Origin of the sequence: Allobosea sp. OAE752, from assembly GCF_050433265.1 — a bacterium.
GTDB classification, from domain to species: domain Bacteria; phylum Pseudomonadota; class Alphaproteobacteria; order Rhizobiales; family Beijerinckiaceae; genus Allobosea; species Allobosea spartocytisi.
Genome location: NZ_JBNPXO010000007.1, coordinates 1 through 56089, shown reverse-complemented (window position 1 = coordinate 56089; position 56089 = coordinate 1). Strand labels below are relative to the sequence as shown.

53 protein-coding genes and 1 pseudogene (1 of these 54 cut by a window edge) are annotated in these 56089 nt (G+C 63.7%); 30 read left to right on the top strand and 24 right to left on the bottom strand.

Features of this window, described 5'->3' with window-relative positions; genetic code table 11:
• The 17 genes from GGC47_RS18515 to GGC47_RS18435 form a co-directional block, all read left to right on the top strand.
• Positions 1–199: the 3' portion of an amino acid ABC transporter permease gene (locus tag GGC47_RS18515; protein ID WP_377006863.1), read on the top strand. Its footprint begins 512 nt before the window's first position; the window shows 199 of its 711 coding nt (coding positions 513–711); the start codon falls outside the window, past its left edge; its stop codon occupies positions 197–199.
• Positions 200–206: 7 nt separating this feature from the next.
• The gene (locus GGC47_RS18510; protein ID WP_429068587.1) at positions 207–935 is read left to right on the top strand and encodes an amino acid ABC transporter ATP-binding protein; all 729 of its coding nucleotides are present in this window, start codon (positions 207–209) and stop codon (positions 933–935) included.
• 245 nt (positions 936–1180) lie between these two features.
• Positions 1181–2233 (top strand): LysR family transcriptional regulator, encoded by a 1053-nt coding sequence (locus GGC47_RS18505; RefSeq protein ID WP_185748065.1) that lies wholly within the window; start codon positions 1181–1183, stop codon positions 2231–2233.
• Positions 2234–2546: 313 nt separating this feature from the next.
• The gene (locus GGC47_RS18500) at positions 2547–2966 is read left to right on the top strand and encodes a hypothetical protein (RefSeq protein WP_142023265.1); all 420 of its coding nucleotides are present in this window, start codon (positions 2547–2549) and stop codon (positions 2964–2966) included.
• Positions 2966–7012 carry a YadA-like family protein gene (locus GGC47_RS18495; RefSeq protein WP_370954805.1) on the top strand — a complete coding sequence of 1349 codons (4047 nt, stop codon included), beginning with the start codon at positions 2966–2968 and terminating at the stop codon, positions 7010–7012. The genes GGC47_RS18500 and GGC47_RS18495 overlap by 1 nt, the downstream gene beginning before the upstream one ends.
• 8 nt (positions 7013–7020) lie before the next feature.
• Positions 7021–7599 (top strand): invasion associated locus B family protein, encoded by a 579-nt coding sequence (locus GGC47_RS18490; protein WP_142023264.1) that lies wholly within the window; start codon positions 7021–7023, stop codon positions 7597–7599.
• A 13-nt stretch (positions 7600–7612) separates the two neighbouring features.
• Positions 7613–8284 (top strand): hypothetical protein, encoded by a 672-nt coding sequence (locus GGC47_RS18485; protein WP_142023263.1) that lies wholly within the window; start codon positions 7613–7615, stop codon positions 8282–8284.
• 9 nt (positions 8285–8293) lie between these two features.
• Positions 8294–8767 (top strand): DUF4189 domain-containing protein, encoded by a 474-nt coding sequence (locus GGC47_RS18480; protein ID WP_112762621.1) that lies wholly within the window; start codon positions 8294–8296, stop codon positions 8765–8767.
• A gap of 471 nt (positions 8768–9238) precedes the next feature.
• Positions 9239–10318 carry a LacI family DNA-binding transcriptional regulator gene (locus GGC47_RS18475; protein ID WP_142023262.1) on the top strand — a complete coding sequence of 360 codons (1080 nt, stop codon included), beginning with the start codon at positions 9239–9241 and terminating at the stop codon, positions 10316–10318.
• Positions 10290–11582: an extracellular solute-binding protein gene (locus tag GGC47_RS18470; protein WP_142023261.1), complete on the top strand. Its 1293-nt coding sequence runs from the start codon at positions 10290–10292 to the stop codon at positions 11580–11582. Before GGC47_RS18475 ends, GGC47_RS18470 begins: the two co-directional genes overlap by 29 nt.
• Positions 11583–11596: 14 nt before the next feature.
• A complete protein-coding gene (locus GGC47_RS18465; protein ID WP_142023260.1) occupies positions 11597–12445 on the top strand; it encodes a carbohydrate ABC transporter permease in 849 nt (282 codons plus the stop codon).
• Complete coding sequence (locus GGC47_RS18460) at positions 12442–13257, top strand: carbohydrate ABC transporter permease (RefSeq protein WP_112762625.1); 816 nt, start codon at positions 12442–12444, stop codon at positions 13255–13257. Before GGC47_RS18465 ends, GGC47_RS18460 begins: the two co-directional genes overlap by 4 nt.
• Positions 13258–13262: 5 nt before the next feature.
• On the top strand, positions 13263–14330 hold the full coding sequence (locus GGC47_RS18455) for an ABC transporter ATP-binding protein (RefSeq protein ID WP_133565749.1): 1068 nt from the start codon (positions 13263–13265) through the stop codon (positions 14328–14330).
• Complete coding sequence (locus GGC47_RS18450) at positions 14327–15583, top strand: MGH1-like glycoside hydrolase domain-containing protein (RefSeq protein ID WP_142023259.1); 1257 nt, start codon at positions 14327–14329, stop codon at positions 15581–15583. Before GGC47_RS18455 ends, GGC47_RS18450 begins: the two co-directional genes overlap by 4 nt.
• Positions 15580–16650, top strand: coding sequence for an amidohydrolase family protein (locus tag GGC47_RS18445; protein ID WP_142023258.1), 1071 nt, complete (start codon positions 15580–15582; stop codon positions 16648–16650). The genes GGC47_RS18450 and GGC47_RS18445 overlap by 4 nt, the downstream gene beginning before the upstream one ends.
• Positions 16647–17753: an amidohydrolase family protein gene (locus GGC47_RS18440; RefSeq protein WP_113254141.1), complete on the top strand. Its 1107-nt coding sequence runs from the start codon at positions 16647–16649 to the stop codon at positions 17751–17753. Before GGC47_RS18445 ends, GGC47_RS18440 begins: the two co-directional genes overlap by 4 nt.
• Position 17754: 1 nt before the next feature.
• Positions 17755–18171, top strand: a complete 417-nt coding sequence (locus GGC47_RS18435) for a Rieske (2Fe-2S) protein (protein WP_133565867.1) — start codon at positions 17755–17757, stop codon at positions 18169–18171.
• 149 nt (positions 18172–18320) lie between these two features.
• Here GGC47_RS18435 and dhaK read toward each other — a convergent pair whose 3' ends face one another.
• From dhaK to GGC47_RS18370, 13 genes are all read right to left on the bottom strand, one after another.
• Positions 18321–19307: a dihydroxyacetone kinase subunit DhaK gene (gene dhaK / locus GGC47_RS18430; protein WP_142023257.1), complete on the bottom strand. Its 987-nt coding sequence runs from the start codon at positions 19305–19307 to the stop codon at positions 18321–18323.
• The gene (locus GGC47_RS18425) at positions 19304–19759 is read right to left on the bottom strand and encodes a hypothetical protein (protein WP_113254138.1); all 456 of its coding nucleotides are present in this window, start codon (positions 19757–19759) and stop codon (positions 19304–19306) included. The genes dhaK and GGC47_RS18425 overlap by 4 nt, the downstream gene beginning before the upstream one ends.
• On the bottom strand, positions 19756–21360 hold the full coding sequence (gene ptsP, locus GGC47_RS18420) for a phosphoenolpyruvate--protein phosphotransferase (RefSeq protein WP_142023256.1): 1605 nt from the start codon (positions 21358–21360) through the stop codon (positions 19756–19758). The genes GGC47_RS18425 and ptsP overlap by 4 nt, the downstream gene beginning before the upstream one ends.
• A 6-nt stretch (positions 21361–21366) precedes the next feature.
• Complete coding sequence (locus tag GGC47_RS18415; protein ID WP_112764875.1) at positions 21367–21645, bottom strand: HPr family phosphocarrier protein; 279 nt, start codon at positions 21643–21645, stop codon at positions 21367–21369.
• 38 nt (positions 21646–21683) lie between these two features.
• Positions 21684–22082 carry a dihydroxyacetone kinase phosphoryl donor subunit DhaM gene (dhaM, locus tag GGC47_RS18410; protein ID WP_112764876.1) on the bottom strand — a complete coding sequence of 133 codons (399 nt, stop codon included), beginning with the start codon at positions 22080–22082 and terminating at the stop codon, positions 21684–21686.
• A gap of 4 nt (positions 22083–22086) precedes the next feature.
• On the bottom strand, positions 22087–22689 hold the full coding sequence (dhaL, locus tag GGC47_RS18405; protein WP_142023255.1) for a dihydroxyacetone kinase subunit DhaL: 603 nt from the start codon (positions 22687–22689) through the stop codon (positions 22087–22089).
• A gap of 3 nt (positions 22690–22692) precedes the next feature.
• Positions 22693–23706 carry an ABC transporter ATP-binding protein gene (locus GGC47_RS18400; protein ID WP_142023254.1) on the bottom strand — a complete coding sequence of 338 codons (1014 nt, stop codon included), beginning with the start codon at positions 23704–23706 and terminating at the stop codon, positions 22693–22695.
• A complete protein-coding gene (locus tag GGC47_RS18395) occupies positions 23699–24820 on the bottom strand; it encodes an ABC transporter ATP-binding protein (protein ID WP_142023253.1) in 1122 nt (373 codons plus the stop codon). The genes GGC47_RS18400 and GGC47_RS18395 overlap by 8 nt, the downstream gene beginning before the upstream one ends.
• Positions 24821–24823: 3 nt before the next feature.
• The gene (locus tag GGC47_RS18390) at positions 24824–25048 is read right to left on the bottom strand and encodes a hypothetical protein (RefSeq protein ID WP_142023252.1); all 225 of its coding nucleotides are present in this window, start codon (positions 25046–25048) and stop codon (positions 24824–24826) included.
• Positions 25045–26013: a carbohydrate ABC transporter permease gene (locus tag GGC47_RS18385; RefSeq protein ID WP_112764881.1), complete on the bottom strand. Its 969-nt coding sequence runs from the start codon at positions 26011–26013 to the stop codon at positions 25045–25047. Before GGC47_RS18385 ends, GGC47_RS18390 begins: the two co-directional genes overlap by 4 nt.
• Positions 26010–26930 carry a carbohydrate ABC transporter permease gene (locus tag GGC47_RS18380; protein WP_142023321.1) on the bottom strand — a complete coding sequence of 307 codons (921 nt, stop codon included), beginning with the start codon at positions 26928–26930 and terminating at the stop codon, positions 26010–26012. Before GGC47_RS18380 ends, GGC47_RS18385 begins: the two co-directional genes overlap by 4 nt.
• Positions 26931–27065: 135 nt before the next feature.
• On the bottom strand, positions 27066–28373 hold the full coding sequence (locus tag GGC47_RS18375; RefSeq protein WP_370954831.1) for an ABC transporter substrate-binding protein: 1308 nt from the start codon (positions 28371–28373) through the stop codon (positions 27066–27068).
• A gap of 1303 nt (positions 28374–29676) precedes the next feature.
• Positions 29677–31062 (bottom strand): porin, encoded by a 1386-nt coding sequence (locus tag GGC47_RS18370; RefSeq protein ID WP_142023250.1) that lies wholly within the window; start codon positions 31060–31062, stop codon positions 29677–29679.
• 712 nt (positions 31063–31774) lie between these two features.
• Here GGC47_RS18370 and GGC47_RS18365 point away from each other — a divergent pair.
• Positions 31775–32557: a GntR family transcriptional regulator gene (locus GGC47_RS18365; protein ID WP_081925600.1), complete on the top strand. Its 783-nt coding sequence runs from the start codon at positions 31775–31777 to the stop codon at positions 32555–32557.
• 599 nt (positions 32558–33156) lie between these two features.
• Here the strand turns inward: GGC47_RS18365 and GGC47_RS18360 are convergent.
• From GGC47_RS18360 to GGC47_RS18325, 8 genes and pseudogenes are all read right to left on the bottom strand, one after another.
• A pseudogene (locus GGC47_RS18360) lies at positions 33157–33654 on the bottom strand (aldehyde dehydrogenase family protein); the annotation flags it as partial.
• Positions 33655–33828: 174 nt separating this feature from the next.
• A complete protein-coding gene (locus GGC47_RS18355) occupies positions 33829–34593 on the bottom strand; it encodes a fumarylacetoacetate hydrolase family protein (RefSeq protein WP_142023249.1) in 765 nt (254 codons plus the stop codon).
• 129 nt (positions 34594–34722) lie between these two features.
• The gene (locus GGC47_RS18350) at positions 34723–35571 is read right to left on the bottom strand and encodes a fumarylacetoacetate hydrolase family protein (RefSeq protein WP_142023248.1); all 849 of its coding nucleotides are present in this window, start codon (positions 35569–35571) and stop codon (positions 34723–34725) included.
• A 67-nt stretch (positions 35572–35638) separates the two neighbouring features.
• Positions 35639–37108 carry an ABC transporter substrate-binding protein gene (locus tag GGC47_RS18345; RefSeq protein WP_429068586.1) on the bottom strand — a complete coding sequence of 490 codons (1470 nt, stop codon included), beginning with the start codon at positions 37106–37108 and terminating at the stop codon, positions 35639–35641.
• A complete protein-coding gene (locus GGC47_RS18340) occupies positions 36994–37842 on the bottom strand; it encodes a carbohydrate ABC transporter permease (RefSeq protein ID WP_038367040.1) in 849 nt (282 codons plus the stop codon). Before GGC47_RS18340 ends, GGC47_RS18345 begins: the two co-directional genes overlap by 115 nt.
• A 10-nt stretch (positions 37843–37852) precedes the next feature.
• Positions 37853–38791 carry a carbohydrate ABC transporter permease gene (locus GGC47_RS18335; RefSeq protein ID WP_142023246.1) on the bottom strand — a complete coding sequence of 313 codons (939 nt, stop codon included), beginning with the start codon at positions 38789–38791 and terminating at the stop codon, positions 37853–37855.
• Between the two features lie 71 nt (positions 38792–38862).
• A complete protein-coding gene (locus GGC47_RS18330) occupies positions 38863–39915 on the bottom strand; it encodes an ABC transporter ATP-binding protein (protein ID WP_133565734.1) in 1053 nt (350 codons plus the stop codon).
• Between the two features lie 169 nt (positions 39916–40084).
• Positions 40085–40885: an IclR family transcriptional regulator gene (locus GGC47_RS18325; protein WP_038367033.1), complete on the bottom strand. Its 801-nt coding sequence runs from the start codon at positions 40883–40885 to the stop codon at positions 40085–40087.
• A 108-nt stretch (positions 40886–40993) separates the two neighbouring features.
• Between GGC47_RS18325 and GGC47_RS18320 the strand changes: the two genes are divergently transcribed.
• The 10 genes from GGC47_RS18320 (at position 40994) to GGC47_RS18275 (ending at position 50225) form a co-directional block, all read left to right on the top strand.
• On the top strand, positions 40994–41755 hold the full coding sequence (locus tag GGC47_RS18320) for an SDR family NAD(P)-dependent oxidoreductase (protein WP_142023245.1): 762 nt from the start codon (positions 40994–40996) through the stop codon (positions 41753–41755).
• A 34-nt stretch (positions 41756–41789) separates the two neighbouring features.
• A complete protein-coding gene (locus tag GGC47_RS18315) occupies positions 41790–42797 on the top strand; it encodes a Gfo/Idh/MocA family protein (protein WP_185748063.1) in 1008 nt (335 codons plus the stop codon).
• A 105-nt stretch (positions 42798–42902) separates the two neighbouring features.
• Positions 42903–43580, top strand: a complete 678-nt coding sequence (locus GGC47_RS18310; RefSeq protein ID WP_142023243.1) for a DUF4286 family protein — start codon at positions 42903–42905, stop codon at positions 43578–43580.
• Positions 43581–43697: 117 nt separating this feature from the next.
• On the top strand, positions 43698–45215 hold the full coding sequence (locus tag GGC47_RS18305; protein WP_142023242.1) for a UxaA family hydrolase: 1518 nt from the start codon (positions 43698–43700) through the stop codon (positions 45213–45215).
• A gap of 128 nt (positions 45216–45343) precedes the next feature.
• Positions 45344–46144 carry an SDR family NAD(P)-dependent oxidoreductase gene (locus GGC47_RS18300; protein WP_038367025.1) on the top strand — a complete coding sequence of 267 codons (801 nt, stop codon included), beginning with the start codon at positions 45344–45346 and terminating at the stop codon, positions 46142–46144.
• A 124-nt stretch (positions 46145–46268) separates the two neighbouring features.
• Complete coding sequence (locus tag GGC47_RS18295; RefSeq protein ID WP_142023241.1) at positions 46269–47090, top strand: sugar phosphate isomerase/epimerase family protein; 822 nt, start codon at positions 46269–46271, stop codon at positions 47088–47090.
• Between the two features lie 72 nt (positions 47091–47162).
• Positions 47163–47330 (top strand): hypothetical protein, encoded by a 168-nt coding sequence (locus GGC47_RS18290; RefSeq protein ID WP_185748062.1) that lies wholly within the window; start codon positions 47163–47165, stop codon positions 47328–47330.
• A 62-nt stretch (positions 47331–47392) separates the two neighbouring features.
• Positions 47393–48712 (top strand): ABC transporter substrate-binding protein, encoded by a 1320-nt coding sequence (locus tag GGC47_RS18285; protein WP_142023240.1) that lies wholly within the window; start codon positions 47393–47395, stop codon positions 48710–48712.
• Between the two features lie 84 nt (positions 48713–48796).
• Entirely contained in the window at positions 48797–49171 is a 375-nt protein-coding gene (locus tag GGC47_RS18280; protein ID WP_142023239.1) for an SDR family oxidoreductase, read from the top strand.
• A 1-nt stretch (position 49172) separates the two neighbouring features.
• On the top strand, positions 49173–50225 hold the full coding sequence (locus tag GGC47_RS18275; RefSeq protein WP_142023238.1) for a Gfo/Idh/MocA family protein: 1053 nt from the start codon (positions 49173–49175) through the stop codon (positions 50223–50225).
• A gap of 211 nt (positions 50226–50436) precedes the next feature.
• Here GGC47_RS18275 and GGC47_RS18270 read toward each other — a convergent pair whose 3' ends face one another.
• Positions 50437–51558 carry an NADH:flavin oxidoreductase gene (locus GGC47_RS18270; protein WP_370954822.1) on the bottom strand — a complete coding sequence of 374 codons (1122 nt, stop codon included), beginning with the start codon at positions 51556–51558 and terminating at the stop codon, positions 50437–50439.
• Positions 51559–51660: 102 nt separating this feature from the next.
• On the opposite strand from GGC47_RS18270, the gene GGC47_RS18265 reads away from it, so the two are divergent.
• A complete protein-coding gene (locus GGC47_RS18265) occupies positions 51661–52071 on the top strand; it encodes a winged helix-turn-helix transcriptional regulator (protein ID WP_142023236.1) in 411 nt (136 codons plus the stop codon).
• A gap of 254 nt (positions 52072–52325) precedes the next feature.
• Here the strand turns inward: GGC47_RS18265 and GGC47_RS18260 are convergent, their stop codons facing one another.
• Together GGC47_RS18260 and GGC47_RS18255 are read right to left on the bottom strand one after the other, a co-directional pair.
• Positions 52326–53915 carry an MDR family MFS transporter gene (locus GGC47_RS18260; protein ID WP_142023235.1) on the bottom strand — a complete coding sequence of 530 codons (1590 nt, stop codon included), beginning with the start codon at positions 53913–53915 and terminating at the stop codon, positions 52326–52328.
• A gap of 32 nt (positions 53916–53947) precedes the next feature.
• Complete coding sequence (locus GGC47_RS18255) at positions 53948–55138, bottom strand: HlyD family secretion protein (RefSeq protein WP_142023234.1); 1191 nt, start codon at positions 55136–55138, stop codon at positions 53948–53950.
• Positions 55139–55248: 110 nt separating this feature from the next.
• Here GGC47_RS18255 and GGC47_RS18250 point away from each other — a divergent pair, with 110 nt between their 5' ends.
• Entirely contained in the window at positions 55249–55890 is a 642-nt protein-coding gene (locus GGC47_RS18250; protein ID WP_038367004.1) for a TetR/AcrR family transcriptional regulator, read from the top strand.
• The last annotated feature ends 199 nt before the right edge of the window (positions 55891–56089 follow it).

Sequence of the window (56089 nt, the reverse complement as noted above, 5' to 3'; positions counted from 1 at the left end):
CGTCATCAGCGCCCATGAGCTCACCTTCGCGGCGGCGCAGGTCAACAACGTCCTGCTGACCCAGCCCTTCGAGGTCTACGGCATCCTGGCGCTGACCTATTTCGCGCTCTGCTTCGCGCTGACCTCGCTGGCGCGCCTGATCGAGCGGCGCATCTCGGCCGGCCGTGGTGGCGCGCCCGGCATCGTCGTCGCGGCGTGAGGAAGCCATGATCCGCTTTGAAAACGTCGACAAATGGTTCGGGACGCTTCAGGTGCTCGCCGGAATCTCCGGCGAGGTCAGCCGCGGCGAGGTCAAGGTGCTGGTCGGCCCGTCCGGCTCGGGCAAGTCGACCCTGATCCGCACCGTGACCCGTCTGGAGACCATCCAAGGCGGGCGCGTGCTTGTGGACGACGCCGACATCGCCGCCCGGAGCGTCGACATCAACCGATTGCGCCAGCGCGTCGGCTTCGTCTTCCAGGCCTATAACCTGTTCCCGCATCTCAGCGCGCTCGGCAACATCACGCTCGGCCTGACCAAATTGCGCGGCCTGTCGAAGGCGGCGGCATGCGAGCGCGCCATGGAGGAACTTGCCCGAGTCGGGCTGACCGAGAAGGCAAACGAGATGCCCGGCCTGCTCTCGGGCGGGCAAAGGCAGCGCGTCGCCATCGCCCGCTCGCTGGCGATGGACCCGGAAGTCATGCTGTTCGACGAGCCGACCTCCGCGCTCGATCCCGAAATGGTCGGCGAGGTACTGGCCGCAATGAAGCGGCTCGCAGCCGCGGGTATGACCATGATCTGCGTCACCCACGAGATCGGCTTCGCCCGCGAGGTCGCGGACGAGATTTGGTTCATGGAAACCGGCAGGGTGATCGAGCGTGGTAAACCGGCGGAACTCGCGGGTCGCGCAGCGCAGTCACGACTGGGAGCATTCCTCCAGAAAGTCGGCGCGACCTGAGTGTCTGGCGAAGATAGGGACCTCGATGGCAGCCATCAGGGAGCGTAACCCACGGCAACAGAACGATTTCCCGGGAACCGAGCACCACAACCAGACATTGGGGCACTGCCCGGAAGCGGACACCGACGAGGGAGCGAGCGGTGATTGCGATGACGCACCTCAAACTGCAACCTGCCCCGCCGATGCGTGCCGGGACAAGCCCACCGATTGACAGTCGCCTAACGTAATCGCGCCTTATGGACGGAATGGCGAGAGCTGTTCGCCATCAGGATCGCAATCCCTATGACTTTTTGACGGGAAACCAGGCGGTTGCATGGCTATCGGAGCATCCGGTGATTCCTAAATTGGTGGGTTCGACCACGCTGCGCTACTTCTCCGAGGTGGCCGAGCGTGGCTCCTTTCGCGCTGCGGCGGAATCCCTGCGCATCGCGGCGTCGGCGATCAACCGGCAGGTCAGCAATCTCGAGACCGATCTCGGCGTCAAATTGTTCGAAAGGGCGCGCGGTCGAGCCGGGCTGCAACTGACGGAAGCGGGACGCATCCTGCAGTCCCGCCTGCGTTCGGCGATCAACGAACTGCGCATGGCAAACGATGAAATTATTGCGCTGCAGGGTCTCGGGCGCGGGCACGTGACGGTCGGATTCAACGATGTGATCGTAAACACCATATTGCCGGAGGCAATCAAAGATTTTCATCAGGCCCATCCAAATATAACCTTCGACGTCAAGGTCGACAGCACGCGGGAGCTCGTTTCGCGGCTGAAGGATGGCGATATAGATTTCGCAGTTGCTTATAATTTCTCCCCGGAAGCAGAGCTTTCATACATGGAGAGTATCCCTCTCAAGATGTATATGATCGCCTCGCCTGATCATCCTCTCGCGGCGCGTCCGTCCGTCACGCTTTCAGACCTCGGCGGACACAATCTCATCTTGCCCGATGGCTCGGGGTTTATACGGCAGATATTCAATATCGCATTCGGCGGCTCCAAGGCACGGGTCAACCAGATCGTGCAGACGAACTCCTTCGAGCTGATCCATTCGCTTGTGGAATGCGGGGTCGGGGTCAGCGTCGTGACCGGGCGAGAGCAAAAGGAGGATCGGGGGCGACTGAGCCATGTCGAAATCGACGACGCTCTTCTTTCGCGGAATGTGCTCGCCTGCTGCAAATTGCCCGACCGCGACCTGTCGCCGGCCGCCGCGGCGTTCGCTGCAGCCGTGTGCGATGCCTTGAGAGCGTTCGAGCAACGCGAATCCCGCTCGGGCCAAGACGGGGAAGGCGGGGAAGGCGAAAGACCCTGACCGTCGGGTGATTCCGCGGCGCATCAGGAAAGGTCGAGCCACTGAGGCCTAAATGGCGAGGCATGCGCAGGCGCGCACCCCGCCGTCGATGAGAAGCAATTCATGCGCATAAAGCATGGCAATCAGGCACAAGGCGCATGCAAAGCGCCTCGCGGCTAACGTTTGCCGCTTTTCATGAGCCGTAACCTATGCTGCGGCGCAATGCGCTAATTTCGTGTCTTCAAAGAGGCAAAATTGGCGCTTTACGCAGACGCGCAGTCATGAGTAGCAACAGATGTCCAAATGGTCATCTGCATGGCGGTCGACTTGGCATATGAGCGAAATAACTTCAGAATTTGAATTAATTTGCTCGAAATCCGATATGGCTTGGACCGCTTTACAGCGGCAATACGCTGATCGGCTGGCAGCCCCGGAGATTGATTTCCTCTTCGCACGGCTTGTCCTTGGCCTGACCGCCCCATTCTACGCCGAGCGGGAGCCGGCTCTCCATTTCACGGCCTGCAATGCCCTCGTCGGGCGGAAGCTGCCGCCCGAGCGCGCTCACGCGGCCTTGCGCACCGTGCCGAAAGCCGGCGAGCCATGGATCGAACGAGCCTTCGATCTGGCGGAAGAGCACGGAACAAAAATTGCCGCGACGCTGAAGGAACAGCGCGACCAAACCGATCAGATCAACGCCAAAGCCGATGCGGCACATCGAGAGCTTTCGAGCGGGGCCAAGGAGCACGTGGGCTGATGACCGACTGCACGAATAGACGCGCGCCAGCTGGATTGCGCGGCGGCTTCGCCGGCAACTGGATTTCAGGCGGCGACGGCCGCGCTCTGCGACGCCGGCTGATGGCGGTGCTGCGCATGGCCCATCGCGTACTCGGCCTCAGCCGCAAGGGGCTGGGGCTTGGGACATTGGGGATTGGCGGAGGGTTACGTTCGGCCGGTGCGATCAGCGGCCTGGCCGCGCTCGCCGTGCTGACCTTCTCGGCGCCGGCGCAGGCGCAAAATGCACAATGGGGCGGTTCGGCGACAGGCGGCAACGCCGTCGCCATCGGCAACGCTGCCACGGCGAATGGCAATAACAGCGTGGCATTGGGCACCTCCAACAACGCAACAGGCGACGCTACGATCGCCATCGGCTATTCGATGGCTGTCAGTGGCCTCAACGCCATAGGCATGGGTGTCTTCGCGCGCGCGAACGGCGTCAATGCCCTCGCCATAGGCGGGAGGGCCCAGGCGCTCGCGGACGGAGCGTCGGCCTTCGGTGTCAATTCCACCGCCAACGGGGCGAACGGGACTGCCATCGGCTCCACGGCCATTGCCGGCGCTGCCGCTACGGCTGTTGGCGTATCGAGCGAGGCGACCTCCGCCAATGCTGTCGCGATCGGCAGCCTCAGCGAAGCCTCCAATAGCGCCGCCACCGCCGTCGGCAACGGCGCCCGGGCTACGGGGAACAGTTCGCTCGCACTGGGTGCGCAGGCTCTCGCGATCGGGAGCAGCACGGTTGCGGTCGGGCAGGGCGCCGGCGCCGGTTCGACCACCGGCAATTCCAGCTCGGTCGCGATGGGCGTCGCGGCCGGCACGCTGGTGAGCGGCGCACAGAACACCGCTATCGGCAGCGGCATTCCCAGCGTCATGAGAGGCGCCGGCTCGGGCGTTACCGGCGCACGCAACCTCGCTATGGGAACTGGCGACGGCACCGCCACTTACGACGGTACGCTTTCAGCTTCGGCAGGCAACCTCGTCACGGGCAACGACAATATTGCGATCGGCACCAACGCCGGCATCGGCGTCGCCGCCAATGCAACGACATCGATCGGCTTCCATGCCATGGCAACCGCCGCCAATACTGTTGCGGTTGGTCCCCAGGCCAATGCCAGCGGGACCAACTCGGCAGCACTTGGCAACGTCGCCGTCGCTTCGGGCAACTTCGCGCTGGCCCTGGGCAATTCGGCTGTGTCGAGTGGAATAGGCGCCGTCGCGGCGGGATCGGGAGCCCAAGCCACAGCCGTCTCAACCACGGCGCTCGGCAACAACGCCGCCGCCACAGCCACGAACGCAGCCGCGCTGGGACTGGGCGCAACCGCTAGCGGAATCAACAGTACCGCTCTCGGCGTTTCGGCAAGCGCGTCCGGGTTGAACTCCGTCTATCTCGGCTCGCGCACCGTTGGAGCAGGCGCCAGCGCACAGAGCGCCATCGGCATCGGCACGGACGTGACGGCATCCGCGAACGACGCCCTTGCGATTGGACGTGCAAGCGGGGCGACCGCGGCCAACGCCGTTGCAGTCGGTCTCCAGTCCTCTGCGAGCTCTGCCGATGCCGTCGCCATTGGCACCAGAGCGAATGCGAGCGGAGGCAAGGCCGTCGCCATCGGCGCCGGTAACGTCGCATATGGCGACGGCGCGGTCGCCATTGGCGATCCCAGCTACGCCAGCGGCACCGGTGCCTTCACCGGTGGCGCGAACAACATCGCCAACAGTGACGGCACGGCGACCGCCACGGCGGCCAACCAAGCCGCCGGCGCGGTCGCGATCGGCAACAACAACAAAGCGATCGGGCAAGGCTCAGTGGCGCTGGGCAATGGCTCCACCGCCGGTGCGGCCGGTTTCATCGGCAACATCGCGCTGGGCAACGGCGCGACGGCGGCAGCCAGCTCCGGCGATGTCGCCTTGGGTTCCGGCGCAGTCACGGCCGTTGCGGTCCCGACGGCGAACGTCGTGATCAACGGCACGACCTATGGCTTCGCCGGCACCACTCCGCTGTCGACCGTGAGCGTGGGCGCGGTGGGGGCCGAGCGCACCATCACGAATGTCGCGGCGGGCCGGATCAATGGCGGCTCGACCGACGCGATCAACGGCTCGCAGCTCTTCGCCACCAACCAGGCGGTCGATGGTCTCGCCGGCACCGTCAACAACATCACCACCGGCGGCGGCATCAAGTATTTCCACGCCAATTCGGCCCTGCCGGATTCGGTGGCTGCCGGGACGGATTCCGTCGCCATCGGCCCGAATGCGAGGTCCGTCAACACCGGCGACGTCGCCATCGGCCTCAACTCGGTGTCGGGCACGACGACGGCGGTGGCGGGCGCGACGATCGGCGGCACCGCCTACAGCTTCGCAGGTGCGAACCCGGCGGGCGGCGCCTTTTCGGTCGGCTCGGCCGGCGCCGAGCGCCAGATCCAGAACGTCGCGGCCGGGCAGCTCACCTCTGCCTCGACCGACGCGGTCAACGGCTCGCAGCTCTTCGCGACCAATCAGCAGGTGACGACGAACACGACCAACATCGCCACGCTCGGCTCGACGATCAACAACATCGCCGGCAATGTCTCGACCGTCTACACGGACGCCAACGGCGAGGGCATCCGGTACGTTCGCACCAACGACAGGACGCTTGCGGTCGCCGACTCCTCCGCTCAGGGGATAGGCTCCACCGCAGTCGGCTACCAGGCGACCGCCTTCGCCGACGGGTCGCTCGCGCTCGGCCGCAACAGCCAGGCCACCATCCTCGGCGGCATCGCGCTCGGCGCCGATTCCCTCTCGGATCGCGCCATCGCGCCGACGTCGGGATCCGTGATCGCCGGCACCGGCATCGTTCTCTACAACACCACGGACAAGACGCTGCTCGGCGCGCTTTCGGTGGGCACCGCCTCCTCCTATCGCCAGATCATCAATGTCGCCGACGGCACTGAGGATCAGGACGCGGTCACGCTACGTCAGCTGAAGAACTCGCTGGCCTCCTTCGCGGTGACGGGAACGATGTATTTCCACGCCAATTCGACCGCGACCGACTCGGCGGCCGTCGGCCTCGATTCGGTCGCGGTCGGTCCGCGTACCACCGTCAACGGCGACAACGGCATCGGCATGGGCAATGGCGCCATCGTGCAGATGACGGCACCGGGCGGCATCGCCATCGGCCAGAACGCGACGGTCAATCTTGCCGACGGCGTTGCCCTCGGCACGAACTCGACAGCAAACGGCATCCAATCTCTCGCCCTCGGCGCCGGCGCAATCAGCAACAACGCCAACAGCGTCGCGCTGGGCGCGGGCTCCGCGACGGATGCGGCCGTCGGCACCGCCAGCACCACCATCCGGGGCACGACCTATAATTTCGCGGGCGCGGCACCGGTCGGCACCGTGAGCATCGGTTCCGTGGGCGCGGAGAGAACGCTGACTAACGTCGCGGCCGGCCGGATCTCGGCGACCAGCACCGACGCGATCAACGGCTCGCAGCTCTACGCCAGCAACCTGGCGATCGAGAGCCTCCAGAGCGGCATCGGCAACATCACCAACAGCGCCGTCTTTTATGACACCAATATCGACGGCAGTAAGAAAAACAGCATCACGCTGCAGGGCGGCGATCCCAACGCACCGGTCGTCATCTCCAAAGTTGCCGAGGGCGTGGCAGGGACCGACGCGGTCAATGTCAACCAGTTGAACAAGGGCGTTGCCGAGGCCAAATCCTATACGGACAGCCAGCTCGCCAATGTGACCGAGGCCGGCAAAGCCTACACCGATCAGAAGTTCGGGCAGCTCAACCAGGGCATTCGTGCGGCTCGCCAGGAGGCGAGGCAGGCCGCGGCGGTCGGGCTTGCCGCGGCGTCGCTGCGCTTCGACGATCGTCCCGGCAAGCTCAGCGTGGCAGCGGGCGGCGGCGCCTGGCGCGGTGAGGGCGCACTCGCCTTCGGCGCCGGCTACACCAGCGAGAACGGCCGCGTCCGCGCCAACCTGACCGGCGCGACCAGCGGGGGTGAATGGGGCGTGGGCGCCGGCGTCAGCCTCACTCTGAACTGAGCGGCGGCATGGTCGGCAAGCGAGCCCTCTCCCTCTGGCTCATGGCCATGGCTTGCCTGTTCCTGTCCGGCCAATACTCGGCTGGACAGGCGCCGGCCGGCGCCAACTACAGGGTCAAGCCTTCCGACGTGGCGGTGCCGCCGGATGTGAAGCTGGGAGCCTACCGGCGCATCATCCAACCCTTCGAGAACTGGACGCTGATCTGTGACGAAAACCTGCAGACCCGTCGGAAGGTTTGCAACGTCACGCAGACCATCGAGGATTCGGCCGGCCATCTGGCCTTTAGCTGGTCGCTTGCGGCCACGCAGGACGGCAAGCCCTACATGATTCTGCGCACTGCGCCGGATGCGACGAATCCCGGCCCGATATCGCTGAAATTCCAGGGCCAGGCCAATCCGCTCAAGGTGCAGCTCGATGGCTGCAATGCGACGGTCTGCGTCGGGATGCTGCCGGTCGGGCCGGTCGTGCGAGAGCAAATCTCGAAGGGTGCGCAGCCGCAGATCTCCTACGAGACGCCCCGCGGAACAACCACGATCTCGGCGGCGACGCTCAGAGGACTCTCGAAGGCGGTCGAGGCGATCAGATGAACAGGCAGTCCCAATGAACCAGCAATCCATCCACGACCGGATCATGTCGCGCCAGCAGGGCCGGTCAGGCCAGGTCGACGACCGCCTCGCGCCCAAACCCAAATGGACCCGGATCGCGATCTATTCGGCGATCGGCATCGTCATCCTGGGTGGGCTCGCCTACGGCTCGATGAATTACAGCGCAATCCGAAACCTCGTCTCGCAATCGGCGATCGCGGAAACGAACAAGGCCGATCAGGCTCGCCCCGAAACGCCCTTCCTGCAACATGCAAGGCAGGCGGGCTTGAAGAGTTGCTCCACGGTGTTTCCGGTTCTCGGAGAGCTGCTGACGAGCGGCGCGAAATACGACGTCCAGTCGACCTGGAGCAACGAAGCTGCGGATCGTCACGCCGTGCAAGCCCTGGTCGGCATGAGCTACACCACCCAAAACTATAACGGACCGGCCGCCGGCATCGTCTTCGCCGCGCCGACGCAGTCGGCTTGCGAAGGCACCATGGTTCGGGTGGCGCCTTTCTCCGCCTCATGCGCCGAGCTTCCCTCCGTTCTCCCGCAAGGCAGCCGGCTCGCCAGCAACCTTGGGCAAGTCGCCGTCTACGCTCTCGCCAATAATGGCGGAAACGCGATGCTCCTCCCGACGGCGAGTGGCTGCGTCGTCGTTTCCGTAGCCTCGGCCGCCCGAAAATAAGGTGCCAAGATGAAACTCGGCTCTGCCATTGCAGCAATCGGCGTGCTTCTCGCCTGCTCGGGTCAGCTCGGCGCAGCCGATTTTCAGACCAGACCGGTCAAGGGGCCGCCCGCATCGAAGGAAAGCGGCATCTGGGCGGCGATCGCCTATTCGAGTGCCGACCAGAAGCACGGCTTCTTCTGGGGCGCCGACAAGCGGCAGGAGGCGGCGGACCTGGCTCTCGCGCATTGCCGGCGGGCTGGAGGCGACGAATGCGTCGTCGTGAGCGTCTTTCGCAATCATCGCCATTGGGACGATGATGATCGCACCGGCTTCCCCTACCATCACTGCGGCGCGCTCGCCGTGGCCGAGGGCAAGGGCGAGCGCATCACGCCGTGGAGCGCAAAGGCCGCACCGACGCGCCAGCAAGCCGAGGATCGAGCTGTGCAGGCTTGCGAGCGGATAGGCACGCGGTGTGTCGTGCGCGAATGGGTGTGCACCTGACGCGATGCTCGAAGAAACGAGTTGGGTCGCCTGCGATAAAACCATTTCGACCCTGCCACGCTCGACGCAGTCGGTCGCATGGACGGACAGGGCTACGCGACGACTTGCGACGCTGAGCGGCGAACTCGGCACGATCCTCGCTTAGACCGGGCGGCAAGCCCTTGGCGGGCTTACAAAAACGAACACTCCCGAAGCGGGCTCGCGGGAGTGTCTGCATCGGGGTTGCGAGGGCCTGAAACCACCGATAGTGGGCGACTCGTTTCTTATCCGAGATGCGCCAACAACCGACATTGGCTCCTTGACGGAAAGCAGACCTTCGGAGGCGGGAACGCTGGCGGCGCGGATGAAGGGGCGCCTCCAGGGGTAATCTCCTGTGACAGCCCATTGGCGCAGCGCTTATCGGCAGAGGATACGAGCCAAGCAACAAGCCCCTAATTGACGATCCAAAACGTTTCGGATTAGCGTTTGGAGATGTCGCTCTCAAAGCTCGCAACCTCGTTGGGCCTCTCCGTCACAACCGTCTCGCGGGCGCTCGGCGGCTATAGCGACGTCGCCGAGACGACGCGCAGGCGGGTGATCGAAGAGGCCGAGCGGATCGGCTATCGTCCGAATGCGGTGGCACGGCGGTTGCGCGGCGGCCGCAGCGATGCGGTCGGCATCGTCCTGCCCACCGGCCCCGGCCAGCTGGGCGAGCCCTTCTTCCTGAGGCTGATCGCCGCGATCGGTCCGCGGCTGGCGCAGGCCGGGCTCGATCTCATCGTGTCCAGCGCCCGCGGCGGGCCGGAGGAGCTGGTGCTCTACAGGCAATTCGTCGAGAACCGGCGGGTCGATGCGATGATCGTGGCGCGCACGCGGCTCGACGACGAGCGTGTGAACTATCTCAAGGCGTCGGGCCTGCCCTTCGTCACCCATGGCCGCACGCGTGCGGGCGGGCATGCCAGCGTCGATATCGACGGCGCCAAGGCCTTCGAGGAGGCGACGCAGCGCCTCCTAACCTTCGGGCATCGCCGGATTGGCTTCATCGGAGCGCCGCTCGAATACGGCTTCGGCTTCTTCCGTGAGGCCGGCTGGCGCGAAGCCCTGGCGCGAGCCGGCGCGGCGCCCGGCCCCTCTCGCTTCGCCGAGCCGAGCGAGGAAAACGGCCACCGGCTGGCACATGATCTGCTGGCAGCCGCCGAGCGGCCGACCGCCCTGCTCTGCGCCACCGACCGCCTCGCGATCGGCGCCTTGCATGCGCTCGGCGACCTCGGCCTGCGCGCTGGCCATGACGTCTCGATCATCGGCTACGACAACTCGCCGATCGCGGACTACGTGGCAACGCCGCTGACCAGCTTCGACCCCGATATCGAAGGCGCCGCCGCGCGCATGCTCGACATGCTGCTGGCCCAGCTCGCCGGCCGCGACGGCACGGCGATGACCGAGCTGCGCAGCGCCACCCTCGTTCCCCGCCGGTCCGATGGACCGGTTCCCACCGATAGCGGCCGCCTCAAGAGCCGCAGCATCTCCAGGGAGGAGACATCCGATGACGCAAGGCCCTACGACCCGGCTTAGGCGGACCGCTGCCATCGCCGCCCTGACCTTCGCCTGTCTTGCCAAACCCGCGGCCGCAGAGGTCGTCTTCCTCTCGACGCAGCTGAGGCCGATCGAGGCCGCCCAGAAGATGCGCTCCGAGATCCTCAAGGACTTTCCCGGCGGCGCCGATTTCGTCACCGAACAACCACCGCAACTCGGCGTCCATATCCGGGCCGAGCAGCAGGCCGGCAAGCCGGTTTCCAGCCTGATCGGTGCGCTCCACGGCGAGCTGCAGCCGCTGGCGGCAGATTCGCTCGTGCCGCTCGACGACGTGCTCGCCAAGCTGAAGGATCGTGGGCTCAACCCCGGCATGGTCGAGGCCGGCAAGCTCGGCACCGGCAAGCAGATGTTCATCCCCTGGATGCAGGCGACCTATATCATGGTCGCCAATAAGCAGGCGCTGCCTTTCCTGCCCGAAGGCGCGGACATCAATGCGCTGACCTATGACCAGCTCGCTCAGTGGGGCGCGAATATCCAGGCCAAGACCGGCAAGCGCATGCTCGGCTTCCCGGCCGGTCCGACCGGGCTGATGCACCGCTTCTTCGAAGGCTATCTCTACCCGTCCCATACCGGCGGGGTGGTGACGACCTTCAAGTCGCCGGAGGCGGTGGCGATGTGGACGAAATTCCGCGAGCTGTGGAAGACCGTCAATCCGAACTCGACCAATTACGGCTTCATGCAGGAGCCGCTTCTGTCCGGCGACGTCTGGGTCGCCTTCGACCATGTGGCAAGGCTGATCGACGCGCTCTCGCGCAAGCCCGACGACTTCGTCGCCTTCCCGGCCCCGTCCGGGCCGAAGGGGCTGGGCTATATGCCGGTCGTCGCCGGCCTCGCCATCGCCAAGGGCGCACCGCAGGCCGAGCAGGCCAAGCAATTGATCGAATACCTCACCCGTCCCGACATCCAGGTGAAAACGGCGAAGGCAGTGGCCTTCTTTCCCGTCGCCAAGGTCGGTCTGCCGGCCGATATCGATCCTGGCCTGAAGCTCGAGATCGATGCGGTGCAGAAGATGACGAGCGCACCGAACGCCGTGGTCAGCCTGCTGCCGGTCGGGCTCGACCAGCGCGGCGGCGAGTTCGACAAGGTCTATCTCGACACCTTCCAGCGCATCGTCCTGCGCGGCGAAGATCCGAAGGCTGCGCTCGAACGGCAGGGCGAGGCGCTGAAGCGCATCATCACCGAGACGAAGGCCGCCTGCTGGCTGCCCGACAAGCCGAGCGACGGCCCCTGCCCGATCCAGTGAGCCGGTCGGCGACGATGCGCGAGCCCAAGCTCCTGCCCTATCTGCTGATCGCGCCCTCGGCGCTCTTCCTCACGGGGCTGTTCCTGATCCCGCTGGTACAGACCGCTGTGCTGGCCTTCCAGGACGGCGGAGCGTGGAGCTTCGGCAATATCTCGCGCATGGCCAGCGACCTCAATTTCGAGGATGCGCTGGGAAACACCTTCAAGGTTGTGCTGCTCGCCGTGCCGCTCCAATTGGCGCTCGCGCTCGGCATGACGATGATGCTGCGCAAGATCCGGCGCGGGCGCGACCTCCTCGTCTGGGTCTGGTCGATCCCTCTCGGTATCTCCGATCTTGCGGCCGGCCTCGTCTGGCTCGCCATCCTGAACGACCAGGGCTGGCTCAATTCGGTGCTCTTCAAGCTCGGGCTGATCGCTCAGCCGCAAGCCTGGCTGACCTATGAGACGCCCGCCGCGCTGCTGGCTGCGATCGTCGTCGCCGAGATCTGGCGGGCGACGGCGATCGTCTTCGTGATCCTGCTTGCTGGCGTCCAGCTCCTGCCCAAGGAATACGAGGAGGCGGCCGAGGTCTTCGGCGCGACGCCCTGGCAGCGCTTCGTCCGCATCACCCTGCCGCTGCTCAAGCCCTCCATCCAGACGGCGCTGATCCTGCGCACCGTGCTCGCCTTCGAGATGTTCGCGATGGCGCTGGCTCTTGGAGGTCGCAACTTCCCCGTCCTCGTCAGCGAGGCCTTCAACGCCCAATATTTCAGCCAGGATTACGGCGTGGCGGCAGCCTATGCCGTGCTGGTCATGGCGATCTCGATCGCGGCGACGCTGCTCTACCTCGTTGCCCTGCGCACGCCCACGGAGCAACAGGCATGACCGGCGCCACTCGCTCCGACCGCGCCATGCTCTGGGCCGGCGTCGCCGTGCTCTGCGTCTGGACGCTCCTGCCGATCTATCTGCTCGCGCTAGGCGCGTTGGGCGGCCGCGAGATCGTCTCGCAATGGCCCAAGCCGTTCACGCCCTTCGGCGCCTCCTTCGAGGCGCTCAGGAGCTTCCTTGCCATCGAGGGCGTCTGGCGGGCGACCTGGGTCAGCATCAAGGCGGCCGCCATGACCATGGTGATGGCGCTCGCGCTCGGCGTGCCCGCCGGCTACGCGCTGGCGCGATTCCGCTTCCGGGGCGCGGGTGCCTATCGCGTGCTGATTCTGATGACGCGCGCCTTCCCGGTCGCGATCCTGGCGCTGCCGCTCACCGTCTCCTTCATCAGGCTCGGCGTTTATGACACGCCCTTCGGCGTCGCGCTGGTCCATGCCGTGCTGGCGACGCCGTTCGCCACGCTGGTCTGCGCCAGCCTGTTCATGGGCATCCCCAAGGAGCTCGAGGAGGCTGCCTGGGTGTTCGGCTGCTCGCGGTTCACCGGCTTCGTCCGCGTAGTGCTGCCGCTGGCTCTGCCGGGGATCGCGGCCGCCTCGATCTTCGCCTTCGTGCTGTCCTGGAACGAGGTCTTCGCGGCCTCGGTGCTGACGGTGAGGCAGCGCACGCTCACCGCCTATCTCCTGTCGGTGCTGTCTGAATCGCCGCTGCATCTGCAATTCGCCGGAGGGCTCGTGCTGATCGTGCCCTCCGTTCTCTTCATCTTCCTCGTCCGGCGTCGCCTCTTCGCGATGTGGGGCATCAGCAACCGGTAGGCGCCATGGCGACCATCACCATCGAACGAGTCGCCAAGCGGTTCGGCGAGGTCACGGCTCTCGCGGAACTCGACCTCTCGGTCGCCGATGGGGAATGCCTCGCGCTGCTCGGCCCCTCGGGCTGCGGCAAGACGACCTTGCTGCGGATCATCGCCGGGCTCGAAAGCCAGACGAGCGGGCGCGTCCTGATCGGCGGGCGGGACGTCTCCGCTCTGCCGCCGCGCAAGCGCGGCCTCGCCATGGTCTTCCAGAATTACGCCGTCTTCCCGCATCTGACCGTCTACGAGAACGTCGCCTTCGGGCTGCGCATGGCCAAGGCCGACAAGACCCGCATCGCGCGCCAGGTTGAGAAGACTGCGGCGCTGCTTCATATCGAGCCGCTGCTGCAGCGTCATCCGGCGCAGCTCTCCGGCGGCCAGCGCCAGCGGGTCGCGGTGGCGCGCGCACTGGCTGTCGAGCCGGCGGTGCTGCTCATGGACGAGCCGCTCTCCAATCTCGACGCGCTGCTCAGGCTCGAGATGCGGGCCGAACTCAAGGCCGTCCTGAGCGGAGCGGGCACCACCACCATCTACGTCACCCATGACCAGACCGAGGCGATGGGGCTGGCGGACCGCATCGCGGTGATGCATGGCGGACGCATCGAACAGATCGGCACGCCATCCGCCATCTACGACCACCCTGCCACGCGCTTCGTCGGCGGCTTCGTCGGCAGCCCGCCGATGAACTTTCTGGAACTGCCGGTGCGAGACGGCCATGCCGATCTCGGCGGGCTCGCCCTGCCAGTGCCGCAGGGCGCCGGTGACAGGGTCCTGCTCGGACTGCGCGCGGAGGATGTCGCGCTCGCCGCAGCCGATCAGGATGCTTTCCCGTTCATCCTCAAGGTCGCGGAACTGCTCGGCCCTCAGATCCTCCTGACGGGGACGGCGGCCGGCAGCCAGCCGATGCGCGTCGTGCTGTCGGCCGCCGGCCCGCTGCCGCCCCTGGTCCCCGGCAGCGAAATCGCGCTCAAGCCCGATCGCACCCGGCTGAGCTGGATGAACGCTGCTGGGCATGCATTGGAGACCCGCTCATGAGCCGCATCGAGGCCGCCCGCGCCATCCTCGCCGCCAATGATCGCGGCGGCTATACGGTCCCGACGAACCGTCTCTATCCCTTCCAGTGGAACTGGGATTCCGCCTTCGTCGCGATGGGATGGGCGACCTTCGACTTTGACCGGGCCTGGCGCGAGATCGAAAGATTGCTAGAGGGGCAATGGGAGGACGGGCTGGTGCCGCAAATCGTCTTCCACGCCCCGTCCGAGGATTATTTCCCCGGTCCCGCCGTCTGGGGCATCGCCCGCACCCCGCCGACATCCGGTATCCCGCAGCCGCCCGTCTTGGCGACCGCGGCCCGCTTCGTGCTGGAGCGGCACGGAGAAGACGGCATTGCGAGGGCGCGCGCCATCTATCCAAAGCTCATCGCGAACCATCTCTGGTGGCAGCACGCGCGCGATCCGGACGACACCGGGCTGGTCGCCACCCTGCATCCCTGGGAAACCGGCATGGACAACAGCCCGGCCTGGGACGCCGCGCTCGAACGCGTCCCGACCGAGACGCAAACCGAGATCCGGCGCCGCGACACCGGCCATGTCGACGCCGCCTTCCGCCCGCGGGGCGTCGAGTATCAGCGCTTCATCCATCTGGTCGATCTGTTCCGCGGGACCGGGTGGGACGCCGTACGCATGCTCCAGCTCTCCCCTTTCAAGGTCGCGGATGTCGGCACCAATGCGATCCTGCTGCGGGCGGAACGGGACCTCCTGGCTCTGGCCGAGCGTTTCGGCACAGCAGAGGAACGCGACACGATCGCCTCGCGGATCGCGCGCAAGGAAACCGTGATCGCGGGGCTATGGGACGAGCCGCTCGGGCACTATCTCACGCGCGATCTGATCGGCGGGGGCCTGATTCCGGTCCGGACCTCAGCAGGGTTCCTGCCGCTCTTCGCCGGGCTGCACGACCACGCTGCCGCCCTTGCCGAAAGGATAGACGCCTGGCGGCGGCGGGGCATCGGCCTCGTTCCCTCGACGGATCCCGATGCGGCAAGCTTCGAGCCGCAGCGCTATTGGCGCGGGCCGGTCTGGGCCGTGGTCAACTGGATGATCGCGCGCGGCCTGCGCGAGGCCGGCCTCGACGCGACGGCCGATTCCGTAGCCTCCGAGACCCGCAGGCTGATCGGGGACGCCGGCTTCAGCGAGTATTTCAATCCGATCGACAGCGCCGGGATCGGCGGCGGGACCTTCTCCTGGACAGCGGCGATCGACCTGCTGCTCGGCGAGGAGGCACAGAGATGAGTGCCCTCACGCTCGGCGGCATCGACTGCGATCTGCATCCGGCGGTGCCGGGCATCGCCGCGCTCATCCCCTATCTCGACCCGCAATGGGCGGATGCGGTGGCGCAGCGTGGCGTCCATGATCTCGAGCCGACGAGCTACCCCTTGCGCGCGCCGCTGACATCGCGGCCGGACTGGCGCATCGCCGGCGCCAAGGCGGGCTCCAGCCGCGAGCAGCTCTGCGCCCAGGCCCTCGACGGATTCGGCAGCCAGGCCGGCATCCTGAACTGCCTCTACGCTGTCACCACACTGTTCAGCGAAGACATGGCCGCGGCTTTCGCCCGCGCCCTCAACGACTGGCTGGCAGCCGAATGGCTGGACAAGGACCAACGCCTGCGCGCCTCGATCGTCGTCCCGATCCAGAGCCCGCCGCTAGCGGCGGCCGAGATCGAGCGGCGCGCTGCCGACCGCCGCTTCGTGCAGGTGCTCCTGCCTTGTCTCGTCGACCAGCCGCTCGGCCGGCGCAGCCTGTGGCCGATCTACGAGGCGGCGGCGCGCCATGGCTTGCCCGTCGGCATCCATGCCGGCTCGACCTATCGCCATCCGGTGACTCCGGTGGGATGGCCCTCCTATTTCACGGAGGATTACGTCAACCAGGCACAGGGCTTCCAGACCCAATTGACGAGCCTCGTCTGTGAGGGCGTGTTCAGCAAGTTCCCCTCGCTCAAGGTCGTGCTGATCGAGTCCGGCTTCACCTGGCTGCCGGCCTATCTCTGGCGCCTGCACAAATACTGGCGCGGCCTGCGCATGGAGATCCCCTGGGTCGACCGGCCGCCGCCGGAGATCATCCGCGAGCAGGTTCGCTTCACCTTGCAGCCGGTCGACGCGCCGGTGGAGGGCGACGCCCTCCTGCGCATCCTCGACCAGGCCGGATCGGACGAGCTTCTCCTGTTCTCGACCGATTATCCGCACTGGCAGTTCGACGGCCAGGACGCGCTGCCGCCGCTCTTGCCCGATAGCCTCAAGACCAAGATCCTGATCGACAATCCGCTCGCGACCTATCCCCGTCTCAAGGAGGATTTCGCATGAACATGGAGCTGCCCGCCCGGCCGAAACCGGAAAGCACCATCGTCAGGCCGATCATCGCCGATTGCGACATCCATCCTTGTCTGGCCAAACCCGCCGACATCCTGCCCTATCTGCCCAAGCGCTGGCAGGAGCACGCCATGACCTATGGCATGCTGCCGCGCCACGGCTACCAGAGCGGCCCGGCCTATCCCAAGGGCCAGCCGGACGCCGCGCGTCTCGATTCCTGGCCTCCGGACGGCCGCCCCGGCTCCGATCTCTCCTTCATGCAGGCGCAGCATCTCGACGCCAACAAGGTCGAGCTCGGCATCATGACGGTGATCGCGCCGGCGGCCGGCGCGGCCCAGAACCTCGACTATTCCGCCGCGCTCGCCCGTGCCCTGAACGAATGGCAGGTGGCCGAGTGGACGAGCAAGGATTCAAGGCTGAAGGCTTCGATCGTCGTGCCCTATGAGGACGGCGCTGCTGCGGCAGCCGAGATCGATCACTGGGCCGGGCACGAGGCCTTCGTGCAGGTGCTGCTGCTCAGCCGCACCGCCGAGCCGCTCGGCCAGCGCCGCTACTGGCCGATCTACGAGGCCGCCCAGCGCGCGAAACTGCCGATCGGCGTGCATGCCTTCGGCTATGGCGGCTATCCCGTCACCGCCGGAGGGTGGCCGTCCTACTACATCGAGGAGATGGTCGGGCATGCGCAGTGCTGCCAGGCGCTGCTGACCTCGATGGTGATCGAGGGCGTGTTCGAGCGCTATCCCGGCACGCGGATGGTGCTGATCGAGGCCGGTCTCGCCTGGCTGCCCTCGCTTGGCTGGCGGCTCGACAAGCATTGGTCCCGCCTGCGCAGCGAGACCCCCCATCTCAAGCGGCCTCCGAGCGACTACATCCGCGACCATGTCTGGATGACGACGCAGCCGATGGAGGAACCGGAGAAGCGCAAACATTTTCACGACATCGTCGAATGGATCGGCATCGATCGTCTGCTCTTCGCCACCGACTATCCGCATTGGGATTTCGACGACCCGCTCTGGGCCGTGCCGGTCAAGCTCGACGATGCTGCCCGGCAAGCGCTCTTCCTCGACAATGCCAAGGCGCTCTACGGACGGGGCTGAAATGGCCAAATACGTCATCGGCCCTGCCGCGGACCTGCCGCCCGGCCAGCGTCTCGTCACCGAGGTTGCTGGCCGCAAGGTCGTGATCTTCAATCTGGGCGGCGAGTTCTTCGGCCTTTTCAATCGCTGCCCGCATCAAGGGGGAGACCTTTGCATGGGCCGCACCACCGGGCTGGTCGAGGCGGGGGTGGAGCCGGGGCAGTACAGCTACAGCAGGCGCGGCGAGATCCTGCGCTGCCCCTGGCATGGCTGGGAGTTCGATATCCGCACGGGCAAATCGCGCGCTGAGCCTGACAGGATCCGTGCCAAACGCTACGAGGTCGAGGTCCGGCCCGGCAAGGATCTTTTCGATGGCCCTTATCAGGCCGAGACCGTGCCAGTCTTCATCGAAAAAGACTATCTCATCGTCGAAGCATGACTCATTCGCAGAGCTGAAGCTGCAGCAAGCGTCCTGGCAAAGACCATCATGCTCTAAAAGTGCGCCTCAAGCTGACTCATCCCTCCATGAAGCGCCAAAAGCCGACCTTGGGTCTCGCGCCGATAGCCGACGTTCGAACGTTGCGATGCTTACCCCCATCGTAGCGCGGCCGTATGGACCGGCGCGTCCCAGAGTTGGATCAGGCTGTCGTCCAGCGCCGTCACGGTCAGCGAACAACCCGCCATGTCCAGAGAGGTGACGTAAGACCCAACCAGCCCACGTGCGATGGCGAGACCGCGCCCCGCCAAGACGCGCCTTGCAGCATTGGCCATCAGATAGAGCTCCATGGCGGGCGTCCCGCCGAAGCCATTGACGAGCAGCAGGCAGGGCGCGCCGCCCTTCAGCGAGAGATCGTCGAGGATCGCGCCCATCATTTCGTCGGCGATAGCGTCCGCCGTTGCCAGCTTCATGCGCCGCCGGCCCGGCTCGCCATGGATGCCGACGCCCATCTCCATCTCATCCTCGGCGAGCGTGAAGGTCGGCTTGCCGGCTGCAGGCACGGTGCAGGATGTGAGGGCCACGCCCATCGACCGGGTGCGCCGGTTGACCTCCTCGCCGAGGGACTTCAGCGCGTCGAGGTCGCGGCCCTGCTCGGCGGCGGCGCCGACCATCTTCTCGACAATCAGCGTGCCTGCGACGCCACGCCGGCCGGTGGACCAGGTCGAGGCCGGGACCGCGACATCATCGTCGGTGACGACGGTCGCGACCGGGGTCTGGGCCATCTCGGCCGCCATCTCGAAATTCATCACGTCCCCTTCATAGTTCTTGACGATGAAGAGCGAGCCCGCCGCCGTACCGACGGCGTCCACCGCCGCCAGCATCTGGTCCGGCGTCGGCGAGGTGAAGACCTGCCCCGGACAGGCGGCATCGAGCATGCCGGTCCCGACGAAGCCGGCATGCAGGGGTTCGTGGCCAGAGCCCCCACCCGAAATCAGCGCAACCTTGCCAGGCTTCAGCACCTTGCGCCGAACAAACTTCTCCTCTTTGCCGAGCATGAGGATATCGCCATGGATGGCGGCGAGTCCCTGGAGGCTCTCCGACAGAATGCCGTCGACCGCGTTGATCAGCTTCTTCATTGGCTCCCCCCCTGCCCGTCGGCGTCTTCGTCGTCGGCGGCCGGGATCAGCGACACCAGGCCGCGCGCGACCCCCAGCACGATATGGTCGGCCCGGGCATTCAAGTCGGCGCTGCCGAAATCCGGCAGCTCGACGACCAGCCGGCGCATCGGCCGCCCGGCATCGACCACCTCCAAGCGCCCCGGATGCGCAGCGCGATAGGCGTTCAGGAAGGCCTGCCGCTCCGGCGGCGCGAAATGGCAGACATGGAAGATCGTCTCCAGATGCTGCACCGGCACCGGCGTGGCATAGGCGGGGCTGATGATCTGCGAAATGAAGCTGCGGTTCTTGCCAATGGCTTCCGCCAGCCGCTGCCGGGTGCCGGAGGGTCGGTTCTCGATGACCGCGCGCAGGATCGCCTTGTACGCGGCCAATGGCGAAGAGTCGGCCGGGAGGGTTTCGGGGCCGGTCATGCGTCCGTCCTTGGCTCCGAGAGATCGACCTCACGGATCGCTTCCTTCGCCATCGCCAACAGCCCGGGAGAGACCGATACGGCCCGGACGCCGGCCCGCAGCAATGCGGCGATGGCATGCGGATCGCCCCCCGCATCGCCGCAGAGACTGACTTCTCGACCAAGCTCGGCGCCATGGCGCGCGACATGGGCTATCATGGCGAGCACGCCGGGATGCAGGACATCGGCATAGGCCGCGACCTCCGATCCATCGCGCGCGGCGGCGGTCGCGTATTGCGTCAGATCGTTGGAGCCGATCGAGAAAAAGGCGGCGTCGAAGCTCGCGACCGCCATGGCGGCGGCCGGAACCTCGACCATGATGCCGAGCGCAGGCGCTGCATGCGGCAATCCTTCCGCCGCGAGTTCCGCCAGAACGCTGTCCAGCAGCACTCGCGCTTGTTCCAGTTCCAGCGCTGCGGTGACCATGGGCAGCATGACCTTGAGCGGGCCCAGGCTCGCCGCCCGGGCCAACGCCCGCAACTGGACGCGAAAGACCTCGGGATGGCGCAGGGACAACCTGATGCCACGCAGGCCAAGAAAGGGATTGGTCTCGCCATCGATCGTGTAGCCGGCGATGGGCTTGTCTCCGCCGGCATCCAGCGTGCGGATCGTCACCGGCCGGCCGCCAGCCCAGTGCAGCAACGCGGCATAGGCCTCGAACTGGCGCGCTTCATCCTGCAAGGCCTGCTCGACCAGGAACTCCGTGCGGGTCAGGCCGATGCCGTCGCAAGCCTCTGCCGGGAAGCCGACGAGATCGGCCATCCCCGCGACATTGACCATCACGGCGATCGGGGTCCCGTCGCGGGTCAGCGCAGGCTCACGCTTGCGGGTTTCCGCCTTGCTCCGCAGGTGGCCGAGCTCGTCTGCCCGCCGTCGCGCCTCGTCGATGCTCGCGCGCGACGGGCCGGTCAGAACGAGACCTGCCATGCCATCGACGACGACCGTGCCGGAGACCGCCTCCCAGTCGGAGCCGATGCCGACCACCATCGGCACGCCACGCCCGCGCGCCAGCATGGCGACATGGCTGGTCGGGCTGCCGGCCCCGAGCACGATGCCGCCGCCTTGCGACCAATCGATGCCGAGGAAGGCGGAGGGCGGCAGATCCTGCGCCAGGATGACGGCGCCGGGCGGCGCATTCGTCAGTTCGGGCAAGCCGAAAAGCTGGCGCAGAACTCGGTCCCGGATGTCAGACAGATCTGCGGCGCGGGCGCGAAAATAGGCGTCGTCAGACGCCTCATACCCCGCGATCTCCTCCGCCAGCGCCTGTCGCCAGGCCGCGTCAGCCGGCACGCCGCGCTCGATTGCCGCATAGGCGCCCTCGGTCAAGGCGTCGTCTTCGAGCAGTGCCACCTGAAAGCCCACGATATCGGCAGCCTCGCCGTGAAGACTGGCCGCCAAGGCCGTGACGGCCCGAAGGGAAGCGGCAACGGCGTCCGCCAGAGCCTGTCGCTCACTTGAGACTGGGCCCTTCTCGCGCCGCATCTCGCCGACGGCGCGAAAGGCCACCGCCGGGCCGAAGGCGAGCCCGGTCGATGCGGCGAGGCCGGAAAGGCGGCGTTCCATCACGCCTCACTCCTCATCGAACTTGCGTGCGACGATATCGACGAGCGCAGCGAGCGCAGCCGGAGCATCTTCGCCGCTGGCCTTGAAATGCAGCATTTCGCCCTGGGCCGCCTTGACGCGCATGATCTTCACCGGGCTCTTGGCATCCGTCCACGGGCCGGCCGCGCTGGTGGCGACCTCGATACGGGAGCCGAAGCGCTTGGCGATCTGGGTAAGCTTCACCGAAGGCCTGGCATGAAGCCCGATCTTGTTGGTGAGCAGGGCGCTGGCCGTCACCTCCTGCATCCTTGCATTCCTCTCACTACCTTTGGCCGACATGTCATTCATGCCGACATGAGTTCCTCGGCCGTCGCCTGCACGACGGCCAGCGGCGAGCCGCCGGACGCTTCGGTCGCGGCCATCACGGCGCCTTCCACAATCGGTGCATTACAGATGACGATGCGCTCGCGCCGTTCCTCCGGCATCATTTCCACCGCCATCTCGCTATTGGTCTCGGCCCCGCCGAGATCGACCAGGATGGCGACGCCTGCTTCCGACCATGCCTCGTCGATTGCCGCCATGATGGCGGCGACATCGGTGCCCAGGCCGCCTGCGGCATTGCCCCCGGCCGCGGCCAGCAGGACATTGTCGCCGACCATCTGGCGAACCATGTCGGCGGCGCCTTCGGCGACCTTGGCCGAGTGCGACACGATGACGATGCCGACATTCTTGCTGGCTGTCATGCTTTCAGGCTCCGATGGCGTTGCAGATTGCGGTGGCGAGCAGGGCTGACGAGCGTGCCCCGGGATCCATATGGCCGATCGAACGTTCGCCGAGAAACGAGGCGCGTCCGCGAATGGCCTTGAGCGGCACCGTCGCCTCGGCCGCAACCCTGGCGACTTCGGGAAGGCGCGTCGTGAGATCGGCGCCGCCATGGGCGAGTGCGGCCTGGAGCGGCGCCAACACGTCGAGCATGGTCTTCTGGCCGAGATCGGACTTGCCTCGCGCCTTCACGGCCTCGATCGCTGCGGCCAGCGCCCGCGCCACATCCGCAATCGTCGGCTCCGGCGGCAGCTCCTTACCGAGCGTCATGAATAGCGTGCCGTAGAGCGGCCCTGAGGCGCCGCCGACTTTCATCACCAATGTCGTGCCGATGGCCTTCAGGGCGTCGGGCAAGGGCTTTGCCGTGATCGGATCCATGTCCGCCAGCACCGCCTCGAAACCACGCTTCATGTTCAGGCCGTGATCGCCGTCGCCAATGGCCTGGTCGAGCGCCGTCAATTCATCGGCATAGGCCACGATTGCCCCGGCCATGGCCTCGATCAGCTTCTTCTTCAACGCGCCGTCCATGGTTCACCTCACCCGCTGGCCGTCGGCGTCGAAGAACAGCGGCTTGAGCAGGCTCACGCTCACCTCGTCGCTGACATCCAGGCCTTCATCCGGATCGACCAGGCTGACGATCTGCTGCTGGTTCACGGCGATATGCAGGTGGTTCTGATCGCCGAGGCGCTCGATCCAGTTGACCTTGCCCGTCACCGCACCGTTCCTGGCCTTGTCGATGGCGAGATGTTCGGTGCGCACGCCAATCGTGGTCGTGTTGGCTGGCGCCTCCAGATCGGGGAAGAGCGCGCGCGGCAACAGGTTGATGCCGGGGCTGCCGAGGCGGGTGGCGACATAGATGTCGGTCGGGTCCTCATAGATGCTGCGCGGCGTTCCGATCTGCACGAGACGGCCGTGGTTGATCACGCCGATGCGCGAGGCCAGCGTCATGGCTTCGGTTTGATCATGCGTGACGTAGAGGATGGTCGCGCCCAGATCCTGCTGGATATGCTTCAGCTCGATGCGCAATTCCGCGCGCAGCTTGGCATCGAGCGAGGAGAGCGGCTCATCCATCAGATAGATCGACGGGCTGCGCACCAGGGCACGGCCGATCGCGACGCGCTGCATCTGGCCACCGGAGAGCTGCGTCGCGCGGTTCTGCAGCTTGTCCTCGATCTTGAGGAGCTTCGCGACATGGCCGACCGCGCGCCGGATCTCGTCCTCGGGCGTGCGCCGTGTCGGCGACCGCAAGGGGAAGGCGAGATTGTCGAAGACGCTCAGATGCGGATAGAGCGAGTATTGCTGGAATACAAAGGCGACGTCGCGCGCCGCCGGCGGCAGCGCCGTGACATCGACGCCGCCGATGAAGATGCGGCCGTCATCCGGGGTCTCCAGCCCGGCAATGAGGCGCAAGGCCGTCGTCTTGCCCGCGCCCGTCGGCCCCAGCAGCACGACGAACTCGCCATCGGCGATGGTGAGCGACAGATCGCTCGCGGCCTGCACCGAACCGAACCGCTTCGAGACCTGCGTCAGCGTGACCTCAGCCATGGGAGCGCCTCGTCGTGCTGGCCTCATGCAAGGCGGAGCGGATCGCCTTTCCCGTCACCGCATCGAAGAGCGATAGCCGCTCCGGCCTGAACGACAGGCTGACGCGGTCGCCGGCGGCCACCGGCAGATGGGCAGGCAAGCGCGCCTTGAGCTTGCCGCGCGGGGTGGCGACCGTCACGATCTGGTTCGTGCCGAGATATTCGGTGCCAAAAATCTCGCCCGGAAGGGCGCTACCCTGCCGGCCGGGATCGCCGATGACGATCTGCTCGGGCCGCACCCCAAGCGCCAGCGGTCCGGGCGCGTGGCTCTCGCGCAGTTCCGGCAAGGTCACGCAGGCGGCATCGATGCTGACCGAGGTCGAGCCCGCAATGGCCGCGCCGTCGAAACGGATGAAATTCATCGCGGGCGAGCCGATGAAATCCCCGACGAACATCGAATTCGGGCGGTCATAGATCTCCTGCGGCGAGCCGAGTTGCTCGATCACGCCATCATTCATCACCGCGATCTTGTCGGCCATCGACATCGCTTCGAGCTGGTCATGGGTGACATAGACCGTCGTCGCCTTCAGCCGATCGTGCAGGGCGCGCAGTTCGCCGCACATCAGATGGCGGAACTCGGCGTCAAGCGCGCCCAGCGGCTCGTCCATCATGAAGGCCTTCGGTTCGCGCACGATGGCGCGTCCGAGTGCGACCCGCTGTCGGTCGCCGCCGGAAAGACCGGAGACCGATTTGTCGAGCAGATGCTCGATGCGCAGCACGCGCGCCGCTTCCTCGACGCGCCGTCTCGTCTCGTCCCTGGACACCCCCATCGAGACCAAGGGAAAGCTGATGTTCTTGCGCACGTTCATATGCGGGTAGAGCGCAAAGAGCTGGAACACCATGGCGATGTCGCGTTCGCGCGCCCGCTTGAAGGTGACATCCTCACCATCGAGCCGGATGCTGCCGGAGGATGGCAGCTCCAGCCCCGCAACCATCCGCAACGTCGTCGTCTTGCCGCAGCCGGAGGGACCCAGCAGGCAGAAGAAATCGCCGTTCTCGACCGTGAAACTGGTATCGCGCACCGCCATGAAGGCGCCGAACCGTTTCACCAGATTATCGACCCGGATCTCGGCCATGGCTCACTCCGGGAATTTGGTGACGAAGGTGAACATGACGACGCCGATCAGGGTCGTGACGAAGGAATGGCCGTAGAGCGTCAGCGAGAAGGGCTGCAGCAGCATCAGCACGCCGGCCGAGATCAGCAGCGTCGCCAGTGTCTCCATCGGTCCGCGTCGCAGCGCCCTCGGCCAGCGCGATGCGGCCGCGCCTTGCGGCTCACGGGTATGGCTCGGATGCCGGTTCATTTGCGCACCGCCCCGAAGGTGATGCCGCGCAGGAGGTGCTTGCGCAGCAGCACGGTGAAAACCAGGATCGGGATCAGGAACAGCGTCGTTCCCGCCGCGACCGCCGGCCAATCCTGCCCGCCCTCGCCGATGATGATCGGGATGAAGGGTGGCGCGGTCTGCGCCGTGCCCGAGGTGAGCAGCACGGCGAAGGCATATTCGTTCCAGGCGAAGATCAGGCAGAAGATCGCGGTCGCGACGATGCCGGTCGTGGCCTGCGGCAGCACGACCTTGCGGAAGGCCTGCAGCCGCGTGTAGCCGTCGATCATCGCCGCCTCCTCGTATTCGCGGGGAATCTCGTCGATGAAGCCCTTGAGCAGCCAGACGGCCAGCGAGACGTTGACCGAGGTGTAGAGCAGGATCATGCCGAGCCGCGTGTCGGAGAGGCCGAGCTCGCGATACATCAGGAAGATCGGGATCGCGACGGCGATCGGCGGCATCATCCGTGTCGAGAGGATGAAGAACAGCAAGTCGTCCTTCAGCGGCACCTTGAAGCGCGAGAAGGCATAGGCCGCGCAGGTGCCCAGCCCCACCGAGAGCAGCGTCGAGCCGAAGGCGATGATCAGCGAATTGACGAAGCGCGGCACATAATTCGACGGGCCGACGACCACCATGCTGCGCGAGCGTGCGATCTCTTCGCAGGCGGAATTCGCAGGCGGGAGCGAGGCGAGATAATCCGCCGTCTGGCGCGAGCGCGTGTTGAACAGGTTGCAGTAGCCTTCGATCGAAGGCTCGAAATGCACGAACGGCACGACCTTGGGCGGGTAGGAGATCGAGTCCGGCGGCGTCTTGATGCTGGTCAGGCCGATCCAGAGCAGCGGCACGATGGCCACCAGCGCGTAGAGAACGACGATGGTGCCGGCCAGCAGCTTGACGCGTCCGCTCGGCGCGACGACGGAATGAGCCGTGGAAAGAGCGCCGCTCATCGTGCCTTCACCTTGTTCAGCGCCTTCACATAGATGTTCGCCAGCCCGAACACGGCAACGAACAGGATGATCGCGAAGGCGGAGGAATAGCCGGTGCGCCAGGCCTCGAAGGCGGCGCGCTTCAGCGTGATCGAGGCGAGTTCGGTGGTCGAGCCCGGGCCGCCCGAGGTCAGGAGGTTGACCATGTCGAACATCTTGAAGTTCTCGATGCCGCGGAAGAGCACGGCCAGCATGATGAAGGGCAGGCACATCGGCAGCGTGATCGAGATGAATTGCCGCCAGTTGCTGGCTCGGTCGACCTCGGCTGCCTCGTAGATGTAGTCCGGGATCGAGCGCAGGCCGGCCAGGCAGATCAGCATCACATAGGGCGTCCACATCCAGGTATCGACGATGATGATCGCCCAAGGGCTCAGCTTCACATCGCCGAGCATCTGGAAGGAGGACGGCGCAATACCGGAGAAGAACGAGACCACGTAATTGAACAGACCGATCTGCGGCTGGTACAGGAAGGTCCAGAAATTGCCGACCACCGCCGGCGACAGCATCATCGGGATCAGGATCAGCGTGGTCCAGAAGCCATGGCCGCGGAATTTGCGGTCGATCAGGTAGGCCAGCGCAAAGCCGCTGACGGTCTGCAGCAGGATCGTCCAGAACACGAAATGCGCCGTCGCCTGCATGCGCTGCCAGATTTCCGGATCCGACAGGATCGTCTGGTAGTGATCGAGCCCGACATTGCGCAGCGGCGCATTGGGGCGATTGGCGCGGTAATTGGTGAAGGAGAGCTGGATCGTCCAGATCAGCGGGAACAGGTTGATCGCAAGCAGGAGGATCATCGTCGGCGCGATGAAGATCCAGGCGATGGCTTTGTCGCTGAGACCCCGGACCCGCTGGGCGATCGGGGAATAGGCTGCGCGCATCGCTGCCGCGCTCCTGATGCCGGTGACGTCGCTCGCATTCATGACTCAGCACCGTTCAAAGGCAAGGTCGATGACTGGCTGCGCCACCTGCGATGAGGCGCAGCCCCGGTTCGGCTGGGCGAAGGCCCGCTTGCGTCAGAACTTGCCGTCTTCCTTGAAGACCTTGGTCCAATCCTGGATCAGCAGGTCGAGCGCCTCTTTGGCGGTGCCCTTATCCGCCACGACATAGTCGTGAACGCGCGCCTGTTCCGCCTGCAGCAACTGCGCGTAGGACGGCTCGGCCCAGAAATCGACGACCTGACCCATGGCGACGAGGAAATCAGCCGCGAAGGGCGCGGATTTGGCGAAACCGGGATCGTTTAGCACGCCCTTGTGGCAGGTATAGCCGCCGAGCTCCCACCACTTCTTCTGCACGTCGAGCGAGGCGAACCATTTGACGTAGGCCAGCGCCTCGGCCCGGTTCGGCGAATAGGCGACGACCGAGAGGCCCTGACCGCCGAGCTGCGAGCCCTTCTCCTTCTCAGGCGGATTGACGAAGAAGCCGATCCTGTCGCCGCCGACATTGGGATCCTTGTACAGGCCGGGAAAGAAGGCGAACCAGTTCATCTGCAGGGCCGCCTGTCCGGATTTGAAAGCGTCCAAGCCCTCTTGCATATAGGCGTTGGAGTAGCCCGGCGGGGTGCAGCATTTGTACAGGGACTTGTAGAACTCCAGGCCCTTCACGGCATCGTCGGAGTTGACGAAACTGGCCATGGCGTAGGGCTTCTTCGGGTCCTCATATTTGAAGCCGAAAGGATAGAGCGCGTTGGCGACGCCCATCGTGATGCCTTCCGAGCCACGCTCGGTGAAGATCGCCGCGCCATAGACCTTCTTGCCGTCGATGTCGCGGCCCTGGAAGAACTCGGCGATCTGCTTCAGCTCGGTCTGCGACTTCGGCGCGGCGAGCTCGCGGTTGTATTTGGCCTTGAATTCGGCCTGCAGCTCGGGTCTGGAGAACCAATCCTTGCGGTAGGTCCAGCCGAGCGCATCCCCCATGGCCGGCAGCGCCCAGTAGTTCGGCGTATTCTTCGGCCATTCGGCATAGCCGGTGACGGTCGCCGGCATAAAGTCGTCGATCTTGATCCCTTCCTTGGCGAAGAAATCGTTTAGTTTCACGTAATGATTGTTCTCGGCGGAGCCGCCGATCCACTGCGAGTCACCGATGATCAGGTCGCAGAGCTTGCCCTTGGAATTGAGCTCGTTGAGCATGCGGTCGGCGAAATTCGGCCAAGGCACGAACTCGAACTTCATTGCGATATTGGTCTTGGCGGTGAAGTCTTTGGAGAGCTCGACCAGCGCATTGGCCGGATCCCAGGCCGCCCAGCAGAGCGTCAGCGACTTGCCCTGGGCCTGAGCCTCCGTGGCAGCCAGCGCGGCGCTCCCGGCAATGGTCGCGGCAAGCATCCAGGTCCTGATTATTTTCATGATCTTCCCTCCCTTGGCGTGCCGTCACCAGCCGTCATTGGGGTGACGGGTGAACCTGCGTGACCGCGAAGGGCACAGCCGGAAGAAGGGGCACGGCCGACGCGGGGCGTTTCCTCACGCCGCCTCGGAACTAACCGTCCAAGTTCAGCGATTTGTTTAGTAGGCCGCCAATCACTAAACATGTCAAGCGATGAAGATGGCCGACAACATGCTGCAATGCGGTGATTTTTGCCGCGATGCACAAGTTTAGTGAATTCCTGAGTACCGTCGGGTTTGGGGCAGCGTGGCCCGTCATGTGCTTCATCAAGCGGAAGCAGGCTTGCCTGACAGGTCCGCGAAGCGGTCGATCGAGCATGGGGAACTCAAGCGCGACGGGCCAGACGGCGCTTAAGACGTTGTCGCCAGTGGACCCGCCGACCTTCTGCCGAGGGCGGCGAGCCTCTACGCGTATAGCCCCTTCCCCAGGATTGAGTTCGAACCCTTTGGGCGCGCCATTTCGGTCATACCGATACAGAACTGCGAATACTCGGCCGCCCAAGGAAGGATGCGCGGGAAGGGAGCGCTCCATAGCGCCGCTCTGCAACTATTTCCCAACGGGGCCGCATCGCGCCAGAAGCGGATGCTGGAGGCCTGCCTGGGAGCGGATGTTCGATTCGAACGTGCTTTTCGTCGTTCATCGAGAGCCCCTCCAGACGCAGGAAAAGCCGAGATGTCAGGCGGAGGAACTCGCATTGGCTGGGGCCTCGGCACGGCGCCAATTGCACCCGCCGTGATAACCGAGCCGAGCATGCTTTAACGCAACAAATGTGGAGGCGCCGGGGTCGGCGCGCTCCACATCTTCAGCTGTCAGCGAATACTATCGAGTACTCACTTAGCCTCCGCTGATTGGGCAACGCAGGCCGCTTTTAGACAATAGAGGGTCGGGTCTCGAAACTCGATCGGATCATTGTCTACCATCAGACGTGCCATGCGCCTCGCACTTAGTCAATACAGAATCGAATTGACTCATGAATCATTCTCAATCGGATTGGTGGACAAATTCCATTATCTGAAAAACTGGCTTTGGCCCGTCTCCGCCTCAACTCGATCTGGATGATAGCTACCCCCAAGCCGCTCCCCGCAAACGAGATACGGATCCGGGAGGTTGCGGCACGGCAAGCTGCGGGTCGATGAAGATCGAGCAGCGATAACAATGCTGATCAAGCCGGTGCCGGAGAGGAATGCCGCCAGAAAAAAAGCCCCGGGTTTCCCCGGGGCTTCCGACTAGGATCGCGAGAGGCGATCAGAAGTCGCGCTGGATGCGCAGGCGGCCAGCAACCGAGTCTTCCGACTTGATGCCGAGGACCGCGCTGCGAGCAGCGGCGTTGCTCACGCTGCCGACCGGCGAACGGATATCGAGGTGCGAGTAGAGCACTTCGACACCGATATCCAGGCCGGAGACCGGCGACCAGATCAGGTTACCAGCGAGGATGAGCTCCTTCGGATCAGCCGAGCGAGCGGTGAGACCACCGAAAGCAACCGCCGCCGCGTCGAGGTATTTGAACTTCACCTCGGAGTACGAACCGAAGATCTCGGTGCGCAGGGTGGGGGTCCAGAAGTGGCGGAACGCCGCGACGACCGACCAGCCGGTCGAGTTGTCGACATTGCCGGTGACCGGGTTCAGCGCGGCATCAGCCAGCACCAGACCGCCGATGCGGCCGAGACCCAGGCTGCCCGGGCTCCAGCCGAGATAGCCGAGAGCGCCGTCAGCATAAGCAGCCTGCAGCCAGAAGGCGTCGCCAGCGGCGAGCATCGGCAGGTTGATCTTCACGCCGCCCTGGATGGCCCAGACCATCTCGTCGCCGTCGACAGCGCCGAGAGCCGCAGCCGTGGCGTACTTACGCTGGCCGATAGCGCCGGACAGCTGAGCCGAACCCCAGCCCTGATCGACGCGCAGCGACGCGATCAGATCCGGGTAGTCCTGACCCTGGACGACGGCCGCAGCAGCGCCGCCGCCGACCAGCGGGTTGAACACCGCGCCCGGCAGCTCGCGGCCGGACGTGCCCGAGGTGCGGTCTTCCGCCGAGATCGTGGCCGAGAAGCCCGAACCGAAGGTGGCGGTGTAGGCCAGCAGGTTGACGCGCGTATCCGACGTGCGAACCGAGTTGAAGCCGAGGTCGTTGGCGTAGAAGTCGAAGAACGACTGAGCGCGACCAGCGGTGATCGGGCCGAACTGGACGAAGGCCAGGTCGAGCAGCGAGCCGGTGGAGGTCGACGAAGCGCCGCGGACGAAGCCCGGGACAGTCGCGCCGACGTTGAACGGGGTGATGCCGCCGGCACCGTAGATGCCGGTGTTGTTGGTCAGCTCGTAGCGGATGAAGGTGCGCAGCGTGCCGTAGGCGGTCGCGGTGCGGACGTCGATGTTCAGACGGCCACGGGCGCGGGTGCCGTAGGCATCCTGGTAGTCGCTGTAGCGGCTGCCGACAGCGTACTCGGCGCGAACGCGGCCCGAGATGCGCAGGCAGGAGTCGGTGCCCGGGATATAGAAGAAGCCGGCACCGTAGGCGGTGCAGACGCGAACGTATTCGACCGGAGCGGCCTTCCGCGAAGGAAGATCGGCGGCCTGAGCCCCGGCGACCGCGGCGATGCCGGCGGCGGAACCGAGGAGGAGGCTCTTGACGAGCTTCATTTGATAAACCTCCAAAAAGTTAAGTCGGAGCGACACCATGTTGCCGCATTGAACCGCCTGTCGCTGACGTAGGCGCACTTTCTGGATACAATGTTGACATAAATCCGATCAATCTGAATATCAGATCCAGACTCTCTTACGCGACAGATGTTGCATTTTTGGCACTGGCCCTGCGCCGGGCGAATCCGCAATCCTGTATCTCATCGCGCCATTGAATCGATTGGAAAAGTCTCGACATACGCGGCGACCGTGCGGATGACTTGTCCGCCGAGCCAAGGGCGCGATGCTGCGCCAATCGCATGAGTGCGCTCATGCGATCGAAACCGCGCCAGCATGAAATATGATCTGCTTCAGGGAACAATAATCCCGATCGTCGTTCCCATCATTGAGATTCCTGCGAAATAAGAAATAGATCGAGCGAGTAAGATCGCGCGAGTCAGGCCTCAGAGAAGACGTTTGCGGTGGATCGTTACCGCGACGCGGGCAAGTCCTGATAGCATTGCGTCCAGAGGACGGGGCTTTTGGACGGGAACCGAGCCCGCAATCCTTTTAAAGTAATCCGGATGCAGCCCAGAATAACCTTGTCCCCTGTGAACAAGGGGCTTTTCTGGCCTGCCAATCATGATAACGTGATCGTGAAAGGGGCAGACTGCACGCGGCTTCCTGGGCAACCAGGCGAGCTGATGCGGTCTATTACGGCAATCAGGACCTGATGAATCGACAGAACGAGAGCTTTCTCTCACCAGCGCTCTCTCGGATGCCCGCGGAAGCACTTCGTGTTGTGCCACTGAGCGGTGTCGAGGCTCAAATTTATGCGCGGCTCTGGCGTTGCGTTGCCGAACGAAAGCTTCGTCCGGGCACAAAACTGAACGAGAGCATTATAGGAGATGTTTTCGGCGTCAGCCGCACGGTTGTTCGCAAGGTTCTTAACATCCTAGAACAGGAGGGGGTGGTTCACCTTCCACAAAACCGCGGCGCATTCATTGCCGTCCTGGACCTGTCGGACGCACGCTCGACGCAGGAAGTGTTCGCGATGACGGTTACGCATCTGGTGACCCAATTGGTGCATTCAGACGTTGTTATTTCCGATGAGCATCGTGCTTTGCTGGATGAGCATATCAAGGTGCAGTCTGAGTTCGATTCGTCAGGCAATCACGATCGAGCTCTTCAGCTAAGAGCAGAGTTTTGGATTCTGCTGGCTGGAGTCTACGGCAATGTGCTGTTAACGCACCTGTTAGCCCGCCTTGCCGTCAGATATGTTCTCGCACAATCGTTTTTTGACAGAAGCGGCCTCCTATCGGCCGATGCTCGGTTTCAATCCTTGCTCATCAAACGAATCGCGGAAAAGGAATCGGAAAAAGCCCTTTCTATGATCGGAGAATTTCTTGGCCTGCTACGCAAGTCCTTGATTACGGATCGTGAAAGCGAGGACGTCGACCTGAGATCGCTGCTATCCGCCAATGGCGGCGGCGCTCGCTCCATTTGCATCAATTAAGCTGGGATTTTGCACGAAAATTTCTACTTGAAGGGCCGTCCCTGCAGATGGCCTGCCTCTCTGGAGTGTCCTGTTTTCCATCCAATACATGGTCGGCTTTGCGTCAGAAGCGGTCATTGAGCCACGGTCGGAAAGCGGACGCTCAAACCGATTCGTTCGAAAGAATTTTGCGGTCCAGATCAAGAATTGCGGCGGATGGGCTTTCTCATGCCGTTTCGCGCCCGAGCGTCTCGGTCGAAGACAATTCAATTACGTAATGCTGTTGTGACCGCGGCGAAAAACGCGTCGCCCCGGCCATTCTTCGCGCGCGCGGGAGTGCCGTTTTCCAAAGCTGCGGATGGCCGCCGCAATGTCACGCAGCCCTGGGAATACACCGATGTCGACGACCACAGCGGCTTGCTCCGCATGGAATACGACGTCGCTGACGGCCTCACCGTCTTCGGCAGCGCGGGCGCCTCGCACAGTAATGTTGAGCGATACTTAGCTTCTGCGACGACGATAACCAGCGTCCTGGGGACGACCAGCACCTCGCCGCAATTCTACCATCTACAATCCCGTGCGCGTGCCGGAAATCACACCTCTGCGCATAGGGCGGCAAGTGCCGCTTTCAGCGAGGTCGTGCAGATGCCTGAGGAGAGGCCGAACTCGGTGTCGTTGGCCACGGCCAGCGCCTCTTCGTAATCCTTGACGCGAACGATGTTGGCGACCGGGCCGAAGACCTCCTCGCGCGAGATGCGCATGGCGTTGGTGGTCTCGGTGAACAGCGCCGGCTGAAGGTAGAAGCCGGGGGTGTCGCGCTTCAAGAGCTCGCCGCCGAAGGCGAGCTTGCCGCCCTCGTCCTTGGCGATCTGGATGTATTTCAGGTTCTGGTCGAGCTGGCTCTGGTCGACCACCGGGCCGATATGGGTGCCGGCCTTCAGCGCGTCGTCGACATTGAGACCTTTCAGCCGCTCGATGCAGGCCTCGACGAACCTGTCGTGGATGCCGGCCTGGACGATCAGGCGCGAAGACGCGGTGCAGCGCTGGCCGGTGGAGAAGAAGGCGCCGTTCACGGCGACCTTCAGATCGGCGTCGTCGAGCACGACGAGCGGGTTCTTATGGAGTCCAGACAAGCGGCACATCTTGCTACGCGACCTAGCCGTCGGGCGACCCCGGGTTCGAAAAGCCTTGACGCCGGCTTGATTGATGCGTGGAGCCGACTGGCGCCCCCTTCGGCGGAGTGGACGCGAAGAACGTACACTCTCAATGCTCGTGGCGAGCAAAATCCGGCACTATTCGGAAAAGCGCACGGAAATCCGGCCTAGCTGCGAAATACGAGCGTCCAACAGCCCAGCGGCGCGGATCGGCAGGACGCCGCAAAGGCTCCCCGTGGTCACGAGCTGTCCCGCCTTCAATCCTCCGAGATTGTCGCTTTGCGCGTTTGCATAAGCCAGCAATGGCAATAACGGATCTCCCGCGGGATGGGACGCAGGGGCCTCGTAGAGAGGCTGTCCGTTCAGCATCACGTCGCATGCGAGGCCATTGATCTCGCTGAGGGCGGAGAGCGGGACGCTTTCGCCAACGACATACCCCCTATTTCCGAGATTATCCGCGAGAAAGGATAGGAATGGCACGCTGGCCGCGCTGTCGAGCCGTCCGCCGATGACCTCGATTCCAAGCACGACGTTTTCGATCGCGTCGAGAATATCGCAGCGCTGATAAGCCCCGGTCTCACGCCTTGGAAGATCTTGACGGAGGTGAACCGCGAGCTCGACCTCTATGGTGCAGTCGGGGAACAGGGAAATTTCCGCCGCGTCGGGATATAGATACAAGAGCGGGGCGGCGACCGGCAGTTGCTGCGGCCCTATCGCCACTTTCCAGCCGCCGACGGGTCGAGCAAGCCGCTCCTGCACCGAGGCCTGTACCTGCATGGCACTCACTGGACTGTGCGGCACCGGCATCGAGGAGGAAGCAACCCTCTTTCCAGTCAGATGGGCGCGGACCAGCTCATCTGCGAAAGATTGGTTTTCGGAAGGGCGCGAATGCTCAAGAGCCATTCTGACCTCTTTGCCTATGGCCTATCCAGGCCGATGGCGACACGGAGAATTGACGGCTCGCGCGGTGCTCCGATCGATGAGCGATCGCACTGGCACTGCAGCAGGAGGGATGCTCACCGCGAGATGCGATCAGGCTGCGTCAGCGACGACGGCCTGCCTCTGTTCGCCCAGTCCCTCGATGCCGAGCGTGATGACTTGCCCGGGGCGCAGGTAGGCGGGAGGCTTCATTCCCTGCGCGACGCCAGCCGGCGTTCCCGTGATGATCACGTCGCCGGGGTGAAGCGTCATGAGCCCGCTGAGATAGCTCACGATTTGAGCGACGCTGAAGATCATGTTCGCGGTCGTGCCGTCCTGGCGCCGGACGCCATCGACATCGAGCCAAAGCCGCAGCGCCTGAGGGTTCGGGACCTCATCAGCGGTGACGAACCAAGGCCCGATCGGCCCGAAGGTGTCGCAGCTCTTGCCCTTGGTCCACTGACCAGTGCCCTCGCTCTGCAGCGCCCGTTCAGACACGTCATTGGCGAGGAAGTAGCCCGCGACATGTTCGAGGGCACGCGCCTCCGACACATATTTTGCCTTCGTTCCGATCACGACCCCCAACTCGACCTCCCAGTCGAGCTTGGTGGACCCGCGGGGCTGGACGATGTTGTCGTTGGGGCCGACGATCGCGCTCGTCGCCTTCATGAACACGACCGGCTCGACGGGCGCCTGGTTGCCCGTCTCTCGCGCGTGATCGATGTAATTGAGCCCGATGCAGATGAACTTGCCCACGCCGCTGAGGCAGGGGCCGATCCGATCGACCTGCTCAATGACAGGCAGCGTTTTGGGGTCGCGCGCTGCAATCCGTCGAAGTCCATCGGGGGTCACGGACGCGCCGTTGACGTCCTGAACGACCCCGCTGAGATCCCGGATCGTGCCGTCGCTTTCGAGAAGAGCAGGCCGCTCCCCGCCCGCCGGTCCGTAGCGAAACAACTTCATATGTGACTCTCCATGAACCGCGGGTGGGCAGGGATGCCCGTCCCACCCGCCTGGCCTTGTGGTGCGATCACTGCGCCTTGGTCAGCGCCTCGTCGTAGCGCTTGACGACTTCCGCATAGGCGTTTTCGGGCGTCTCATCCTTCAGCACCATCCTCTGGAAAGCTTCGCCAAGGATGGTGTGGAAGGTCGACAGAATGGGCGAATAAGAGACCGCCTGGCCGCGCTGACTGACCAGTTCGGCCCAGCGCTTCTGGTTCGCAGCGGCTTCGCTCTGCAGATAGGGCGCGGTATAGGTCGACTTCCTGGAAACCACCTCGCCGCCCTCGGCCGCGATCGCCTGCGCCTCCGGGGAGATGACGAACTTCATGAAGGTCCAGGCGGCATCCTGCTTCTTGGAATTCTTGTTCAGGGCGATCGAATAGCTGTAGACGGTCTGCTTGTCCGACGGCGTGTAGGACGGGGCCGGGGCCCAGGCCAGATCGTCTCCTGCTCCTTGCGTCTGGACCGTCTTGAAGCGGTACAAGCCGAAATTCGTCATCGCGATCGTGCCGGATCGCAGGCCGTCATGGACCTCGTTGATCCCCATCTGCGCGCTGCGCAGCGACGTCACCTTACATTTGGTGAACAGGTCCTTGATGGTCGCTCCGGCGCGGATGAAGTTCTCTTTCGAGAACGCGATCTTGCCGTCCGGCGCGAAGTAACGCCCGTCCGAGCCGACGAGCATCGTGCTGAGGAAGAACTCCGCGAGGCTTTGGGCACCACCAATGCCGCCGGTCGCGCCGAGCGGGACGGCGAAACCGTTGATGTTCGGCTGCTTGAACTTTGGTCCGGCCGCGCAGACCTCCTCCCACGTCTTCGGCGGCGTCACGCCCGCTTCCTGGAGGGCGCCCTTGCGGTAGACCAGGATCGGGATGCGGAAGTCCTGGGGTAGGCCGTAGAGCTTGCCGTCGATCTGGGCCGTCGAGAGCGGCAACAACCAGTCGTCATCCGGAATCCCATCCTTTTTGACGAGGTCGTTCAGCGCCAGGAGATTGCCCGTGGCCGCGTATTCGGGAAGACCGAAGCTCACGACACGGATGACGTCGGGCGTTTCGCTGCGGGATTTGACCGCCCTTGTTACCGTCTGGCCCGTGGGATCGACCAGAAGACGAATTTTGATGTCCGGGTGCTTGCTCTCGAAAGCCTGGATCATCTTCGTCTGGGCTGCAGACCGAGGATCATTGGCATTATTGGGGTCGAGGAACGTCGAGTAGACGATTTCCGTCGCTTGGGCGGCGGCCCGCTCCGTGAAGGAAGTGGATACGCCGGCGCAGACGGTCAATGCGACGGCTGCCTTGATCAATGTGCGTCGTGACGTAGCGCTCATGAGTGTTTCCCCTCTCTCGTTGGTAATTCTGGCGCGCGGGTAAGATTTCTTGCCGATCAGCCTTTCACAGCCCCTGCCGTAAGGCCGGAGATGAACCACTTCTGAACCAGACCGAACATGAGAATGACCGGCATGGATGCGATGACGACGAAGGCCATCATGTAAGACCACGAGATGCCGACCGCGTCGAAGACCTGGTTGACCAGCGCAACCTGAAGAGTCCGCTTGGCGACCTCGGGCGCAAAGACGGCAACCGTGATGTAGTCGTTCCAGGTCGTGACGATGCCGATGGTTGCGACTGCGGCGATGCCCGGCCGGATCAGCGGAAGGATGAGGTGCCAGATGATCTGAAAGCGGTTTGCGCCATCCATGAAGGCGGAGTCTTCGATCTCCACGGGAACGGCTTCGACGAAGTTCGCAATGAACCACACCGTCTGGGGAATGATCCTCGCCGACAGGATGATCGTCACGACGATCCCGCTGTTGAGCAGCCCGATCGAGTCGAGCAGGTAGAACGTCGGGACCAAGAGCGCGACGCCCGGCACCATCGAGGTTGCCAGAATCGTCAGCATCAAAGTGCGCTTGCCTTTGAACGAGAAGCGCGCGGCTGCGTAGCCCGCGGGGATCCCGACCAGCAGGGCGAGAGCCACGGCGCCAACGGAGTAGGCGACGGAATTCCAGAAATCCCGAAGGAACGACTGGTCGCGAAACACTTTGAGGTAGTTTTCCAATGTCGCAGTGCTGGGCCAGAGCGTCGGCGGCACGGCCACGGCTTCGACTTCGGTCTTGAATGAAGTCGCCAGGGCCCACGCCACAGGCCCGAGCACAATGACCGCAAAGATGAAGGACAGGAGGATTGCGGGGATTCGCCCATTCGGGCGACCGGAGGATATGGCGGCGCTCATATGACAGATCCTATCCAGTGACGCGGCCAGTAAGCCGGGTGTAGACCACACCGAGCGCAACGTTGATCAACAGGACAACGATGGAGACGACAGCCGTGGGCCCAATATTGACGGCCTGAACAGTTCCGCGGAACGCCTCGAAGCTCAATGTCGTCGTTGAACCCAATGGGCCGCCGCCAGTCATGACGATAATCAGCGTCATGAGGGTCAGGTACATGATCGACAGGGTCAGTGCAGTGCTGCCCAATGTCGGAAGGATGTGCGTCAGGGTGACATAGCGAAACTTGACGAGCGCCCCGCCGCCGTCAATTTCCACGGCTTCGTAAAGCTCCTTGGGAATTGACTGCATGGCAGCGGTGGCCATGACCATCACATAGGGAAAGGACCACCACGCGGTGACGATGATGATCAGGGGCAATGCGAGGCCCGGATCACCCAACATGAGACCAGGCTCGATCCCCACGGCCTGCATCAGATAGGGTATAGGTCCGAATGACGGGTTCAGCAGCCAAAGCCATATGCTGCCCACGACCGACATCGACAGCGTCCAGGGGAACAGAATGAACACCCGCAGGACCGAACCGGTCGCGCCGGCGTTGTTCAGCACGAGGGCCGCGGCCATCCCGAGAACAACCGCGCCAGCGAGCGATCCGACGACGTAGGTCAGCGAGACAAACACCGTGTTCCAGAACGCCGACGAGCCGAAGACCTCGTAAAAATTCGCCAGGCCTACGAACCCTGTGAGCTCGTAGTACCGCGTTTTCTGGAAGCTCAACCAACCAACGAAGAACGTCGGATAGAGCGTGACCAGAAACAGGACGACGATCGCTGGTGCGAACCAGAGATAGGGGATCCACGAAAAGCGAGCTCGGCTCTGCGTGTCCGACGTGTCGCCAAGAAGACCAGCCCCGGAAGTGGCGGTCGCGGCCTGTGTGTGGCTTGCTGACATTTCAGTTCCGTATGAGTTCTCTCGACCACGGCTGCACTCGCGATGCAGCCAGGGAGCAAAGTCTTCGGTACTTAGGAAAGGCGGCGGCCATCCTGTTCGCTGAACACGTGAACCCGCGAAACATCCGGCCTGACCCGAATGATTTCGCCCGGCTGCGGCAGATCTGAATCCCGAAAAATGCAAACGATGCTCTGGGACCCGTGACGCGCAATGACCTGCGTCTCAGCCCCCGTCGGTTCGACGACGGCCACAGTGAGAGCCAGTCCGTCGTCGCTCCTGACGAGATGCTCGGGCCGGACGCCGTAGACAGCGCCGGACGACAGATGCTCCAAGCCGGCCGGCAGGGTCAGAACCGACCCATCTTCCAGAAGGAACCGACCTCGCTCGCAGCGGCCCTTCAGGAAGTTCATCGCGGGCGATCCGATGAAGCCAGCCACAAACATGTTGGCGGGGTTGTTGTAGAGCTCAAGCGGAGCGCCGACCTGCTCGACAATTCCATCATGCATGACGACGATTTTGTCGGCCATGGTCATGGCTTCGACCTGATCGTGGGTTACGTAAACGGTCGTGGTCTTGAGGCGCTGATGCAGCTCCTTGATCTCGGTGCGCATCTGCACGCGGAGCTTGGCATCGAGGTTCGACAGCGGTTCGTCGAAGAGGAAGACCTGCGGATTTCTAACGATGGCGCGCCCCATTGCGACGCGCTGCCGCTGGCCACCCGAAAGTTCGCGCGGATAGCGATCAAGCAGCTTGGTCAGGCTGAGGATTTCCGCGGCGCGCTTGACGCCCGCTTCACGCACGTCCTTCGGAGCCTTTTTGAGCTTCAGCGAGAAGCCCATATTCTCCGCGACGGTCATGTGGGGATACAGCGCGTAGTTCTGGAACACCATCGCGATGTCGCGCTCCTTCGGCGGAACGCTGTTTACCGTTCTGCCGCCGATCCGAATCTCCCCGCCTGAGATATCCTCGAGGCCGGCGATCATGCGCAGCAAGGTCGACTTTCCGCATCCGGACGGCCCGACCAACGTCACGAACTCACCGTCGCGAATGTCGACCGTTACACCGTGGATGACAGCCGCGGTGCCGTAAGCCTTCCGGACTGCGTTGAGCTCAACATTAGCCACTCGTTTCCTCCCTCGGCCTCTGAGCGGCCATTTTTTTAGTTGGCCAGGATCTGGCTGTTAATGGAACGATATTCCGTTAGCATGCTGAATGTCAATTCGAACCTCTCGCGCCGCGCATTTCTGCGGCACGAAGCAGAAAATATATAATATTATCAATATTTTGTGGCGATTACGCCGTGGTCGCCTGCCTGACGGAGGAGGCAATTCGGTACGGCCAGAGAGCAGAAAGCTCCTGCGCAGCGGCCTTTACCTGCTCCCCCACTCGTGGAACGACGAGGGGGGAAAAGCGATGGATCGGGCCGGCAACACTTACGGTGCCCACGACCTGCTCGCCGACGCGAATTGCAGCCGCCACGGCGGCAACGCCGGGCTCGGCCTCTTCGATCGCAGTGGCCCAGCCTCGCTCCTGCGTCTCGTCCAGGGCAGCCGAGAAAGTCTGCTTCGTCGTGATGACCCGAGGGCCTCCCTTGTCCGACGTTCCCAGTCCACTGGCGACGGCTCGGGCGAGGGCCTCGTCACGATCGAGCGTCGCCAGCCAAGCTTTACCATTGGCCGTCATATGAAGGGGAACTTTTGCGACAAGTTCAGGCTGGTATATCAATCCTGTTCTGGCGCCTTGCGAATGAGCAATCCAGGTTAGTCCGTCAGGATCGACGATAGCGATCCTGCCAAGACCTTCCGTTGTGCTTGCCAATCGATCGAGAATGGGCTGGCAGATGTCCGGAATACGCGTCCCGACCAGAAGGCGCTGGCCAACCACGGCCAAGCGCAACGATAGGCGGTAGAAGCCGCTATCGGCGTCCTGCTCGGCCCATCCGAGGTCGCACAGGGTGGTGACAAGCCGATGCGCCGCACTTTTCGGCACATCCAAGCGGCGGCTGATCTCTCCGAGCGGCATCGCGCCGGCATTCTCGCTCAGCAGAGTGATGAGGTCGAAGCAGCGTTCGACGAGGGATTTGACAAGCCGCATGGCACCACTGTAGCAAGAGGTTGTTGGAACGACATTCCATTAGCATGATCCGCTGGTTTTCGCAAACTTCGCGGCCCGATAACCCGCCAAGGAAGCCTGGGAGCCACCATGAGGTCAATTCAGCAGGACCTGTCGGGAAAGATCGCCGTGGTCACCGGCGCCGGCCGCGGATTGGGAAAAGCCATCGCCGACGTTCTCGCCGGCCGTGGCGCCCATGTGGTCGTCAACGATCTCACGCTCGAACTGGCCGAAGAGGCAGCCGCCTCCGCACGGGCTCGAGGCGAGAGTGCCAGTGCGATCGCTTTTGACGTAGCCGACCCGAACCAGGTCGAGATTGCCTTCCGAAGGATCCGGGGGGATCACGGCCGGGTCGACATCCTGATCAATAACGCCGGCATCGGCGATTTTGTGAGCTTTCCAGAAATCACCCCCGAAAAATGGGACCGGATGCTCAACATCCATCTGAAAGGCTCGTTCAATTGCTGCCAGGCCGTGCTCGCCGGCATGAAGGAGCAGAAGTACGGGAAGATCGTCAACATCAGTTCCGTGGCCGGAAAGCGCGGCGATTTTATCGGCAATGCGCATTACACCGCTGCCAAGGCTGGGATTATCGGCCTGACGAAGTCCCTCGCGCTCTACGCCGCCCCGTTTGGCATCAACGTCAATGCCATCGCGCCGGGATTGGTTGCCACGGAGCTCAGCGATGAGATGAGCAGCGAGATGAAGGCGACGACCATCTCGCGCATTCCCGCCGGCCGCCTTGGTCGCCCAGAGGAGATCGCGCGGGCCACGGCTTTCCTCGCGTCTGACGACGCGAGCTACGTCTTCGGAGAGACCTTAAGCGTCAATGGCGGCTCCTACATGGATTGATTGCCTCGACACCCGGGTTGTCACGGAGCTTCCGATGAAGATCGCCATATTTGACGTCAGCCACTGGCATTTCCCACTGTATCTGTCGCCGCTGGGAGACCCTGGCATCGAGGTCGTGGGGATCTCGGATAGTGAAGCGTTTGCCGGCACTCGTTTCGCGCAACAACTGAACTGCAAGCTCTTCGACTCCAATGAAGAGCTTCTCGAAGAGGAATTCGACTTTGCCCTGGTGTTCAGCCGTCATTCCAGGATGGCGGGACTGGCCGAGCGGCTCATCGAGCGTGGTATTCCGTTTCTGATCGAGAAGCCCTGCGGGCTCGATCTGCAGGAAGTTCGCCGAATCCGGCAATTGGCGGAGCAGCGCGGCGTCTATGTCAGCGTTCCCTTCATCAATCGTGTGAGCGACTGGGCCGCGCGGCTGTCGCCCGCCGAAGGCTTTACGCCGGAGGGCTTTCAGCACCTCTCGTTCCGGTTCGTCGTTGGGCCGGTCGAGCGCTATGAGCGCAACGGGTGCGGCTGGATGCTGGACAAGCAGCAGGCTGGCGGTGGGTCACTGCTGAATGTCGGCATCCATTTCATCGACCTGATCGCGACTCTGACGGGCGCCCCGATCACTCACGTTTCAGCCCAGGCACGCACATATCGACCCGACGTCACGGTCGACGAGCAGGCTGTGCTCACCTGTCAAAATGCGGCAGGCCAGATCGGAGTGATCGAGACGGGCTACCTGTATCCGTCGACGGCAGAGGATCAGCGCGACTTCGCGTTCTCCATCTCGCACAGCACCTCCTACATACGGGGATATGCCGACCAACTTTATCTGAAGGCACGCGATCAGGCGGCGGGACAGTCCATAACGGTCGAGTACAACACCGACGCTTATTACCCGGTGTTCCTGAGGCGCAGCTGGGCGGATCTGGTCGAGGGGCGCCCGCCTTTCGCAGGTCTGCGCGAAGCCGAACACGCGATGGCTGTCCTTGAGGCAGCATACCGTTCCGCAGCCAATGGCGGCGCCCCCCAAACAGTCGAGCATGCCCCATAGGGCCCCTCCCCCCGAGCGGCTCGAACCCGCCGCGATGCCGAGCGCGTTCGTCGACCTCTGAGATCGATCGAGCCGAACGGGAAACAGACGAAAGAGGAAACACCCATGTCGTTGTCAGGATCCGGCGTCATCGCGATTTGGAACGATATCACTGACGAGGGACGCGCCAATTTCTACGAATGGCACGACCGCGAGCATATTCCGGAGCGGGTCGGCATACCCGGCTTTCTGCGCGGACGCCGCTATATCGCCTTGTCGGGAACGCCGGAGTATTTCACGCTCTACGAGGTTGAAGACAAGTCCGTGCTCACCGGAGCGGACTATTTGGCGCGATTGAACAGCCCGACCGAGTGGACCACACGTTCGGTCCAGCACTTCAGGAATACCGCTCGCTCGCTGTGCGATGTCGAGGTCTCGCTGGGCGCGGGGTCGGGTGGTTTCATCGGGACGATCCGCTTCGATTGCGAACCAGGCCAGGATCCGAAAATTCTCAAGACGGTCTCCGAAGCGATCCTGCCCGAGGTGGCGAAAACAGCCGCGATCTCCGCAGCGCATATCTGCCGGGCCGATGAGAGCGCGAGCAACGTCAAGACAGCCGAGCAGCGCGGGCGCGCCGCAAACATGGTTCCTCGTTGGGTCCTGATCGTGGAAGGAGCCACGCAGGAGGCGGTCGAGCATGTCCTGTCCACTCATCTGAGCCACGCGGTGCTGGCTGATCTGGGCGCTCAGGAAGCCCTGCAGGGAGTCTACCGCCTGCAATTCGACCTCGTCGGCAACCGATGAGGCCAAATCGCCGCCCTTAGGGCGCCAGGGCCGGCTCCCAACGACACGGCCCGACCAGCAAGAACGGCGCGCCCTGCCACGGTCGACGCGCGGTTTCACACACAGGAAGCCGGGACGATGCACCCAGTGATACGCCTTCACACCGACGATAATGTCGTCATTGCGCGCATGGCGTTGCCGGCTGATACGCCCATTGCGGACGGGGTCGTAACCTCCGTTCGCATTCCTGCTGGACACAAGGCCGCTGCGCGCCCGATCGCTCAAGGCGAGCCGGTTCGCCGCTACAATCAGGTGATCGGCTTTGCGACCACCGCTATCGCCCCTGGAGACCATGTCCATGTTCACAACATGGGAATGGGCGATTTCGCGAAGGACTATGCCTACGGCCGAGACGCAAAGCCCACGCACTATGTCGAAGTCCCCGCCACCTTCGAGGGCATTCGCCGGCCGGACGGCCGCGTCGCGACCCGCAACTACATCGGCATCCTCACCTCGGTGAATTGCAGCGCCCATGTCGCAGGGCTCGTGGCCGATGCGTTCAAGCGGCATCCCCTTCTCGGGATCGAGCCGCTCGCCGACTATCCGCATGTCGATGGCGTCGTTGCGCTCACGCACAAGACCGGCTGCGGCATGGCCGAAGGAGAGCCCCTGCAGCTTCTGCGGCGCACGCTCGCCGGCTATGCGCGCCACCCCAATTTCTCTCACATCGTCGTGCTCGGGCTCGGCTGCGAGGTGAATCAGATCAGCGGGATGCTGAAGGAGCACAATCTGACCGACCGCATCCGCAACATGGATATCCAGGCCATGGGCGGCACCCGCAAGACGGTGGAGGCCGGCATGGATTTCGTGCGGGAGGTTCTCGCCGATGCGAACCATGTGCATCGGGAGACCGTTCCCGCAAGCGAGCTCAAAATCGCCCTGCAATGCGGCGGCTCGGACGGTTACTCCGGCGTCTCGGCCAATCCTGCCCTTGGCGTCGCAAGCGATCTCGTCGTGCGCAATGGCGGGACGGTGATCCTGTCGGAAACGACGGAAACATACGGCGCCGAACATCTCTTCACCCGTCGCGCCGTCAGCCGGGAGGTCGGCGAGAAGCTGGTGAGCCTCATGTCCTGGTGGGAGGACTACACCCGCAAGCACGGGGCGGAGATCAACGCGAACCCGTCTCCTGGCAACAAGGCCGGGGGGCTGACGACGATTCTCGAAAAGTCGCTCGGCGCGATGGCCAAGGCCGGCAGCACCAACCTCGTGGACGTGATCCAATACGCGGAAGCCGCGACCGCGAAGGGGTTCGTGTTCATGGACACGCCGGGCTTCGATCCGGTCGCGGCGACCGGTCAGGTGGCCGGCGGCGCAAATGTGGTGTGCTTCACCACCGGGCGCGGCAGCGTATTTGGCTGCAAGCCGGCGCCGTCGATCAAGATCGCCACCAACACTCCTCTCTACCGGCGCATGGAGGAGGACATGGACGTCAATTGCGGCACGATCCTCGAGGGCGAGGAGACCGTACCGGAATCCGGGCAGCGGATCTTCGACCTCATTCTGCGGGTCGCCTCCGGCGAGCGCACCAAGAGCGAGCTGTTCGATTTCGGATCGGCCGAGTTCGCTCCGTGGCCGCTCGGCGTCACCGTCTGAATGGCGGGCATGACGGATGTCGAAAGAGATCGCCACGACGCGATCTGGACCCTGCACCAACGCCACAAGCCCCGGGATTGGATGGGCTTCGCGGCGACGAGACCCGATTTTAACAGGAGGAACGATCGATGAGAGCCTTGGTGAGCGGCGGAAGCCGCGGGATCGGAGCGGCGGTTTGCCTGCGCATCGCTGAAGCCGCCCTTGCGAGAGGCGAGCGTCCGAAGATCGCAGTCTGTGGTCGAGAGGATTCTGAACCGCAGGAGGAGGTTGCCCGTGCGGTGCGGGAGATGGGGGGCGAGGCCGTCGCTTTGTCGGGAGATCTCAGCGGTGTCGACGCTGCCGCCAAGCTTGTGGAAGCGACGGTGGCAGCTTTCGGCGGGCTCGACGCTCTCGTCTGCAATGCCGGCGTCGCGAGCCCCGGGAAAATCTGTGACCTGTCGGTTGCCGAATGGGACAGGATGTTCGACATCAACCTTCGCGGCGCCTGGCTGCTCGCCAAGAGTTCCTACCCTCATCTGAAAGCAAGCCGCGGCGCAGCCTGCTTCACGTCTTCGATGTCAGGGCAGGTACCGCACGAGGGATCGGGCGCCTACAGCCCGACCAAGGCTGCGCTCAGGATGCTTGCGCAAACGCTCGCCCTGGAGTGGGCGCCAGACGGCATTCGCGTCAACGTCGTTTCCCCCGGCATGACGCACACCCCCATGTCAGCGAAGATGTACGCCGATCCCGAGATCAAGAAGGCGAGGGAGGCGCTGATCCCGCTTTCCCGGATCGGTGATCCGAAAGATATCGCCAATGCGATCGAATTCATGATCAGCCCGCTATCGAGTTACATCACGGGCCAGGATCTGTGTGTCGACGGTGGTTTTACCAAGTCGATTCTCAGCCACATTCCTGGCCGCCCGAGCTCAACGCCTCAAGGCGCTTGACCGAGGATTTATTGGCTCAATCGCCTCAAGAGACTGAGATCAACTGTTGTTGTCAGCCTCTTGAGATCGGATCGGTCCAGTCCGTCCTCAAAAAAACAACGAGCGTCTAGGGAGTTCTTATAAAATGATCATCAATACGTTTTCATACATCTGGTCCGCGACGGCGGTGGATGCGATGTGCGAGCTTACCCGGCACGGCTACCATGTGTTCGAGGTGCCGATCAGTTCGCCGCATTGTTGGCCGGACGAGATGACGCGGGCGGTGCGTTCGGACGGAAAGAAGCGTTTGCAGGATTGCGGCGCAAGCGTGCGGTGTCTCAACGCCGGTGGATTCGATATCAATCTGGCGAGTCCCGCAGCCAATATAAGACGCAAGAGCACGGATCACATCAAGGCTGTGATCGAGCTGGCTTACGATTGGGGCGCAGCCGAGGTGGTCATCTCGCCGGGCACAAGGCGCCCGATGATTTCTCCATCGCTTCCGAAGACATTTGGCTGGCTGTACGAAAGCTTGGACGTTCTGTTGCCGCGGGCCGAGCAGGCTGGCGTCCGCCTCTTGTTCGAAAACACGCCCTATTGCTTCAGGCCGACATTCGATGAAATGCTCGGGCTCGTAAAAGACGTTAACAGTGAAAATCTGAAGATTGTCTATGACGTCGCGAACGCGGCGTACATCAAGGAAGATCCCGTCTCGACCCTGCTGTCCGGGCATTCGGCAATCGGGCTCGTCCATATCTCCGACACGGGCCTTGAGGAATGGGGCCATGATCCGATCGGCACGGGGGTGGTCGATTTTGTGGAGCTGGCAAAAGCCGTCGACGCTACCTGCAAAGTCGAAAACGTGGTCCTCGAAATCATTCGCGAGAATGAACCTTTGGGATCGATCAACACCGGCATCGCGGAGCTGAAGAAGCGGGGTTGGAATCTGCAATCCCTCGGCCGGTAGCAGTCAGTCCTGATCGCGGCGTTCGTGTCGGCGAAAGCTCCCTCATGCGCTGCGAATTGACAGCATGTTGCCTTGGGCAGCGCCGACGACATCGCGGTCGCGGTATTCGCGCCCGGAAACGCCAGCGGGAAGCTGCAGGTCGCACTGGTCAACTGGTCAACGAGGTGCTCGCTGCCGGTGATCACCTTCTTCAGTTTCGCCCGGCACGGGTTCTTTGGCGGGCTGCCGCCGGTCCCGTGAAGGGATAGCGATGCCCATGCCGACCACCGCCACCGAGAAACCAGACCGAAAGAAGGGGAACCATGACGACATCGATCCAGACAAAAAATTCGCGTGCCAGCCGCCGCCAATTCGCGCTGCTTGCCTCATCGATCGTGCTCACGCTGAGCGCCCTTGCCCCTGCACCCGCCCATGCCCAACAGGTCGAGATTGCTTACGCAACCTTCCTCGACCCCAACAACAAGGCCGATCCCCGCGCTGCCGCGCAGACACGGATGATCGAGGCCTTCGAGAAGGCCAATCCGAACATCAAGGTCAAGGTTGTCATCGACCCCACCCAAAGCGCGTCGGCGCGGGCGCTTCGCAGCAAGTCGGATTCGCCAGATATTGCCCGCTTCGCCAACTGGTCGATTTCGGAAATCGTGGCCACGGGCTCGGTGCTGCAGCTTGACGACCTGCTGAAGCGCGACAACGTCAGCGAGACCGATTGGCTGATTCCGCTCGCCCAGACCAAGGTCGGCGGCAAGATCTATGGAATACAGCAGGATTACCGTATCCCTGTGCTGCTCTATCGCAAGAGCCTGCTCGATAAAGCCGCTGTCACGCCGCCGAAGACTTGGGACGAGGCGTGCGTAGCCGGCGGCAAGCTGAACAAGGACGGCGTCACAGGCTATGCCATTCCGCTCGGATCGAGCGGTGGTGTCGGGGGCGCCCAGGCGTTGGCCGAGAACCTTTTCAGCTCGATGGTGACGGAATCAGGCGGTGACTATTTCGCGGATGACGGCCGCGCCTTCCAGGCGCCGCGCGAGGCCGTGATCCGGACTCTCCAGACCATTCGAGACATGTACGGCAAGTGCAAGGCGACGCCGCCGACAAACGCGCAGTTCGGGTACAGTGAAACCCATGACGGCCTGCGAGCCGGCACGATCGCGCAGGGAACCTTCGGCCTGTTCCGCTTCCGCGCCATCCAGTCCGGCGGAGCCGGCAACGACCTCGCCTGGGCGCCGCCGCCCGCCTTCGCGCCCGCCGGAAAGATGGTGACCTATGGCTTCCAGATCGTCGTCAACGCCAATTCTCCTCGGCGTGAGGCGGCGTGGGCCTTCACGAAGTTCATGACTAGTCCCGAAGCGCAGGCGATCGCAGCCGAAGGTGGCGAGGTGGTATCGCGCGCCTCTGCCTATCAGGCGCCCTATTTCAAGCAGCCGGAGGCGGCCAACCAACTCGCTTGGGCCGAATTGATCAAGGCGCGCGGCAAGATGGTCAACTATTCCGTGATCAGCTCGACCTTCAACCAGATCATCGGCGACGCCACGGTGCGAATGATTCTGCGCAATGGCACAGCCGAGGACGCATACACCGAAATCGTCGCCAAATACGACGAGGCTCTGAAGAAGGCGCGGTAGCGATCACAGGCGGGATCCGGTGTGCTCGCGCTCCGGTTCCCGCAGCCAGCCCACCCAGGCCAGGTCAATGGGAGCTTCAGGGTCATGACAACCGAATTCGCTGGCCAGACTGCGATCGTCACTGGTGGGGCGCGCGGCATCGGTCTCGCCATCGTCAAGGAATTGCTGAATCGCGGCTGCCGTGTCTCGATATGGGATCGCTCCTTCGAAGGCTTCGACATAGCGGCGGTAGACCGACGCGTCGTCGACGTGGCCGATACGGCAGCGGTCGCGGCCGCCTTCAGCGAGACGCTGGTTGCGCTCGGTCGCGTCGACATTCTGATCAACAATGCCGGGATCAACGGCCCCATCCACCGGGTCGAGGACTATCCGCCGGAGCATTGGGACAATGTGATCCGCATCGATCTCGCCACTTCGGGCTTCACCTTCGACGCAACCGGCGGCCGGGCGACCCACTGAGATGGAACGGGCTCCAGTCCAGATCGCGGTCATCGGCGCGGGAGCGATCGGCCAGCGCCATGCCCGGTTATGCGCCAGCCATCCCGAATCCACGCTCCGTGCGATCGTTGATCCTGCGCCTGCAGCGATTGCTCTGGCCGGCGAACTTGACGTGCCCGTCTTTGCCGACATCGAGAGCATGATTGCCGCAATCCGACCCGAGGCCGTGATCGTCGCGACGCCGACTCCGCTGCACGAGTCGATCTGCGTGGCCGCTGCGGAGGCAGGGCTGCATCTCCTGGTCGAAAAGCCAATCTCTGCGGATGTCCCGTCGGCACGCAGGATCATCGACGTCGCAGAGGCGAACGGAGTTTCGCTCCTCGTCGGCCACCACCGAAGGCACAATCCGATTGTGGCGGCGGCCCGCGAGATCATCGGCGGCGGCGAGCTGGGGCGTCTGCTCGCCGTGAACATGCTCTGGGCCGTGCGGAAGCCGGACGCCTATTTCACGGTGCCTTGGCGCACACAACCCGGCGCCGGCCCGGTGCTGACCAATCTCATCCACGACATCGATCTGCTGCGCCATCTCTGCGGCGAGATTTCGGCTGTTACTGCCCATGTTGGGAATATGGGTCGCGGCTTGGCGATCGAGGACACGACCGCTGTCCTGATCCGTTTCGAGACCGGAGCGCTGGCGACGGTCACGGCCAGCGACGCAGCGCCTTCGCCCTGGTCTTGGGACGCAAACTCCGGTGAAAATCCGGCGATCCGAATGAGCCGAGCCAATTCGACGCGGTTTCTCGGCACCCAGGCGGCGCTTGAGTTCCCCGACCTGAGGATCTGGCGCCATGCCACGGGCGAGGAACCGAGTTGGAATGCCGCATCGATCTCCGAGGAACGCCTCGTCACACCGGCGGATGCCTATCATTCCCAATTGGCGCATTTCTGCGCTGTGGTCCGCGACGGTGCCGCACCCGTCTGCTCGGGCGAAGACGGTCTCCGCACGCTCGCGGCGACCTCAGCGATCCTCCTGTCCGCGTCCGAGAATCGCACGATCGTTCCTGAGCAGGGCTGAGCCGTGCGTATCGCTCTGAGGCCTAACCTGACAAAGGCGCGCTTTGAGCGAACCACGCGATCTCGATGCCGTGACAGTACGGCGCTTCCTGGGAACGAAGCGGCTCTCCGCTCGGGAGTTGCTGCAGAACCGCGCGCCGGATGGACGCAGTCGATCCTGCCGTCAATGCCGTGGTGGCGGAGACGAATCCCGCCTCCGCCCGCGGCAACCATTATACCAGTTCGGCCAGGGACGCGGCATCGAACCCCTTCAAGGCCCCGTGATCGCCTCGTTCGACCTTCGCCACCCACTCGGGATCGCTCAGCAGTGCCCGGCCTACAGCGATCAAGTCGAACTCGTCCCGCTCCAGTCGCTCGACAAGGCGATCCAGGCTGGCCGAAGTTGATCCCTTGCCGGCGAAGGCGCTGTTCACAACATCGTTGTCGAGGCCTACCGATCCGACACCGATCGTCGCAGCGCCAGTCACCTTCTTGGCCCAGCCTGCGCCATTGAGCCCGTTCTCGCCGTCAATCTCCGGGAATTCCGGCTCCCAGAAGCGGCGCTGCGAAACGTGCAGGACATCGACCCCCGCCTCGACCAGCGGCCGCAGCCAGTTTTCCATCTCCGTCGGGGAGGCGGCGAGGCGCACGCTGAGATCCTGCTGCTTCCATTGGCTGACACGCAGGATAATCGGGAAATCGGGCCCCACCGCTTCGCGCACTGCGCCGACGATATCCACCGCGAAGCGCGAGCGGTCCTTTATCGTGAGCCCGCCATAGCGGTCTGTGCGCAGATTGGTGCCCGCCCAAAAGAACTGATCGATGAGATACCCATGGGCGCCGTGGATCTCGACCGTGTCAAACCCTATCCTTTTCGCGTCCGCCGCCGCCTTGGCAAAGGCTGCAACCGTGTCGGCGATGTCCTCCTCGCTCATAGAGACACCGCGCGGGTCGCCCGGGGAATCAAGACCGGAAGGGCTCTCCACCGGCGCATCGGGCTCCCAGCCGTTGATGTAGCGGGTTGCGCCGGTGTGCCAAATTTGCGGGCCCATGCGACCACCGGCATCGTGGACAGCATCGATCACATTCTTCCACCCCGCCAGCGCCTTGTCGCCGTGAAAGAAAGGAATTCCGGCATCGTTACGCGATGCCGGGCGGTCCACCACCGTTCCTTCGGACAAGATCAATCCGACATCGCCTTCCGCGCGCCGGCGATAATAGGCAGCGCTCGCCGGCCCCGGAATGCCTTCAGGGGAAAAAAGCCGTGTCATCGGCGCCATGACGATGCGGTTCTTCAGTTCGAGCGACCGGACGCTGAAAGGACGGAACAAGCTGCTGGTATCACGATGAGGCATGTCAGGGACTCCATTTCCAACTATGAAGCGCCTAAGTATAACTTGTATACCTAGCGTCAATTAGGCACTTGAAGTCGCCCTGGTATATCGAAGGAAACCTGGATGCTCGAATTGGAACCCCTCTGCTTCTCGTCGGCATGTCCTAGCCGGGCCTTGTTCGATCAGATCGCGGACAAGTGGTCGATGATGGTGTTGGTTGTGCTCGACGATGGACCGCAGCGGTTCAACGCCATCCGTCGCCGGCTGCAAGGCGTCACCCAGAAGGCGCTTACCCAGTGCCTTCGCCGGATGGAGCGCAACGGCTTGATCTCGCGGGAGGTCATCTCGCTGTCCCCAGTGGCGGTGCAGTATCAGATCACGCCGCTTGGTCGCACATTGCAGCAGCCGTTCCGGGCGCTGCACGAATGGACGCTCGAAAAGCTGCCGGAGGTCGATGCCGCGCGACAGGCGTTCGATGCTATGAACGGCCGACCGGCGCCGCACGAAGGAGCGTCGGCTTCCCGATCTGTCTGATCTTCCAACCTCGGCGTTTATACCCCCGACCGCGACCGGCGGCATGGCAATCAGGGCTTTCGAAAAGCCGCGATGTTCTCACGCAGCCACGCGCCGACCGATCGTGGAGCCTTGCCCGTCAGGTCTCGAAACGTCGCCGTCGTCTCAGCAAGCACCGACGCCAATGTCGCGCTCGTGCTTTTGGGCTGCGCGGCACTCACACCAACTGTACAGACAGCTTGCCTGCGCGCGGTGGCTGGCGTTGTTTGTGGTGATCAGTGCGCCGCAGCCGAGCTGCCCTGCCCTTTTCGGGCGAACAGGATCGCAACCGCCGCGATGACCAGGATGACGCCGATGATCGCGAAGGTGTCGCTGAAGCCCATGACCAACGCCTGCCGCTTCACCGTTTTGCCCAGCGCGATGACCGCCTGACGCTGGGCCGCCGCATGATCGGAAACGCCGTGCGACATGAAGTAGCCCGTCATCTGGTCGAGGCGGCCCCGGACCTCGTCGCGGAAGGGCGTAACGGCCTGTCCGATGATGTTTGAATGGAACTGCTCCCGCTTGGTGATGATCGTCCCAAGCACGGCCGTGCCGACCGCGCCGCCAAGATTGCGGAGCATGTTGAACAGGCCCGATGCATTTGCCGCGTCCCTGGGCTGGATGCTCATCATCGCGATCGCCGTCAACGGCGTGATCACCATCGACTGGCCGATGGCACGGACGACATTGGGCCAGAACAGCTGGTCACCGGAATAATTCAGCGACATATGCGTGTTCATGAAACATGAGCCGGCGAACAGGGCTATGCCGACGAAGGTGATGTAGCGGATGTCGAAGCGCTTCATCAGCATCGGGACGAGCGGAATGAGGAGAAGCTGCGGAAGCCCGGTCCACGCCAGGACCATGCCGATCTGCTCGGCGTTATAACCCTGCACCTGGCCGAGATATTGCGGCAGGACATAGACCGAGCCGAACAGGCCGAACCCGACCAGGACGTTCGACAGCGTGCCGACCGTAAAGTTGCGGTTCTTCAGCAGCGAGAGATCGACAAGCGGCTTCTTGACCGTCAACTCGATCCAGACGAAGGCCGCCAAAAACGCGGCGGCGATCGCGGCGAGACGGACGATGAAGGTCGACTGGAACCAGTCCTCCTTGTTGCCTTCCTCGAGCAGTGTCTGCAGCGCCGAGAGGCCGATCGCCATCGTCGCGATGCCAGCCCAGTCGCCCTCCTTGAGAAGGCCCAGCTGTAACGGCTGCTTTTCGAGCGTCAGCGAGAGCGCAACCACCATCGCGACGCTGGGCAGCGTGTTGATGAAGAAGATCGTCTGCCAGCCATAGTTCTCGGTGAGGTAACCACCAATCGTCGGCCCGATCGCCGGAGCGAATGTCACCGCCAGCGCGAACATGGCCAGGCCCATCGGCTGCTGCGATTTCGGCAGGCGGGTCGCGACCATGGTGAAGGCCATCGGGATGAGCACGCCGCCGGCAAAGCCCTGAAGGCCGCGCATGGCGATCATCTCGCCGAGATTGCTGGCGAAGGCGCAGGCCATCGAGAACAGGGCGAACGCGATCGTGCTCCAGATCATGTAGAGCTTGAACGAGAAGACGCGGCTGAGAAAACTCGTCAGCGGAATGACGATGATCTCGCCGATCAGGTAGGAGGTCGAAATCCAGGCGCCGTTGTCGATGCCGGTGCCGATGCCTCCCTCGATATCGAGCAGCGAGGCATTGGTGATCTGAATGTTGAGGATCGCCATGAAGGCGCCGATGGCGCCCGCCGTGATCGCGATCCAGGTCGACAAGCTCGCCCTGTCCCCGGTTGACGGGGTCGCTGGGGCAACGGCCGGCATTTGCGTAGACATGGCCCAGCTCCTTGCAAGCCGGGCGCGCGGATTTACCGCGCGTCCGCCACTGAATTGTTCTTGGAAACCTTGGTGTCGATCGTCGGAACGACCGACATGCCAGGTCGCAGGCTGCCGGCAAGGCTGTGGTCGGGATCGAGCACGATCTTGACCGGAACGCGCTGGACGACCTTGGTGAAGTTGCCGGTCGCATTGTCGGGCGGAAGCAGGGCGAATTCCTGGCCGCTGGCCGGAGCGATGCTGTCGACATGCCCCTCCACCGTGACACCCGGGAACATGTCGACCTCGATCTCGACCTTTTGACCGGGCTTCACATTGGTCAGCTGTGTTTCCTTGAAATTCGCAACGACATAGGCGTTCGCGACCGGAACAACCGCCATCAACTGCGTGCCTGCCTGGACATACTGGCCGACCCGAAGCGTCCGGTTTCCGACAATGCCGTCCACGGGGGCCAGAACAGCGGTATAGGACAAGTTGAGTTCGGCTTGGCGCTGAACGGCTTCGTCATGAGAGACCGTGGCCCTCGCCTGGGCCAGGTCGGCCTTGATCAGATCAACCTGCTTTTGGGCCTGGGCGAGCGAAGCGACATCGCGATCGATCGCGGCCCGTGCCGCCGAAATCTTGGCGACCGCCGCCTGGGCGTTCTGCACGGAGCCATAGCCCGTCCTGGCGAGGTTGGCGTAGCGCTCGTTGTCCTGCTCGGCGAAATTCGCATTTGCCTTGTCGACCTCGACCGTCGCCTTGGCCGTATCGATCGCGGATTGCTGAGCCTCGAGCTGGGCCAGCTTGCTGACGACGGCGGCGCGGGCCGCTTCGACGTCGGCCTTCGCCTGATCGAGCGCGACGCGGAAGTCGCGATCGTCGATCCGGGCAAGTGCCTGGCCGGCCTTGACCGGCTCGTTGTCGCGAACCAGCACCTCGGCGATATAGCCGGAGACCTTTGGAGCAATCGTGGTGCTGTCGGCCTTCACATAGGCATCGTCCGTCGAGATCTGAAAGCGACCGACGGTCCAATACCCGTGCCCCCAATAGCCGATGCCCACGAGCGCGATCAGTGCGACACCTCCCAGCGCCAGGCGGCGCAGGCCGTGCTTGCTGTGAGTTTTTTCCCCTGGCGGTGGCGACAAAGCAGAATCGGCCGGCTTTTCAACCGTGGTTGCCGGGACAACCCGCTCGCCAGGCACGGCCCGCTCGGCCTTGACGCGATCTTCATGTGTGCTCATCGATCCAGCTCCTACTGGGCGTCGCGATCGGGCGCTTCGTCATTTAGAAAATTGCTATTTTCCAAATAATCCTTACATTGCGTGTGTCAACGAAATTTTGGAAAATAGTCATGCGCCAAAATCACGAGACGGTGAAGCGGTCCCGCGGACGCCCCCAGAAGCGGTGCGATGCCGACACGCTCCATCTCATCGTCGAAGCGGCCGATCGCGAATTTCAGTCGAAGGGCTATGCCGGCACGAGCATCATGACGGTGGCGCAGCGCGCCGGCGTCTCGACCAAGACGCTCTACAAGCTCGTCGCCACAAAGGCGGAATTGTTCGAGCGCACGATCCAAGATCGCATTGGCCGCTTCCTGCTCGACGTGGTCGACGACGTCAGTGACGATCCGCGGGCCGCGCTTGAGCACATCCTGTTTGCATTCGGCGTCCTGACGCTGAGCCCGGAGACCATCGCGATCACGCGGCTCGTCATCAGCGAGTGCGAGCGGTTTCCCGAGGTCGCACGGGCTTTCTACCAATCAGCCATCATGCCCGTGAACGGCATCATCGAAGCCTGGCTGACGAGGCAGAAGGACAAAGGTCTCCTGCGTTTTGACGATGTCCATATCACCTCGGGCCTGCTGCGCGGGATGATGATCATGGAGCCGCAGCGCACTGCGATGATGGGGCAGCGAAGCGCTCCGCATCGCGATGAGATTGCACTGCGGGCGAGACAATGTGCGGATGTCTTTTACAATGGCTGCAAGGCGTAATGCCGGCCGCGACGCTAAGCGTGTCATCTCCTGGCCAAGCTGATGAACGCTGTTCTGCAACCTGTTGCGCCCAGCGTTGATGAACCATGCCGACCGCGCGGCCAGAGGCGGGCGGGAGCGGTGTGGGTGCTGATCGCGGCGATCGTGCTGACGCCGGGGGCGGGAACGGGGCGAGATGTTTGCGACGCTGTACGGCGAG

What these genes read in the sequence shown, in the direction of transcription:
- GGC47_RS18510 (WP_429068587.1), top strand. Translation starts at nt 207, where the DNA reads ATGATCCGCTTTGAAAACGTCGACAAATGGTTCGGGACGCTTCAGGTG.
- GGC47_RS18505 (WP_185748065.1), top strand. Translation starts at nt 1,181, where the DNA reads ATGGCGAGAGCTGTTCGCCATCAGGATCGCAATCCCTATGACTTTTTG.
- GGC47_RS18500 (WP_142023265.1), top strand. Translation starts at nt 2,547, where the DNA reads ATGAGCGAAATAACTTCAGAATTTGAATTAATTTGCTCGAAATCCGAT.
- GGC47_RS18495 (WP_370954805.1), top strand. Translation starts at nt 2,966, where the DNA reads ATGACCGACTGCACGAATAGACGCGCGCCAGCTGGATTGCGCGGCGGC.
- GGC47_RS18490 (WP_142023264.1), top strand. Translation starts at nt 7,021, where the DNA reads ATGGTCGGCAAGCGAGCCCTCTCCCTCTGGCTCATGGCCATGGCTTGC.
- GGC47_RS18485 (WP_142023263.1), top strand. Translation starts at nt 7,613, where the DNA reads ATGAACCAGCAATCCATCCACGACCGGATCATGTCGCGCCAGCAGGGC.
- GGC47_RS18480 (WP_112762621.1), top strand. Translation starts at nt 8,294, where the DNA reads ATGAAACTCGGCTCTGCCATTGCAGCAATCGGCGTGCTTCTCGCCTGC.
- GGC47_RS18475 (WP_142023262.1), top strand. Translation starts at nt 9,239, where the DNA reads ATGTCGCTCTCAAAGCTCGCAACCTCGTTGGGCCTCTCCGTCACAACC.
- GGC47_RS18470 (WP_142023261.1), top strand. Translation starts at nt 10,290, where the DNA reads ATGACGCAAGGCCCTACGACCCGGCTTAGGCGGACCGCTGCCATCGCC.
- GGC47_RS18465 (WP_142023260.1), top strand. Translation starts at nt 11,597, where the DNA reads ATGCGCGAGCCCAAGCTCCTGCCCTATCTGCTGATCGCGCCCTCGGCG.
- GGC47_RS18460 (WP_112762625.1), top strand. Translation starts at nt 12,442, where the DNA reads ATGACCGGCGCCACTCGCTCCGACCGCGCCATGCTCTGGGCCGGCGTC.
- GGC47_RS18455 (WP_133565749.1), top strand. Translation starts at nt 13,263, where the DNA reads ATGGCGACCATCACCATCGAACGAGTCGCCAAGCGGTTCGGCGAGGTC.
- GGC47_RS18450 (WP_142023259.1), top strand. Translation starts at nt 14,327, where the DNA reads ATGAGCCGCATCGAGGCCGCCCGCGCCATCCTCGCCGCCAATGATCGC.
- GGC47_RS18445 (WP_142023258.1), top strand. Translation starts at nt 15,580, where the DNA reads ATGAGTGCCCTCACGCTCGGCGGCATCGACTGCGATCTGCATCCGGCG.
- GGC47_RS18440 (WP_113254141.1), top strand. Translation starts at nt 16,647, where the DNA reads ATGAACATGGAGCTGCCCGCCCGGCCGAAACCGGAAAGCACCATCGTC.
- GGC47_RS18435 (WP_133565867.1), top strand. Translation starts at nt 17,755, where the DNA reads ATGGCCAAATACGTCATCGGCCCTGCCGCGGACCTGCCGCCCGGCCAG.
- dhaK (WP_142023257.1), bottom strand. Translation starts at nt 19,307, where the DNA reads ATGAAGAAGCTGATCAACGCGGTCGACGGCATTCTGTCGGAGAGCCTC.
- GGC47_RS18425 (WP_113254138.1), bottom strand. Translation starts at nt 19,759, where the DNA reads ATGACCGGCCCCGAAACCCTCCCGGCCGACTCTTCGCCATTGGCCGCG.
- ptsP (WP_142023256.1), bottom strand. Translation starts at nt 21,360, where the DNA reads ATGGAACGCCGCCTTTCCGGCCTCGCCGCATCGACCGGGCTCGCCTTC.
- GGC47_RS18415 (WP_112764875.1), bottom strand. Translation starts at nt 21,645, where the DNA reads ATGCAGGAGGTGACGGCCAGCGCCCTGCTCACCAACAAGATCGGGCTT.
- dhaM (WP_112764876.1), bottom strand. Translation starts at nt 22,082, where the DNA reads ATGACAGCCAGCAAGAATGTCGGCATCGTCATCGTGTCGCACTCGGCC.
- dhaL (WP_142023255.1), bottom strand. Translation starts at nt 22,689, where the DNA reads ATGGACGGCGCGTTGAAGAAGAAGCTGATCGAGGCCATGGCCGGGGCA.
- GGC47_RS18400 (WP_142023254.1), bottom strand. Translation starts at nt 23,706, where the DNA reads ATGGCTGAGGTCACGCTGACGCAGGTCTCGAAGCGGTTCGGTTCGGTG.
- GGC47_RS18395 (WP_142023253.1), bottom strand. Translation starts at nt 24,820, where the DNA reads ATGGCCGAGATCCGGGTCGATAATCTGGTGAAACGGTTCGGCGCCTTC.
- GGC47_RS18390 (WP_142023252.1), bottom strand. Translation starts at nt 25,048, where the DNA reads ATGAACCGGCATCCGAGCCATACCCGTGAGCCGCAAGGCGCGGCCGCA.
- GGC47_RS18385 (WP_112764881.1), bottom strand. Translation starts at nt 26,013, where the DNA reads ATGAGCGGCGCTCTTTCCACGGCTCATTCCGTCGTCGCGCCGAGCGGA.
- GGC47_RS18380 (WP_142023321.1), bottom strand. Translation starts at nt 26,930, where the DNA reads ATGCGCGCAGCCTATTCCCCGATCGCCCAGCGGGTCCGGGGTCTCAGC.
- GGC47_RS18375 (WP_370954831.1), bottom strand. Translation starts at nt 28,373, where the DNA reads ATGCTTGCCGCGACCATTGCCGGGAGCGCCGCGCTGGCTGCCACGGAG.
- GGC47_RS18370 (WP_142023250.1), bottom strand. Translation starts at nt 31,062, where the DNA reads ATGAAGCTCGTCAAGAGCCTCCTCCTCGGTTCCGCCGCCGGCATCGCC.
- GGC47_RS18365 (WP_081925600.1), top strand. Translation starts at nt 31,775, where the DNA reads ATGAATCGACAGAACGAGAGCTTTCTCTCACCAGCGCTCTCTCGGATG.
- GGC47_RS18355 (WP_142023249.1), bottom strand. Translation starts at nt 34,593, where the DNA reads ATGGCTCTTGAGCATTCGCGCCCTTCCGAAAACCAATCTTTCGCAGAT.
- GGC47_RS18350 (WP_142023248.1), bottom strand. Translation starts at nt 35,571, where the DNA reads ATGAAGTTGTTTCGCTACGGACCGGCGGGCGGGGAGCGGCCTGCTCTT.
- GGC47_RS18340 (WP_038367040.1), bottom strand. Translation starts at nt 37,842, where the DNA reads ATGAGCGCCGCCATATCCTCCGGTCGCCCGAATGGGCGAATCCCCGCA.
- GGC47_RS18335 (WP_142023246.1), bottom strand. Translation starts at nt 38,791, where the DNA reads ATGTCAGCAAGCCACACACAGGCCGCGACCGCCACTTCCGGGGCTGGT.
- GGC47_RS18325 (WP_038367033.1), bottom strand. Translation starts at nt 40,885, where the DNA reads ATGCGGCTTGTCAAATCCCTCGTCGAACGCTGCTTCGACCTCATCACT.
- GGC47_RS18320 (WP_142023245.1), top strand. Translation starts at nt 40,994, where the DNA reads ATGAGGTCAATTCAGCAGGACCTGTCGGGAAAGATCGCCGTGGTCACC.
- GGC47_RS18315 (WP_185748063.1), top strand. Translation starts at nt 41,790, where the DNA reads ATGAAGATCGCCATATTTGACGTCAGCCACTGGCATTTCCCACTGTAT.
- GGC47_RS18310 (WP_142023243.1), top strand. Translation starts at nt 42,903, where the DNA reads ATGTCGTTGTCAGGATCCGGCGTCATCGCGATTTGGAACGATATCACT.
- GGC47_RS18305 (WP_142023242.1), top strand. Translation starts at nt 43,698, where the DNA reads ATGCACCCAGTGATACGCCTTCACACCGACGATAATGTCGTCATTGCG.
- GGC47_RS18300 (WP_038367025.1), top strand. Translation starts at nt 45,344, where the DNA reads ATGAGAGCCTTGGTGAGCGGCGGAAGCCGCGGGATCGGAGCGGCGGTT.
- GGC47_RS18295 (WP_142023241.1), top strand. Translation starts at nt 46,269, where the DNA reads ATGATCATCAATACGTTTTCATACATCTGGTCCGCGACGGCGGTGGAT.
- GGC47_RS18285 (WP_142023240.1), top strand. Translation starts at nt 47,393, where the DNA reads ATGACGACATCGATCCAGACAAAAAATTCGCGTGCCAGCCGCCGCCAA.
- GGC47_RS18280 (WP_142023239.1), top strand. Translation starts at nt 48,797, where the DNA reads ATGACAACCGAATTCGCTGGCCAGACTGCGATCGTCACTGGTGGGGCG.
- GGC47_RS18275 (WP_142023238.1), top strand. Translation starts at nt 49,173, where the DNA reads ATGGAACGGGCTCCAGTCCAGATCGCGGTCATCGGCGCGGGAGCGATC.
- GGC47_RS18270 (WP_370954822.1), bottom strand. Translation starts at nt 51,558, where the DNA reads ATGCCTCATCGTGATACCAGCAGCTTGTTCCGTCCTTTCAGCGTCCGG.
- GGC47_RS18265 (WP_142023236.1), top strand. Translation starts at nt 51,661, where the DNA reads ATGCTCGAATTGGAACCCCTCTGCTTCTCGTCGGCATGTCCTAGCCGG.
- GGC47_RS18260 (WP_142023235.1), bottom strand. Translation starts at nt 53,915, where the DNA reads ATGTCTACGCAAATGCCGGCCGTTGCCCCAGCGACCCCGTCAACCGGG.
- GGC47_RS18255 (WP_142023234.1), bottom strand. Translation starts at nt 55,138, where the DNA reads ATGAGCACACATGAAGATCGCGTCAAGGCCGAGCGGGCCGTGCCTGGC.
- GGC47_RS18250 (WP_038367004.1), top strand. Translation starts at nt 55,249, where the DNA reads ATGCGCCAAAATCACGAGACGGTGAAGCGGTCCCGCGGACGCCCCCAG.